Below are 57,087 nucleotides of genomic sequence, written 5' to 3' on the forward strand. Positions count from 1 at the left end.
TCCCCCTTAAAAAAAGAGCTGCAAGTAAGCAGCTCTTTTTTATAACTCATAAATTTCTTTATACTTCGCTTCTAAATAATCTGCTAAGTAATTTGCATTTAATCCTTCGCCTGTCACATCTTCTAAAATTTCAAGTGGCTTTTTCGTTTTACCATATTGGTGAATATTTTCTGTTAACCATTCACGAATTGGCGTTACGTTTCCTTCTTCTAACAATGCATCAAAGTTCGGAATGTCTTTTAACATTCTTTGCTTAAATTGTGCTGCATACATATAACCAAGTGCATAAGATGGGAAGTATCCAAATGAACCACCAGCCCAGTGAACATCTTGTAATACACCTTGTGCATCATTTGCTGGACGAATGCCTAAATATGCTTCCATCTTATCATTCCAAGCAACTGGCAAATCCTTCACTTGTAATGTGCCATCAAATAATTCTTTCTCAAGTTCATAACGAACCATAACGTGAAGCGGATATGTAAGTTCATCTGCTTCTATACGAATGAACGATGGCTTCGATTCGTTAATCGCATCATAAAACTCATCTACTGATATATCATTGAATTGACCATCGCTATACTCTTTTAATAAATCATAATTTTTCTTCCAGAATGATTTATTACGACCGATAAAGTTCTCAAAGAATAACGATTGTGACTCATGAATACCCATAGATGTCCCACTACATAACGGTGTACCTTCAAATTCCTCTGCAATATTTTGTTCATATACAGCATGACCACATTCATGAATTGTTCCAAACACAGCCATACGGAAATCTTTTTCGTCATAGCGTGTCGTAATACGAACATCCCCTCTATTTAATGTAATCTCGAATGGATGTACCGTTTCATCAAGACGACCTGCTTCAAAGTCATAATTTAATTGCTTTAATAGCTCTAATGTAAAGCTTTTTTGTTTTTCTTTTGAAAAATGTTCTGATAAAGCACTTGTCTTTAATCTTTTTTGCGACTCTGATATTTCTTTTACGAGCGGAACGATACGCTCACGAAGTTGGCCAAATACGTGATCTAACACTTCTACCGTAATACCTGGCTCATACATATCTAATAATGTATTATATTTATATGTTTCGTAACCCCAATATGCAATAAATTTCTTTTTAAATTCAACTATTTGTTCTAAATACGGACGGAACATTTCGAAATCAGATTTTTCGCGAGCTTCTTCCCACACACTTTCCGCTTTCGCTTCTAATTTCACATACGCTTCATATTCCGCTTGTGGAATTTTCTTATTTCTATCATATTCTTTACGACACTCTTCAACCATTTTCTTCGTCGTTTCAGAAAGTTTGTCTTCACTTATTAAAGCTTCAAGCTCTGTTAAATAGTTCCCCATCTCATCTGAAGTTGACATAGCAAATACTTCTGATGAAAGCATGCCAATTACTTCTGAACGTTGGTCTACACCTTTTTTAGGCGCACCTGTTCTCAAGTCCCAAAACATTAAGCTTAATGCTTCTCCGTAATTTTGTATCTTCTTCACATATGTTAAAAATTGTTTTTCTACTTCATATGTAGCTACTGTCATCGTATAAAAACCTCCCTTTTCTACCTCAAACTTAATTCGACATGAAAATCTAAATTCCTTTTATAATAGAAAAAAAGCTTGGCAAGCGCCAAGCTTTCTCCTTATAATTCTTTACCTTCTACCGGTAGTACGTTTTTCACCGCTTCTACCACTTTCTCATCTTCTGTATCAGATAAGAAGATTGAAATAGCACCTTTATCGTCACTCGTACGAATTAAACGACCAATGCCTTGACGAAGACGTAAAATCATATATGGTACATCTACATCCCAAAACGGATCATTCACATGTTTACGCTTCGCTTCAAACACCGGATCGTTTGGAGGGAATGGTAATGACCAAATGATAACATGTGATAATGATGAACCAGGAATGTCTAAACCTTCCCATAAATGAACGGCACAAAGTACAGTCTCTTCTTCATTTTGGAAGCGAGAAACGAGCTGACTAATTTCTTGGTCCCCTTCATATAGGAACGGAACTGACATTTGTTCTTTACTTACATATTCTTTAAACGCTGCAAGCTCTTGCGTTGTACGGAATAATACAAGTGTACGTCCATTTGTTTTTTGTATATTTTCAAGTGTATATTGACACTTTCTTTCCCATTCATTTTCTTTCGTATGCGATAGTAAGTTTACTGCCATTTGCTCTTCATAATCAAACGGTGAGGCAACTGAGAATGATAAGTAATCTTTTACCCCTAAGCTATTCGCTGTAAACGCGAATGAATCGTTATTAGATAATGTAGCAGACGAGAAGATATACGGGATTTTCTTCGAGAATACTTTCTCTTGTAACACTTCTTCAACTGCACGTGGCATAATTACTAACGTGAAGGCTCCATCACCTTCTTCACCCCATGTAATTACATTTTTCTCGTGCATGAACAGACGAAGTGAATGTTCTAATACATCTAAATGTTCATCAACGATATTTAAATCATACGTGTTTACTGTATGCATTTCACTTTCAAATACTAATGCATCACCGACTTCACCAATTTTCGCATAAAGTCGTTTTGCTTCAGCTGTTACTTTTTCTGTCACAGTAATTTCTAAACGATCCGAACCGGCAATTTCTTTTTTATTTTCCTGTAACACATCAAAGAATCGCTCTGTTTGCCAAATTGTTTCTTCTACTAAATGTGCAAACTCTTCACGAATATCATTTTGTAATAGTCTCGTTAAAAGCTGTTCCATCATCGTTTGCTTTAAACGGTATGTCAAAGCTTTTTGAGCTGCATATTCTACAAGATGTCCTTCATCGAATACAACGCAACTGCTTTCTGGTAATAATGGAATTTGTCCTTCACGCTTACGAGCATCGTACGTCCAAATATGATCCATATAGAAATCTTGAGAACAAATAATTAAATCTGCTGCTTTACGATAATGTTCACGTGAAAGAGTTTGACCGCAACGGTGACGGGAATCACAAGTGAAGCAATCTTGGAAATAATCCCAATTTACTTTCGACCATTCTTCGTCATTTAATAGTGGAAATTCTTTTCGGTCACCGTAGTGAGTAAAGTTTTGCATCGTACCATGATCGAATACAAACTGCGGTAATTCATAATATACGTCTTCAATTACTTCTGGAGCTCGTCCACTCATAACATCTTCAAGCTTACGTAAACATAAATAATTATCCATTGATTTCGCAAGTCTTACATCTACTGATAAGCCTAACGCTTCAGATAATTTCGCAATGTCTCCTTCTTCTTTCACAAGCTGCTCAATTAACGTTTCATCTGCACAAGCAATAATAGCTGGTTTCCCAGTATAACGCGCATAGCAAATTGCATATAGAAGATATACAATTGTTTTCCCTGTTCCTACACCCGCTTCTGCGAACATTACTTTCTTTTCTTGGAAAGCACGCTCTAATTGAAACGCCATAAAAATTTGTTCATCACGCTCTTCAAAGCCTTTTTCCGGAAGGATGTCGTAAAACACATCTCCAATCCACTCATTCAACTTATCATAAAAATTATCTTGTTTTCCTACTTCAAATGGTAATCTCTTCTCAGTAAACATCCTTAGCCTCCAACCAAAAAGTTTTTCTATAAAAAGATATAGCAACCGCTACTCATTTGTATGCAGTCACTTTCCCCTGTTACAATACATAGAAATACACGAAAAAAAATTTCCCTTTCGAAAAAGGAAAATTTTCTTCTATATTAATGACTTTAAATACCGTTTATCAATCGCTGTTTCATGTGAAAGAGCTGACAAATATTCTTCTTGTGCTTTTTGTATTTCATCTACAATCACACCTTGGCTATCCACTTCTTTTCCGAGCTCATCATACGTACGGTGAATAGCTTTTTGAATCATTGATAATTGGAAACTATCCATATTAGTTCCTCCTTTACGCATTACATAATAGCCAGTATATGCGCGCTGGAGGAGTTTTATACTATGAATTACGCGGTGGACGTTTTCCGAAGTATTGGTAGTAATCTGTACGGATAAATCCGTTAAATAGTTTACGTTTCTTCGATGCATCTTTTCCGTAACACTTCTCAAATGCTTCGTAACTTGTTAATACATACGCTGACCATGTATCTAACGGACGGAATACTTGTCCCATTTCTTTGTACAATTGTTCAACAAGTGCTTTTTCACTTAAACGTTCTCCGTATGGAGGATTCGTTACAACATAGCCATAATCCTCTTTTGTCGTAAAATCTTTTACTTGCATTTGTTTAAATGTAATTAAATCACCTAAACCTACTTCTTCTGCGTTATCTTGAGCAACTCGAATCATTCGATGATCGATATCTGATCCAATAATTTGCAGTCGTTGATCATAATTCGCTAAATCTTCAGCTTCTTGACGAGCTTCACGCCAGTTTTGTTTACCAACCCAGCCCCACTCATCTGATGCGAAGCCACGGTTAAATCCTGGTGCGATATTTTGTCCAATTAATGCTGCTTCAATCGGAATGGTACCTGATCCACAGAAAGGATCCACGAAAGGACGATCTGGCTTCCAGTTTGTTAACTTAATTAAAGACGCAGCTAATGTTTCTTTTAATGGAGCTTCCCCTTGGTCCATACGGTATCCACGTTTATGAAGCCCAACACCACTTGCATCAATTGTTAACGTTGCAATATCCTTTAGCATTGCAATCTCAATGCGGAATAGCGGACCATCTTCTTCAAACCAAGTTGTACGTTTATACGTTGTTTTTAATTTTTCAACGACAGCTTTTTTAACGATACGTTGGCAATCTGAAACACTGAACAACTCAGATTTTAAAGACTTACCAATTACAGGGAATTCCCCATTCTCTGGAATATAATCTCCCCAGTTTAATGCTTTCGTTTTCTCAAACAGCTCATCAAATGTTGTCGCTTTGAATTCGCCAACTTTAATTTTCACACGGTCCGCAGTACGTAACCATAAGTTCGTGCGACAAATCGCCTTTTCATCTGCTTCAAATGTTACTTTGCTGTTTTCTACTTGGCATTCATAACCAAGATCACGAACTTCTCGGGCAACTAACGCTTCAATACCCATTGCCGCTGTTGCGATTAAAGTAACTTTTCCCATTTGCATTCACCTCTTATGTATATTCAAACAATGATTAATAGCGATTTATCCTATTAATCATTACATTTTACAAAGAATTTTCTCATTAACCATTTTAACTCATAAATTATAACTTCATACAAATAAAAAGCCCTCCTCTAACAAAGGAGAGCTGAGTTATTTCATAGTTGGTTCATAACGTTCTGTAAGCCATGTTCTGTTCCTTTGTACTGCAAACGGCCCACGCCTCGTACTCCGGTGGCAATCATCTATCTACAGGTTATACAACCTGTCCTTTCCCATCGTTCATTTCCTTGGAAAAGATTCCCCTACCATTATTTGGGTTTCTCGCTCGTGGGGTTTACCTCGTTCCACTCCTATCATTTCTTCAAGGACTTCGTCACTGTGGCACTTTAAAGGTAGTCAAACCATATCCGAAGACTTAGGTTTTTTCCCTGCCGTTAAACCAGCCTTACAGCCAGAATACCCTAGCTTATGAATTGGCTAGGCACGAACACTACAGCCATCTCAGGCCGTGCGAGCATGGACTTTCCTCTACAACGTTGGCGTTGCAGCGATTACCCAAACGTTATGACATCCATTAGTATAGTGGAAACAAAAAGATTTTGCAATGTTTTTTTCTATGTAAAATGCTTTAACCTTTTTACCACTAGAATTTATTCGTATAACTTACTTCCAAATACAGCTTTTTCTAAATTAGATAGACGTTTTAAAATGTCCGTATTCGTGTTGTTATATACAGGTTGTGCAACTGGTGTTTGTACAACTGGTTGTTGCGGTACTTGTGGTGCTGCTAATTTTTGTTCCTCTAATTCACGCTTTAAACGAGCATTTTGTTGCTTTAATTGCTCAAATTCCTTGTGGAAAGCTTCATAGTCTTTAATGATCATATCAAGAAACTTGTCTACTTCTTCTTGTTGATAACCTCTCATACCTGTTTTAAATTCTTTTTCTAAAATATCTTTCGCCGTTAATTTAATTTTATCCGAAATCATTTTCTTCACCTCAAATTTTTGCCAAAACTTTCATTACCTAAATTTTTTCAGAAACAACGCCTTTTGTCAATCATATATACGAGTACTATATTACATATTACTCAGCATTATTCCACTGTTCCTCTTCTATTATATCTTGTAAATCGGAAAAAAGAATGAAATAACTGTGATAATTTTCTATTTCTCCTTTTTTCTTTGCTGCTTCTACAATATATTTAGGACTCCCTGGTTTCTCTTCATCATATACAGCTAAAAGTGCATCACTTTTTTCAATAAAAAATTGATTTTTTAATTTAAATTGCTCCGGGCTTTCGTACTTCCGTTTCGTAATACTATCAATATGGTCTGCTTGAGAGAGAATAAATTCGTAATATTCACGATTGTCTTCCTTCCAGCTTTCTTCTTGTTCTAAAAACGGAGTAAATACCGCTAATTTTAAATCTGGATATTCTACTTGAATTTCAAAAACAACTTCAGCAGCCCATAATTCTACTCCTAACTGCCCACTTATTATGACCCATTCCAAACCCTCTTCTACAAAAGTAGTTAACTTTCGGTGCAATGCTTTTTTTATACATTCCACCCCTGGATGATCATTTTTAAATATACCAAGTTCAAATGGCTTATATCCCGTTACAGCAATAACTTTCATATCAACACTCCAATTACAAAAAAAGAACTAGCATTTCGCTAGTTCTAACATATCATTTACTTTTTAAATATTCCACCAACGTTTGGTCCAATGTTCGGGCCTACTGGTGATACATTGTTTGGTAAAAATGGTGATACATTCGGTCCTACCGGAGATACATTATTCGGTAAGAATGGTGATACATTTGGTCCTGGACCAAATGGAGATACTTGATGTCCGTGGTGTCCGTGATGTCCGTGACCACACGGTCCACATCCGCCGCCAAATCCTGGATCAACTGGGTCTACAACATTTACATTTGAGTTTGTTTGCGGGAAGAAGTTTTGGTTTTTAATTTGCTGATGATGTACATGTGTTGTATGCGTCGGGAAAATGTGTGGCACCACCGTTGTTGAAAAAGAATGTGTTACGCACTGTTTCGTCGGATGAATGACAGGAGCAGTTGTACAAATAGGTCCTGTAGGCTTATGCCCTCCAAAGCAAGGATGACAATGATGCATAGTTTTTTCTCTCCTCTCTCATAAAAAAAATCTGATTACACTTTACAGTATGAGAAAAGAGGGAAAGCCGTTTGTTATATATACCCATTTATTACAAGGAAATTTGTCTAGTCCTTACTTCATATACAATACTTTTTATAGACAACCCTCCAAAATTACTTACCAAAAAATCCTCCAACTTGCTTTACAATACCTGTTACTTGATTCATTGCATTCATCATTTGTCCAGCAGTATTCATCATTTTATTTACGTCATAGTTACCATCTGAGTTTTTAAATTGGGAAACAAAACTAGAAAACTGACTCGGTTGTTGTTGTTTTTGTTTATTCTGCGTCGGATACGGTTGTTTTGGTGGATAAAACATTGCTTGTTGATTTCCATAAGGGGATGGCGGCATATAATATTGCGAATTCATATAAGGTTGTGGTTGTTGATTCATATAAGGTTGCTGCGGTTGTTGTTGATTCATAAACGACACTTCAAATGGTTGATAATAATTTTGATTTCCATAATAAGGTTCGAAAGGATACATATTATACCGTAAATATGTATCTGCATTATATTGGTACATATTTTGCTGGGGATATGGATTAGCTTGCTGATATGCGTTAGGTTGTTGAAACATGCATTCTCTCCTCCTTCACATAAGTTTCTACATATATAATATGTACCTACAAAATAATATGTGTGACGGAGTACCTGTCTATTTTTGTCGGAAGTTTAAATTTTTAAAAAATTAAAAAAGAAAACCCTTCCATGCTATGATAATGAAGAAGAAGATTCTCATGGGGGAGGAATCAACATGGTATTAGGGGATTTAAAACAAGCGTTTTCTCAAAAAAAGGGGTATTACACAGAGAATGTAAATGAATTGTTAGACTTTGCGAGGCATTGGTATCTCGAAGGAAAAATATGCATTTCAGATTACCGAACATTAATAAAAGAATTAGAAATAAGCGGTGCAACAAAACCGACAACAATGACAGAAGCATAAAAAAAACAAGAGGGTTTCCCCTCTTGTTACTTACATTGCTCAATTATATTTTGCAAAGTATACGAAATAGCTTGATGTGTTTCAAAGAATCGCTTACCCTTACCTTTATTTACAAAACATTGCAGCACATTTGTTTGTAAATTATCGTACACTTGATCAATTTGCTGTACATGTATATACTTCGGTTTTTCTTCCTTAATCCATTTATAAGCTAATTCTTTCCACACTTTTAATTCTTCATCTACCATATCTACAAACGGTTTCATATCCTTATAAAAATCGTATTCAACCATTTCTCTTTTTTTCATATTTGCCTCATTATTATACTGCATAAGTTTTTCCGAAGACTGTATTAACGCTTCATACACCATTTTATTCCCACCTTATTATGCACTCACTACGACGTTTTGAAATGCCTTCACCCAATTCCCTTTTTCTTCGTGATGCACTAATTTATTTTCCATATGCTCAATATGCATTTCTGTTATTTCTATCTTATTACATATTTTTTCGCTCTTATCCTTCAATGCATGATTCATTCTAATCCCTATATTCATTTCCAGCAAATCGAGAGAACTTAACATTTGATCCATTGTTTTCATTACATCTTCCTTCTGAACCATCGCCATATACAAAACGCCTCCTTCTTTGCTTTTCCTTTGTCATGTAATTTCGCCGAATGACTTCTCACTCCTGCCCACATGACAAAACTAGTTGTTATTCGTCAAAGAAATCATTTTGTATGTCATTTATAGAAATGGTAACAATACAAAAAGGAGGTGTATGCAAATGGCAAAGAACAAAAATGAAAAAAAGAAAAAACAAGGCAAACAAAATAAACCCGAAACTGGTAATCCAAAGTTAGATGGTCCAAACTTCCCTGCTACATAAAGTGAAACTTTAATCAGCCCTCACATAAATTCTTTGCTTTCACTGAATTTTGAGTTAGGGTCTTACTGCCCGGCAAATAGCGGGGTAAAGTGAAAATGTAGCACTTTTACAAAAAGTTCATTTCTGAAGTATCCTTAATCTCTTATATTTATTACATTTTGAGATTGAATCTTTACTTGTTGCAGGATTACTTCATATTAAGAAGTCCCGTCTTCACAGATGAAGACGGGACTTCTTTTTTATTATATCATGAACTCATCTATCCTTTTAACAAAACGATTTACGATAGAAGCTGCATAGATTTGCCCCCTCTTTCTTTTATACCATTCCGTTATATCAACTTCTCCCTTATACTCTTTCAGCAAAAACAACTCTTTTATTTCCGTATCTCTACAAAACCAATCTCTCATACTTATTTCCTTATGCGCAACAACAGGATAGACTTCTCTAAGGGCTGGTGTACAAGATTTTCTCGCTTCTCTTACATATTGTTCATAATCTGCTCTTGATCCTGTGTGTATCGTTTGCAATGCGAACCTATGGAATAAACATTTGTAATTCGGATGGAACAATAACGCCGCTAATTTCTTTCCTAGTTCTATACGCTTTTGTAACGTTTCAAATTGATAAACTGAAAAACCATACATATTCCCTTCGACGGTTGGAAAAATAACGGCACTAATATGAAGCATTTCTTGCAATTTAAAAAGCACAGTATGAAATACATGCTTTTTAAAATATGCATTCTCAATAATTGGTTTTTGAATTTTATGTTGTTCATTTATAATAAGCGCTATCATGAGCCTATTTATATCTTTTTTCTCCCAAAAATATAACCATTCTTTCTCCATAAAAATTGATACGTTGAAATATTGTAACAAATAGAATAGCGGTATCTGTCTCCTCTTACTTTCTTCATATAACAATAGCTGAGGAAATGCATCTAAAAAAATAATCCAATTTGCTTCTTCATAAGTTAGAAACAAATGTTTTTTTACTGTTTGAGGTAAAACAGTAGCATAATATCTCCCTTCTAGATCAGTCATGTTCCATCCCGCATTTCTAGAGACCATACTTGCTAAAAAAGCCCATCTAATTTCACCATTTCTTACATAATATTCTTGATAACACTGCGTTCGAGAAATATTGTCCCTATTAGCTGTTTCTATTTCCCTATTAATGTTGTAAACGATTGCTTTTTCTTCTTCTGTACAGACCATATTTTTACGATATTGTTTAATTTTTTCATAATCATTCCATGTAAACATGAACACGTCATCATACCTTTCTTCAAAAAGGTCACATCTTTTTTCATTTTTTTGTTATAATCACCTTTGTAAGTAATTCTTAGCAAGTTGGGAGTGGACACACTATGACCATTCGTTACCCAAATGGAAAACGGTACAATCAAGCTTCACAACCTCATAAAACACCAATTAAAAAACATACTTACAGTAATAGAGGTATGTCCCTTGAAGAGGAATTGAATGAAACGAATGAATATTACTTAACCCATAATATTGCATGCGTACATAAAAAACCGACACCTCTTCAAATTGTAAAAGTAGATTACCCCGCTCGAAGTGCTGCAGTGGTAAAAGAAGCGTATTTTAAACAACCTTCTACAACAGATTACAACGGTGTATATAAAGGGAAATACATCGATTTTGAAGCGAAAGAGACAAAAAATAAAACCAGTTTTCCACTTCAAAACTTCCACCTCCATCAAATTGAACATATGAAGCAAGTAATTGCTCATAATGGAATTGCATTTGTTATTATTAAATTTACACTTTTTGATGAACTTTATTTATTAGATGCAAAACATATTATTGCATTTTGGAATCGTCAAAATACTGGTGGACGAAAATCGATTACGAAAGAAGAAATAGTAGAGCATGGATCTTTATTATCATGCGGTTATCACCCTCGGATTGATTATATCCGTGTACTAGACACGGTTTATTTTTCGTGATAGAGTCATCACTAAGGCTCTTTTTTCGACTTTTGGGGAGAGAATGAAAGGTAGGAGAAAGTATAATGTCAGATAATTATCGTTCTCGTACAGAACGAAATCATGTAAAAAATCAAAAGCAAGAAACAAATACAGAGAAAAAACCAAAGAAAAAAGGCTCCTTTTTTAAAAAATTCCTTATAGGTTGTCTACTTCTTGGTATCGTTGGTCTTGTAGCTGGCGTTTCCGCTTTCTTTGTTATGGTGAAGGACGCTCCAAAATTAGACAAATCAAAACTTGTCAATCCTTTATCAACAAAGTTTCTTGATAAGGACGGGAACTTTTTCTATGAATACGGTGCTGAAAAACGAACCCACGTTACGTATGATCAAATTCCAAAAGTAGTTGAAAATGCATTCCTTGCAACTGAGGACTCACGTTTCTATGATCATAATGGAATTGATTTTAAACGAACTACAAAAGCAGTTATGGAAAATGTCACTGGAGGATTCGGATCTCAAGGTGGTAGTACGATTACGCAACAAGTAGTCAAAAACTATTTTCTAACGATGGACAAAACTGCAAAGAGAAAAGTGCAAGAATGGTACTTATCTTATAAATTAGAGCAACAATACTCTAAACATGAGATTTTAGAAATGTACTTAAATAAGATTAATTTAGGTAACCGTTCATATGGTATTGCGACAGCAGCGCAAAAATATTATGGTAAGGATTTAAAAGACTTGCAATTACATGAAGCTGCTATGCTCGCTGGTTTACCCCAAGGTCCAAACATTTATGATCCAACCAAAAAGGAAAATGTTGAACGAGCAACAAATCGTCGTAATGTTGTATTATCATTAATGAATCGACATGGTTATATAACAAAAGAAGAAATGAATAACGCAGTTAAAATTCCAGTAACTGAGGGTCTTCAACCATCTTCAGAAATAACGGAGATGAAGTATCAAGCATTTTTAGATGCGGTTGTAAAAGAAGTTGAAAAAGAATATCCTGATGTAAATATTGGTTCAGATGGTTTAACGATTCATACAACACTTGATCAAGATGCTCAAGATTATGCTGAAAAAATTATGGATGGTAATCTTATTAAGTATCCGAACGATCAATTCCAAGGTTCATTCGTATTTATGGATACACAATCTGGAGAAGTTCGAGCAATTGGAGCTGGGCGTAAAGAAAGTAAGTCTACTTTCAAAGGTCATAATATGGCCACTGATTTAAAACGCCAAGTCGGTTCAACAATGAAACCAATTTTCGACTACGGACCAGCAATTGAGAATTTACAATGGTCTACATACCATCAATTAAATGACTCAGAGTATACGTATTCCAATGGTAAAAAAATACGAAATGCAACAAATAGTTACAAAGGTGACGTTTCACTACGTGAAGCTTTGAAAAAGTCATTAAACATCCCAGCTTTAAAAACAGCCCAAGCGGTTGGTCTTCCTAAGTCACAAGCGTTCGCTGAAGGTTTAGGTATGACATTTAAAGACGGCAAAACATATGAATCAACAGCAATTGGTAGTAACGATAGTTCTCCATTACAAGTAGCGGGGGCATATGCAGCCTTTGGTAACGATGGGAACTACAATAAACCGCACTTCGTAAAAGAAGTTATCTTCCCAGATGGGAAAAAGAAAAGTTTTAAACCGAAAGAACAACGTGCGATGCAAGACTATACAGCTTACATGGTGACTGACGTTCTTCGTGACGTAGTAAAACCTGGTTCTGGCGGTACTGGTCCAACAGCATACGTTTCAGGTGTTGATGTTGCCGGTAAAACAGGAACACAAAACTTTGATGAAGATGTTATTAAAAAATATGGTATTCCAGCTGATGCAAACAGAGATAGTTGGTTCGCTGGATATTCGCCGCAATATACAATGGCTGTTTGGACAGGTTACGAAAAAAATGGCCCAGAAAACTACATTAGTGATCGTTATACTAGAATTGCGCAACAAATGTTCCAACTAATGATGAGTAAATTCGCTACAGATAAATCACGTTTCGAACGCCCTTCTTCTGTACAAGAATTAAACGGTGAATTGTACGTAAAAGGCGCGAAAAAAGACGCAGTGAAACAAATTAAAGTAGATGCACCTAGTGGTCTTAATGTTACTTTCGATGGTGCTAGCACAGTTACACTAAACTGGTCTGGACCAGCAGCGGCAGTTGATGCGTATGCAGCAAGCTATAAAGCGACTGACGGTTCAAGTGGTAGTTTATCAATAAACGGTACAACAGCTACTCTTGGTGGTATTAAACCAGGCGTTACTTACAGTTTCTCCGTAGTAGCGAAAAAAGGTACTGGAACAAGCCCAGCAGTTGGAGCATCCTTCACTGCGCCTGGCGGAACTCCAGACGCGAAGAAAGCTGAAGAAGAGGCTGCCAAAAAGAAAGCCGAAGAAGATGCTAAGAAAAAAGCTGATGAGGAAGCTCAGAAAAAGGCTAATGAAGATAAATTAAAACAAGAAGATGCTAAGAAAAAAGCTGATGAAGAACAGCGTAAACAACAAGAACAACAGCTGCAAGAACAACAACGTAAACAGCAAGAAGAAGCCCAAAAGAAAGCTGATGAGGAAGCTAGAAAAAAAGCTGAAGAAGAAGCTAAGAAGGCTGAAGAAGAGGCTAAGAGAAAAGCTGAAGAAGAAGCTAGAAAAAAAGCTGAAGAAGAAGCTAAGAAACAACAAGAGCAACAACAAAATACAGGTGAAGATACACCTCACGCAGACGGAAATGTTGTTACAACAGAATCTTAATACAAAAAAGAAGTCCTTTTCTCTTAACGAGAAAAGGACTTCTTTTTTGTTATCATTTTCTTTACATATAACTTTTCTATTTCAATATACAACTGCGCTAACTGAATATAAGAATGATAATTATTTGGTTTCTTTATAATGAACGAATATCGCTCCATAAAATTAACTGGTTGTACTTCTAATCTGCTCGTGTAATCTTCCATTTCATTCAAACTATGAACAGGTTGCTCATTTAGCCAATATACAATTGAAAGCAAATGTGCTGCAAATAGAATCATTGGGCCTTCAGCTTCTTGCTTATTTCTGTTTCGAAATAGTATAGCAATACCTTCATGCTTACTTTTCCATACATTCAATAGTACTGGAATACTATTTTCAATTTCATTCCACGGCTCATATTGTCTTTCCATATCATATATAAAGTAAGTATTTTGTATGATTTCTTCAAAAGGCTGTTCTGTATAATACACAACCGAGTGTATACTTTCTTTAAAAAATGGTAAGCACCGAAATTCTTTCGGTATTTCTATAACTCGCTCCATCCTTTATTTCCCCTTCATTCGCTTCTTTCCTTCACGACATACTTCTAGTAAAGGACACTCTTCACATTGTGGTCGCTGTGCTTTACAGTGATAACGTCCAAAAAAAATCAGACGGTGATGTGTAACGCTCCATTCATCCATCGGAATTTTTTTCATTAATGTCTTTTCTACTTCTAACACCGAATCTTTCCATCGACAAATCGCTAACCGTTTACTCACTCGCTCTACATGCGTATCAACAGCAATTGCCGGAATACCATACGCTACCGAAACAACTACATTTGCTGTTTTTCTCCCTACTCCTGGTAATTTCGTCAGCTCGTCACGGTCTTCTGGAACTTTTCCATTATAATCATCCAACAACATCTGGCACAATTTTTGAATGTTCTTTGCTTTATTTCTATACAATCCAATAGAACGTATATCTTGTTGTAACTCTTCTAAAGAAACACTTAAGTAATCTTCTGGTGTTTTATATTTTTGAAATAAATTTTTCGTCACTTTATTTACAAGTGCATCTGTACATTGTGCAGATAATGCTACCGCGATTACTAGTTCAAACGGATTATCATGTATTAATTCACAATGTGCTTCTGGATACATATTCGCCATCGTGTCTAAACAATAGCGAATTTGCGTTTTATTTAACATATATTTCCTCCTACATTACTGCTCCAACCAATTATAAAAAGGCACTTTCCCAGTAAATTTCGTCTCTTGTTTTGTCGTTTGTTGCGTTCGTTGTTGATTTGCTCTAAATTTTCGTCCTTGGTTTTGAGCTTGATCTACTGTTTTAATACCATTCTTTTTCCACTCAAATAAAATACGGTCGATATATCGGAAATTAAGCTTACCACTCATTACCGCTTCCCTGAGGGCCGCTTGAATTAAATTCGGATGATGTTGATCTTGATCTTCCCACATTCCTAACGTCTCACATTCAAATGGAGAAAGTGGTCTTCCAAATTCTTTTTCAAATACTGTATATAAATTTACTTGCAGTTGTTTTATTTCTTTTTGTTCTTCCTCTATTGATTCATTCATTAAAAAGTGCAATATTTTTTCCCAAAGCGGTTGTAAAGAATAACTTTCACACATCATCGCTTCTGATCTTTGTCCACCTTCTAGTGATAAAAAACCTTTTTGAATCAACGTCTGAATGACTTCCATACATTTCATTTCACTAATTGTCATCCGTTCTGAAATCTCTGACGGAGTCGGAAACGAATTGCCCGATTCTAAAAATGTGTGTACGTGAAGTACAACCATAAATTCCGTTTCATTTAACCCTAATTTTTTATAATGCATCATAAGTAATTTTGGAATTGCAATGCTTCCCTGCTCAAACCACTGTAACATCATTTTCTTTTTCATCACCAAACACCTCGCTCTCTAGTATAACACACCTTTCGCTATTTCTTTTTGCCACAATTCGTCAAAAAAACCTTCCTATTATGTAGGAAGGTTTTTTGTATTGCGTTCATAAAATATTAGGGTTAAGCTTGCACTTTACTTTTCATAAACGTATGAATGCGTTCTAATGCTTTCTCTACTTGTTCAAGAGACGTCGCATATGATAAGCGAACGTTATTCGGAGCACCAAATCCTGTACCTGGTACAAGAGCCACTTTTTCCTCTTCTAATAGAGCTTTTGCCCAATCATCAACGTTTTCGTATCCAGATAAAGCTACAGCTTCTTTTACATTAGGGAATAAGTAAAATGCACCTTGTGGTTTAATACAAGTAAAGCCAGGGATTTGAATTAATTTATCATAAATAATGTTTAATCTCTCTTCAAATGCTTGACGCATTGTTTCTACAGGTTCCTGTGAGCCTGCATATGCCGCAATTGCGCCGTATTGAGCGATTGAAGTAGGGTTTGACGTACTATGACTCGCTAAGTTCGTCATCGCTTTAATAAGCTGCTTATTTCCTGCTGCATATCCAATACGCCATCCTGTCATAGAGTGAGATTTAGATACACCATTAATAATAAGTGTTTGTTCTTTTAATACATTAGAAAGCTGGGCAACCGAAGTATATTCTGCTCCACCATAAATTAACTTTTCATAAATTTCATCTGAAACGATTAAAATATCGTGTTCTAAGCATACTTCTCCAAGCTGTTGTAATTCTTCTTTGCTGTAAATCATTCCTGTTGGATTGCTCGGTGAATTAATAATAACTGCTTTCGTTTTCTCAGTAATTGCCTCACGTAGCTGCTTCGCTGTAATTTTGTATTCATTGTCTTCAAGACCTTCTACATAAACTGGCTTACCACCAGCAAGCTTTACTTGTTCCGGATAACTTACCCAGTAAGGCGTAGGGATGATAACTTCATCTCCTTCATCAAGTAACACTTGGAATAATGTATATAATGCATGCTTTGCACCGTTACATACAATAATTTCAGATGGATCATACGCAATACCTTGATCGCGAGTAAACTTCTTCACAATTTCTTGTTTTAACGCTTGTAATCCACCTGTTGGTGTATACTTCGTATGTCCTTCTAACATCGCTTTATGTGCAGCATTCATAATATGTTCTGGTGTATTAAAGTCAGGTTCTCCTGCCCCTAATCCAATTACATCATGACCTTCAGCTTTTAATGCTTGCGCCTTTGCTGTAATTTCTAAAGTTGCAGATGGTGTTAAAGCAGCTACTCGCTTTGCTAATTTCATTTGTAGTTCCCCCTACATCTATTTTTCAATGCTGTATCGTCGTAAAAACTGACCATCTTTAAATGCAAGATAGTAATAACTATAACGATTTTCATCATCAATATATGTAACTTCCCATAATGGTATATTATTTTCAAAGCCTAATTTTACTTTTAAAATTTCTTTAGGCTTACTTTTGGGCTCTTTACTGTCATCTCCGACTTGTTCAATCGTTCTTTGTAAAGCATCCTTTTCAGAAATACCTTCGCTCTTTTTCCTTACTATAGTTTCCCCTTTTTTCTCAGGCACCCAAACGATAAGTTGTTCTTCTTTTTCATCTGTACCTTGTACGACTGTATATGAAGATTCTCCGTTATAATAATCAACAGATTTTACTTTTGTAAGCTTTGCCTTTTCTTTCGCAATTTCTACAGATTTTGCCTCTTTCGGGATTTTCTTTTCCATTGCTTTATTGTAAACATACGCCCCATATATTCCGCTAGCAACGATTACGATAACGATTGCAAAGATCCACTTTTTCATTGTATCACTACGTTCTGTAAATCGTAAATACAGCTGTTTCTTTATCTTTTTCGTCTAATGCTAATCCGAACATGAGGTCCTGCTCTTTTAACGTACGATTCAAACTATCAACAATTTTATACAAGTCAGACGAATATTTAATACGCGTCGTTGATAGGACTTCGATTTTCTTATCCATGAAAAAACTCCTCCGTTACACAAAAATTTCTAATTATAGAAGAACGCAATGCGGTTACAATAAGAGTACATTCTTTACAACCCCTGCTTCATCACCCATCTATTATAGCAGGACATGTACAGCAAAAAAAGGTTTCAAGTCGAAAACCAATACATTTTGTATACAAGAAGTAAGAAAAATAAAATTCCTCCTACCCACATTTTTTACGCCTGAAGTTTAAACGTACTTCAGGCGTATTTTTTCTTCCAAATTTATCCTAATTTAATGGACAGTAAGACCCCTACCTCAAAATTCAGCGAAAGCAAAGAATTTAGGTGGGGGTCGGGCTGCCCATTAAAATTCGATTGGTGAGGGCTAATAATCAGTGGGGGATGAAGAACCCCCACTGATTAAAGTTTTACTTTATTCAGTTGGCTGTTCTTTTAATTGTTCTAACAATTCTTCTAAAGGGCCTTCATAGAGCGGGACAGTTGGGATTGATTGTAAAAATCGTTTTCCATAGGAAGCGCTCGTCAAACGACGATCTAATACAAATACCGTTCCGGTATCTGTACTTGTTCTAATAAGACGACCGAATCCTTGTTTAAAACGCAGTATTGCTTGCGGAAGTGCTAACTTAGCGAATACGTCCTCCCCTTGATTTTTTAACCACTCTCCTTTCGCTTCCATCATCGGTTGATGAGGAGGGGTAAAGGGCAGCCGAACAATAACAAGACAACTAAGCGCATCTCCAGGTATATCTATCCCTTCCCAAAAACTACTTGTTCCTAATAAAATTGATTTGTCGAACTCTTGAAATTTACGAATAAGACGACTTCGGCTCTTATTATTCACACTTTGCGTTAATAATAAATATCCTTCTAATTCATCATCATTTTTCAAATTCGTATACGCTTCTTTCAACATTTCATATGAAGTGAATAAAACGAGCATTCTACCTTTTGTAGCTTTCGCTATTTTTGCAATATGTGCCGACACAGATTCAATATATTCTTCATTACTTGCTTGCTTAATAAAAGGCACATCCGTTGAAACCATTAATTTCATCTGTTCTTCAAAACGGAATGGTGACGGGACTTGTAATGTATTTGGAGCAAAATCGTATAAACCTAGCTCTTCTTTTATATAGTCAAACGAATCATTTACTGTTAACGTTGCTGATGTGAAAATAACACTTTTTTTCTCTGTTAAAAATTCATCCGCAAATCTTTCACCAATATGAACCGGCTGCCCATATAAAACAGTTGAATGAATCGTTCCCTTCGTTTCCGTCTCCATCCATGTCACATATGAATTTTTTTCTAAAATGAGTGATTGTAAAGATTGTTCCATCTTTCTCAACAACTCAATTAAATGCATAAATTCACCTGTAACAACATGCATCTCCCATTCTAATTTACTTTGCAATATTTCAACTTGCTTCTCAAGTGTAGTCAATAATTTTCTTACATCGTATACAAAACGATTTGTTAACTCAGTAATGCTATCCCATAACTTACCTTTCTCTACTTCCGTGTTATATCGATAAATGAGTGGCATATTACTTATCCCTTGTTCCTGCTTCGTTTGTTTAAATATGAAAGCACGTAACATTTGGAATAACTCATCCGCATCAAATTTCAATTCCTTCAAACTATGACTCACCATACGGAAAGTCGAACGCGAGGCTTGCTCTGATTTTTTCATCATTTTATATACTTTAGAAAGTACATCATCGGTTTCTAGCGTACCAAGACGAGATAAAACTATCTGGAAATACATACAAGAGAACTGTTCACCTAACGTTCTACTCGCCGCTTCCTCAATATGATGAGCCTCATCAAAAATAATATGTTCACATGAAGCAAATAGCGGTTCTTCACTCGAAAAATCTTGAAATAATAACGCATGATTTGTAATAACGATATCTGCAAATAATGCTTTATTCTTTGCTCGTTGATAAAAACAACGGCTATACCAGTTGCTTTGCATCCCGCCCGGACTATGTACATCACTACAAATACGGTTCCAAAGTAACTTTCCGCCCTCAGGAATATTCAATTCATCTCGATCGCCTGTTTCCGTTTGCAATAACCACACTAAAATTTTTGCCTTTGTGAGCGCCATATCATAATTTTTCTCTTCCTCTTGCAAAGCATATTCAAATTTATGTAGACAAAGATAGTGCTTTCTTCCTTTCAAAAGAGCTACTTCAAATGAAAATGGCATTATTTTCTGTAATAATGGAATTTCTTTTTCTAATATTTGTTGTTGCAGTTGTACTGTTTGGGTACTTATGATGACAGGTTCCTCTTTTTTCGTTGCAAAATAAATACTTGGAAGTAAATATGCAAGAGTTTTTCCTGTTCCTGTTCCTGCTTCAATTAATGAAAATCTAGAATCTCTTAGCGCTGTATATATTTCCTTCATCATAATCTGTTGGCTTTCTCTTTTTTCAAACTTTGGCATATTCAATTCAAGTTTCTCAACTGTCTTATGCAAGAAAGCATCAAATTTTAATGAACACGTTTCACTGAGATTTAAAGAATAATTCCGTTTTCGAAGTGCAATATTTCTATACACTTCATAACCCTCAGCCGCTTTTTTACCATGCATCATTTTCTTTAAAATATTTTCAGAAAGTACATCCGCTATATCACTTTGAAAAACATCGCTTAATTCATAGAGCGATTGCAAGGTGACAAGTGGTAACTTTTCAATTTCATTTAAAAATTGTAAAAACAACTCCGCTGTTGCAAGAGCATCACTATCCGCACGATGTGGTTGATCGTGCTCTAGTTCGTGTTGTTTAGCTAAATCACGTAATTTATAACTATCAGCTGTCGGCAAAAGAATTTGTGCCAACTCAACTGTATCAACTTTTGGACAATGTATTTCTGTATATCCAGCCTGCCTTAATTCTTCCGTTAAAAAATTCCAATCAAAGTGAACGTTATGTGCAACAAAAGCTGCACCTTGTAATAGCTCAACAACCATCGGGGCTACATCTTGAAATAACGGGGCTTGCTTAACCATACTCTCATCAATCCCTGTTAACTCTGTAATAAATGGCGGAATCTCTCTCTTCGGATTAATAAAAGATGAAAAAATCTCTAATATCTCTCCATCTTCCACTACAACAGCTGCAATTTGGGTAATTTTATCCTTCCCATCCTTCCAGGAGTTCCCTGTCGTCTCTAAATCCACAACGACATAACGCTTACTCATATATGTAACACCTCAATTTCTTACCTATCAAACACAAAATTATATAATGTTACTATACCACGTTTTATCTCATCTTAATGAAAAGATGCACAAAAAAGCTATCTCCGTAATAGAGATAGCCTGCTTACTTATAATATCGTACCCGCTTTTTCAGCACCTAACATTTCAATAATTTGATTATTATCGTCTAATACTGCAATTTTCGGCTCTTGTTTATGAATATTTTCTTCTGCCACTAGACCGTAGCAAATAATAATAACTTTATCCCCTGGTTGCACAAGCCTTGCAGCTGCACCATTTAAACAAACAACACCGCTACCGCGTTCTCCCTTAATAACATATGTCTCTAAGCGAGCACCATTATTGTTATTTACAATTTGTACTTTTTCATTTTCTACAATATTTACTGCATCCATTAAATCTTCATCAATTGTAATACTACCTACATAATTTAAATTTGCTTCTGTTACTGTTGCGCGATGTAACTTCGCTCTCATCATTGTGCGAAACATAGATGCTCCCCCTTATTTAACCGTTAATGTTATATTGTCAATTAATCGTACATTCTCGAATTTAACTGCAATTGCTAAAATGATTCGTCCTTCAATTTTATCTATTACTTGCAGTGAAGGATAGGCATATAAATCAGCATAATCTACAATGCCTTTCGTATACGTCTCAATATACTCTTTCACAAGAGTTGTAACGATTTCTGCATTACGTTCGCCTGCCTCAATTCTTTCTTTCGCTACACATAGACTGCGGTATAAATGAGGAGCCTCTTCACGCTCTTCTTGTGATAAATACACGTTACGAGAACTTTTCGCTAATCCATCTTCTTCCCTTACAATATCCACTGGTACGATCGTAACCGGAATATTAAAATCAGCGACAAATCCTTCAATGACAGCAACTTGTTGTGCATCTTTCATACCGAAATACGCACGCGTTGGTAATGTAATATTGAATAGTTTCATTAGTACAGTCGCAACACCAGCGAAATGACCAGGTCTTTGTTTGCCGCATAATACATCGGTGCGCTTTACAACTTCTACTGTTGTCGTTTGTTCTGCTGGATACATTTCTTCTACGCTTGGATAAAATAAATAATCTACACCGTTTTCTTTTGCTACATTTTCATCTCTATCAATATCACGAGGGTATCGATCTAAATCTTCATTCGGGCCAAATTGTAGCGGATTGACAAACACGCTTAAAACTACAATTTCATTTTCTTCTCTTGCCTCACGTAATAAAGTCGCATGACCTTCATGTAAATAACCCATCGTTGGAACAAAACCAATACTTTTTCCACTTGCATGCAGTTCTTTTGTAATTTGCTGCATCTCTTGCACTGTAGTTACGATTTTCATTATTGCTTTCCTCCGTATAACGCTAAGCATTCTTCCTCTTTCATTGTGAATGAATGTTTTTCTTCTGGAAATTGCCCTGTCTTTACTTCAGTAACATATTGTAAAATCCCACGTACAATCTCCTCTTGAACAGACGTATATTGCTTCACAAATTTCGGAACACGATTTACGCCGTATGAGATAAGATCATGATAAACAAGTACTTGCCCATCTACTTTTTTCCCTGCTCCAATTCCAATCGTCGGAATTGTTAGTTGCTTCGAAATTAATTCCGCTAATTGCATTGGCACACATTCTAACACAAGCGCTATCGCACCAGCTTCCTCACACCTCTTCGCATCTTCTATTAATTTTTTTGCACTTTCAGCATCTTTTCCTTGTACTTTATACCCACCTAGTACTCCTACAGATTGAGGAGTTAAGCCCAAGTGTGCCACGACAGGAATCCCCGCATTCATCAAGTAATGAATAGTTGATACCACTTCCCCTGCACCTTCTACCTTCAGTGCATGAGCACCACTCTCTTGAACAATGCGGCGTGCATTCACCATCGTATCTTGAGGCGACACATGATACGACATAAATGGCATATCAGTTACAATAAACGTCTCTTTCGCTCCTCGGCGTACAGCTTTCGTATGATGAATCATATCCTCTACTGTTACAGGTACTGTTGAATCGTAGCCGAGCACAACCATCCCAAGGGAATCTCCAACTAGAATCATATCAACTTCAGCTTCTTCTGCTAACTTAGCAGATGGATAATCATACGCCGTTAGCATTGTAATCGGCTCACCTTGCTCTTTCATTTTCAAAAAATCTGTTTTTGTTTTCAAAAACTACTCCTCCTTTATACAGGAGAGAGGAGATGGCCGAAATCATATAAAAAAACCCCTCTGGCCATAAAAGGGCAGAAGGGTTGTGTGTTAGTCGGCATTATTCATCCCTCTGTCCCAGTCCGTTATTGGATCAAGGCAGAATCCAAGTTATTATTTTTTCGTATTGCTTCGAATGATGGTGCAGTTCGCTCTGATACTGCCCATATTCGAACTAATTATAGCAAACTCCAAAAAGGAATTACTACATTTTTTTGAAAAAATAATTTTTATTCTCATTACGATATGTGAAATTTTTTATAAATAACTCAATTATATAAAGATAAGTGACTCGTATAACTCTTAAACTTATGATGCAAGTTAATTGTGGAACATACTTAACAAAAGGAGAATTGCGAATGTCTATGAACAAATGGTTATTTCGATTCACTGGTCTGCTTGTGATGATTGTTGGGATGATAACTTTTAGCTCCTTCCATGCATTTGCCTCAGTTAACGTCGTAACACAACCTATCGATGCAACGAAAGTCATTGAAGTTGAACTGAATGATGATTTCTTTAACCCTAATGTCATCACGATACCGATTGAACAATCCACAACATTTCTTTTGAAAAACAAAGGTAAAAGCGAGCACACCTTTACAGTAAAAAAACTCGGCATTGACGTCGTAGTCGAGTCAGGAAAAGAAAAAAATATTACCGTGAAACCTACAAGTACTGGTACATATGAATTAATATGCCGGTACCATCTTCTTAAAGGAATGGAAGGCAAAGTAATAGTCGAATAAAAAGAAGTTCCAAAAAGGAACTTCTTTTACTTAATTTCGATATCTGCAGAATGAATGTGATGTACTTTCCCTTCATGGTCCTCCAGAAGCAATACACCATCCTCTGTAATTCCTTTTGCTACCCCTGTAATTGTCTCTCTCATCGTTCGAGCGGTAATTTCTTTCCCGATGCTCACAGCGTAACTTTCCCAAAGAATTTTAATGACAGAGAAACCATTTTGTAAATACTCTTCATATAATTTTTCTAGTTGTAAAAAGATTTGTTGCATAAGCTCTGCACGAACAATCGGCCTACCAGATTCAATCGCTAAAGAAGTAGCAATATGCTGAATTTCCTCATCAAAATGTTCTTGCTTTTGATTCGCATTAATACCAATCCCCATAATGACAGCATTAATTTTATCAGGATCCGCCTGCATTTCTGTTAATATACCTACAGCCTTTTTCCCTTGAATCAAAATATCATTTGGCCATTTTATTCCTACGTTTACACCCGTACACTTTTCAATTGCTTGTGCAACGCTAACAGCCGCTAACAAAGTAAGTTGTGGTGCATGATGAACCGGGATTGATGGACGTAAAATAATACTCATCCAAATTCCTGTTCCTTTTGGCGAGTACCATTTCCTGCTTAAACGACCTCTGCCCGATGTTTGTTCTTCTGCCACAACAATCGTTCCTTCTTCTGCACCTTCATAAGCAAGTTTTGCTGCAATATGCTGCGTAGATTCAACAGATTCTTCAAAATATACCGTTCTACCAATATGTTTCGTTTGTAACCCTAACTGAATTTCATTAGCAGTCACTTTGTCTGGCTTACCCGCAATGCGATAACCTAATCGACGCACAGCTTCAAGTTCATATCCCTCATTCCGAAGGTCCTCCATATGTTTCCACACGGCGGTTCTTGAACAACCAAGTTTATCACTAATCGTTTGGCCAGATACAAACTCGCCATCCGCTTCTGAAAAAACTTGTAATAACTGCTTTCTTATAGTAGATTGCATTCTTGCAGCCACTCCCTTATACACTCTTTCTCATTCACTACGTTTCCTTGTACGATTGCTTCCTCAATGTTTTGAATCATTTCAGCAACCCATGGACCTGGCTTTTTATTTGCCCAGTTTAATAAATCATTCCCAGTGACATTCATTTCTTGTCGACTCTTGATTGGCAATGCTTCAAACAACGTTTGCACTCGTTTCACAGATGTATTGTCATAGCTTTCAATCATCGCTTCATATACTCTTTCTGCCATTTCAGCGATATGAATTCCCGTTTTATAAAGAAGGACTGTATCCCAATCCTTCTCCTTTCTCGTACGGATTGTTAATAAAACTGCGACGATATCTTTTATTTTTTTATTCGAAAACTTCCATTGACGTAAAAAGACAGATGGATGTTCTTCCCCGATGCAATATAAGAAAAATGCCCATGCCTCAATGTCTGTTTCAAAAGAATCCCATTTATACTGCGTAGCTTGTAACAATCTCTCTTCTGACATTTGTAAATATGGCAGATGAGAAAAGAGTTTCGTTTCTACTAATTGTTGCAAACCCTTCACGCAGTATGTGCCAGTTAATAGTTTCTCAAACTCCACTGTAATTCGCTCAATTGCTATATGTTCCAGTAAATGTCCATATGTTTCAATTGCTTGTTTCGTTTTCATTTCTAAAGAAAAACCTAACGTACTTACGAATCGAATACCACGCATCATTCGCAAGGCATCTTCTTGAAAACGATCCGCAGCATTTCCAACTGTCACAATTTCTCTCTTTTGAATCGCTTCCTGTCCAGCAAATAAATCAACCATTTCGCCTTCTTCTGTCATGGCAATTGCATTCATTGTGAAATCACGACGTTTTAAATCCTCTTCTAATGAACGAACAAATTGAACACTACTAGGTCTTCGAAAATCTTCATATTCGCTCTCTGTTCGAAACGTGGTTACCTCATAAGGTTCACCATTTTCTACTACAATTACAGTTCCATGCTCAAGACCAACAGGAACATGTCTTGGAAATATAGCCATCACTTCTTCTGGTAAAGCAGATGTCGCAATGTCAATATCTCCAATTGGCCTATCAATAATAAGATCTCGTACGCTTCCGCCGACAAAGTAGGCCTCATGCCCTTGTTGCTTTAAAGTCTCAATAATAGAACTAGCTTTTTTAAATCTTTCCATTTTTGTCATCCCTTAGTACATCATAGTAAATCGTTTCATATTGTGAGACGATTTTTTCAGAGCGGAACTGCTCGTAAACACTTGCTCTTGCTCGCTCTCCCATATTACGGTGAAGTTCTTCATCCTTTAATAACTGAATGGCTTGATTTGCCACTCCCGTCGTATCGCCAACTTCACATAAATATCCTGTTTCACCATGTTGAATGACTTCTGGAATACCTCCAACCCTTGTTCCGATACAAGGTACACCACACGCCATCGCTTCTAATAAAACAAGACCAAAACTCTCTTTCTCTGATAGAAGTAACATTAAATCACTCATCGCAAGTAGCTCCGCAACATTATCTTGCTTCCCTAAGAATAAGACGCGATCTTCAATATGTAGATTTTTCACTAACTGTAGAATCGTGCAAAATTCTGGTCCATCTCCAACAAGAAGCAACTTCGCATCTACTTCTGTAACAATTTTAGCAAATGCCTGAACAACATCTTGCACACGTTTCACTTTACGGAAATTTGAAATATGAATGAGTATCTTTTCATTTTCACTTATACCGTATTCTTTCTTTAATTGAGTCATATCACGCTTGAAATATACACGTTCGTCTATAAAATTATATACCGTTTGAATATCTTTATTTGGTTTTACAAGCTCATGCGTTTCGTTAATTAATGAATGCGAGACAGCCGTCACAACATCGGATTGTTCAATACCAAAACGAATTAAATTATTTAACGAAGGGTCGGAACCTAACACAGTAATATCTGTTCCATGCAAGGTTGTAACAATTTTAATACGCTCTCCAATCATTTGTTTCGCTAAATAAGCACAAATGGCATGTGGTATTGCGTAATGCACATGTAAAATGTCTAGGTTTTCTCTTTGTGCAACCTCTGCCATTTTACTCGCTAATGCTAAATCGTATGGTGGATATTGAAATACAGAGTATTGATTTACCGTCACTTCATGAAAATAAATGTTTGGATACACTTTATTTAACCGGAATGGTAAACCCGATGTAATAAAATGAATTTCATGCCCACGTTCCGCTAATTGCTTTCCTAATTCTGTTCCAACAACTCCAGAACCACCTACAGAAGGATAACATGTAATACCTATTTTTAATTTCATTTACATCCCCCTATTAAATCAGCATGTAATAAAACCGGTTTCTTACTCATAAATCCTTCGGCATATAAGACTCCAACTTCTTTTCCAAACATTTTCTCACGAGCGACTACAGTTTCAACGTAACCTTCTGTTAACGGCGTTTTCACACCATCACTCCCTGTTGAAAACTGACTTTCATACGCTTCTAATGCTTCTACTTTTTGTGATACGTACTCACTTATATCTATACAGAAATTCGGTTTATGAAAACCATTAATCATATAATGATAAAAAGACTCCACACGATGTGGTGGAACCTCTGGCATATATTTACGAATTCCCGCTGAAAAAATAGCTTCTTCCACAAGTTTTGCACAATTTGCATGATCTGGATGACGATCTTCATAATACGGCGCAAAAACTAGTTTTGGTTTATATGTACGAATCACCTTTACAATTTCACGTATATATTCTTCTTTCATATACAAACCACGGTCTGGCATCGCTAAATTTAGTCTCGCTTTTACTCCCATGATACGAGCTGCCGCCTTAGCTTCTTCTTTTCTTAACTCTATCGTTCCATTAGAAGAAAGATCAGCTTCTGTTAAATCACAAATACCTACTTCATAACCTTGCTTCGTATATTTAGCAATGGTACCAGCCATGCCGATTTCAACATCATCGGCATGAGCACCAAACGCTAATATATGTAATCCACTCATAATTGTTCCCCTCATTTTCTAAACTTGCGGTAATCTAAATCTCCTCGCTCTAATGCGTGCATTAACATTTCAGCACTTGCCATATTCGTTGCAAGTGGAATCGCATATACATCACATAAACGAAGTAATGCATTTACATCTGGTTCATGCGGCTGTGCAGTTAGTGGGTCTCGGAAAAAAATCACCATATCCATATCGTTTTTGGCAATCATGGCACCAATTTCTTGATCTCCACCAAGAGGACCCGATTGATATCTTGTTACAACTAAACCAGTTGCCTCCATAATACGAAGTCCTGTCGTTCCTGTTGCAAATAATTCATGTTGCTCAAAAATTGGTTTATATGCGTATGCAAACGAAACCATGTCATTTTTCTTTTTGTCATGTGCGATTAAGGCAATTTTCATCCGTTGTCTCCCCTTTAGTCGATAATGTTTTCTAAACCGTACACAAGATGATCTAGATTCATTACTGTCTCAATTGATAGTTTTACACCCGACATAAATGATGCACGATTGAATGAATCATGGCGAACCGTTAACATTTGTCCATCTCCACCAAACATTACTTCTTGGTGTGCGATAAGTCCTGGTAAACGTACACTATGAATGTGAATGCCGTCTACATTTGCACCACGAGCACCTTCTAGTTGTTCTACTTCATTCGGGTGACCTTGCTGTTTTGATTCACGATTTTGACGAATTAATTCTACTGTTTTTACCGCTGTACCAGATGGTGCATCTAACTTTTGATCATGATGCAATTCAATTACTTCAACATCTTGGAAATACTTCGCTGCCATTTGTGAGAATTTCATCATTAGAACTGCACCAATCGCAAAGTTTGGAGCGATAATTGTTCCTACTGCTTTTTCTTTCGCATTCTCTGTTAATTGTTTTAGTTCTTCTTCTGTAAATCCAGTTGTACCAATAACAGAACGAAGTCCACGCTCAACTGCTAGCGTAACGTGTTGTTTCCCAACTTCTGGCGTTGTTAAATCTAACAACACATCAGCTTCTACTTCTTCTAAACAAGTATGTAAATCTGCGTAAACAGGTGCATTTAGCGCTGGCATGCCTGGTAAATCAGAAATTTTCTCTCCGCCATGCTTATAATCTACTGCTGCTACTAAATTAAAATGTTGCGTTCTTTCCATAAGAAGGACTGCTTCATGCCCCATACGTCCTCTTGGTCCAGCGATAATTACTTTAATTTCTTTCATTATTCTTTCTCTCCCTCATCAATACGTGTCCAGCGATCTTTATCGCGAGTATTAAATTTATTCATTACAATGTTATGTGCTGTTTCTAAATCAATATTTAAACTATTTGCCATACAAATCATAACAAATAATACATCTCCAAGCTCTTCTTCAATACTACGTTCTGTTTCAGTTGTTTTCTTCGGTTTCTCACCATAATAATGATTAACCTCTCTTGCAAGCTCCCCCATTTCTTCTGTTAAACGAGCCATCATTGCAAGTGGGCTGAAATAACCTTCTTTAAACTGACCAATATATGCATCTACTTCTTTCTGCATATCCTTCATCGTTTTTGCTTCCATACAATTCACCTCTAATCCTTCCTCTTTCATGTTAGCCAATTCATCGCGATTTGACAAATATTATTCCCCGCCAAACACCTATTTGCTACCCTTTTTTGGATAGACTATAATTAAGTGAAACTTTCTTTTATCTTTTTTGCAAAAGATCAGCCCACACCAATCGGGTTCTTGCAGCTGGTTTGCCCTGCTTCAGAGCTTTATCCCCTACCAGCCCTTGGAATGGGGTAAAGTGGAACTTCTTGTGCGATTTTTGCAAAAGCTTAGCCCAAACCCATCATTTTTATAGCCTTCACTATTTTCACTAACAACTAGAAATTACTTGTCATTATGTTTTACCGTTTCAGCGGAGCAATACCATTTACATAATTAGGAGGATTTCTATATGAAATCAAATTTGAAGATTCGAAATATCATTTTCATTTTAATCGGTTCCGCTATTTTTTCTTTCGGTATTGTGAATATCAATATTGAAAATCACCTTGCAGAAGGTGGATTTACCGGTATTACACTATTATTGTATTTTCTCTTTAAGTTTGATCCTTCTTATTCAAACTTAATTTTAAATATCCCTATATTTTTTATTGGGTGGAAGTTACTTGGAAGAACAACATTTATCTATACACTAGTTGGCACATTCAGCGTATCTTTATTTTTATGGATTTTTCAACGTTACGACGTTCTTAACTTACATTTAAACTTACAAAATGATATGACACTCGCGGCTTTATTCGCCGGGGCATTTATCGGTATCGGTCTTGGCATCATATTTAAATATGGCGGGACTACTGGCGGTGTAGATATTATCGCAAGACTCGCTCATAAATATGTTGGCTGGAGTATGGGGAAAACGATGTTTATGTTTGATGCTATCGTCATTATCGTCTCTATTCTTACCTATTTATCATACCGCGAAGGCATGTATACGTTAGTTGCTGTTTTTATCGGGGCGAAAGTCATTGATTTTATGCAAGAAGGAGCCTATGCAGCGAAAGGAGCAACGATTATCTCAGATAAAAACGATGAAATTGCTGCCAAAATTTTATCTGACATGGAACGCGGAGCAACCTTTTTAAAAGCTGTTGGATCATATACAAAAGTGGAACGGAACGTATTGTATTGCGTTGTTGCTAAAAATGAAATCGTGAAATTAAAAAATATTATTACTTCTGTAGATCCTCATGCCTTTGTTGCTGTAAGTGACGTACATGATGTAGTTGGTGAAGGTTTTACATTAGATGAAAATAAAAATCCGTTACATACATAAACCGAACTAGAAAAGCTCTTTCGCTTTTCTAGTTTTTTATTACATATTTTTTAAGTTCCTTTAAATCCTCATAAATAAGCTCCAATAAACTCCGATTATAAAAAATGGAAGCCGGATGAAAGGTCGGGAAAATATGATATTCTTTCTCTGACCATGTAAACGCTACACTTTGCATATCCTTTAATTTTTGAATGGGCTGTTTTAATAATTGTCCATGTACATCTGTGATTTTTTTATTTTTTCCTGTTAAACGTTGAAGACCGATATTTCCAAGCGTGACGATAAGCTTCGGGTTTATTTTCTCTAATTCATAATCTAACAAAGGGGCATGGGCGAGTATTTCTCCTTGATTCGGTGTTCTATTATACTTTTTCTGTATGATTTCACCATTTCGTTCTTTTTTCTCTCGCCACTTATACGGTCTGCTTCGTACAGCGCTTGTAATATATACTTCTTCCCTTGTAACATCAATCCGCTCTAAAAAACCCATTAATTGTTTTCCCGCTCTCCCGCTAAACGGAATTCCATTATGAATTTCTGTTTCACCAGGTGCTTCTCCTAGCAACATAAATTTTGGATTTTCAGGACCTTGTCCACTTAAAAAGCCTTCTAGCTCATAAGGAGCACTACGTTCTTTCACTTGTTTTACTAAATGACTTGGATATTTCATTTCCCCACCGCCTTTCCGCATTACTTCTATTATTTCTATTTGCAATACATTATATAATTCAATCCAAAATACAAAAAAAGACTATCAAATGATAGTCTTTAGTCATCGCTACGCTGCATACCAGTATACATTAATACGAGACGTAATAATTCAAATACCGCTACAGCTGCAGCTGCTACATATGTTAATGCTGCCGCATTTAATACTTTACGAGCTTGCCCATATTCATCTGTTGATACGATACCTAACGCTTCAATTTGTTGCATTGCACGCTTTGATGCATCAAACTCGACTGGTAATGTAACGAGTTGGAACACAACACCTGCTGCCATTAAAATAATTCCTAATAACAATAGTTTTGACATTGTCGCAAATATACCAATCATAATAAATACCCATGATATATTCGATCCAAAATTTGCCACAGGAACTAACGAATGACGAATACGCATAAAGTTATAATCTTGTGCATCTTGAATTGCGTGTCCTACTTCGTGTGCTGCAACTGCTGTACCAGCAACTGAATGACCGTAATAGTTATCTGTTGATAATCGAACTGTTTTGGCAGTTGGATCATAATGGTCTGATAAATGACCTGGTGTTTCTTCTACAGCTACGTTGTATAATCCATTTTCATCTAAAATTTTTCGAGCCACTTCCGCTCCTGTCATACCTGATGTTGAATAAACTTGTGAATACTTGCTATAGGCACTACGTACTTTTGACTGTGCATATAACGGTATGATCATTATGATCGCGAAGTAAATTAAATAAAACATCATGAACCTCCATTGAAGTTTTAATTATAGTACTTCTCATTCTATTTTCTTCTGCCATCATTGTCAATGAATAAACCTTACAATCCATATCTTTATTTATTTGCATTATCTATTCTTAGAGTGCACATTACTTTTTCTTTTTTCTCTCTCTCCTTTATACTTTCTCCATCCAACATAAGTTAATGTGAAGAGAATTAGACCTCCAGTAATTGTCATAAACCAAATGAGAGAGGGTGCAATTTCATCTTTTTTTACTGTGTGAAATATTTTTTGTAAATCACCTTTAATGATTCCTACTTGCATTTGTCCGCCTTTCGTATTTAGCATAACGTTACGAAATTCATCCAAATAAGATAAATGGGCATTTACACGCTGCACTTCGTTTTCTGGCAAGGCGATCATTAAGCTTGGATAAATAATATTAAATTCATGTAAAAATGTGTTTAATGTTTGTTGAAACTGTCCCGTATCTTCTTTTTTCATCGCTTTTTCCATTTGAGAAAAGGCACCCATTACTTTTTCTTCTCTTTCCATCCAAAGTGGTTGATACTTCGATACTTGTGCATCAACAGCGAGCTGCAAGGCTAACACATTATCAATTTTAACTTGTTTACTTAAAGCTTCTTCCGCCAGAGATTGTTTCGCCCTGTCGTAAGCTAACGAAATAACTCTAACTTGATCTGGTGTTACCTCTTGCTTCTTTTCATTCCCCTTTATGACAAACTGCTCCGAGAAATGTTGTAATACTTGTACTGCTTTTTCATCTTCATTACGCTTCACTAATTGTAATGAGTCATCTAACAACCCTGTTAGTTCACTCCACTCTTCAGCATATATACGTAACGGAAACATTATAATTAGAAATGCTATCAATCCAATTAATGTTCTCTTCATCACGGTCCCCCCTATAACTACTAGTACAAAATATGTGAATTGGGACAAGAATAGAACAGAACTGGACCGAAAAATATATTATCGTTTTACAAACAAAAAAATTCTCTTTAAACAGAGAATTTTTCCTTTGACACCCTTTTCTTTTTTACGAAATATCTATACAAGCTATAAGAAATTATACTACCTAATAAAATAAATAATAAAATAGCACACGCAGCATGCATAAAGAATTCTTCTGGTAACATTAATATAATCGGATCCGTTTCAATATCGAACATCCAATAATCATTACTAAATAAAAGCTTATGAAATAATACAAAACTCTTTTCAAAATTAATAGCGATCGGTAACATAAGCGCTATCGGAAAGATAATTGTTAAAATTGATCCGTGTAGTAAAAACTTTTCATTTTTCTTTTTTAATAAATACATGCCACCTACTATTGCAATCATAATTGTCGCATACATTACATATTGAATTTTCACTAAAATATTTTTAACATCTACAAAATGAATACGGCCATTTGTAGACATATCTAATGTAGGCAACTGTAATGCTCCGTCATAAAACGGAGATAAATATGTGATAAGCACATCATAATTTCTTTTAATATCAGCCTTCGTCATATCCGCTAAGTCTGGAATGTTTAAAAAATCAATTTCAAAATAATATAGCCATTTTCCGTATACAACCACCGTTGTTGCGAGTGCAAATATAGAAAATGCTATGCTATATGAAACAACTATCGTAATCAATCGATCCAATATTTTTGTACCACTCTTATTCTTCTTCATTGTCTCCCCCTAAATGTTCATAAAGAAAACTGTTTTCGGTTCTCACGTAAGCAATAATAATATGTAACACATAATGTGGCGATGCTTAGCCAAAACGTAAAATAACCAATTTCTCCTACAAACAAATGCATAATTCCATATCTCGGCATTTGCCAAAACAAATAATCAATTGCATCATTATGTAATGTCCATATAGCCGCTACCGCAAAATGCCATTTTTTTATGCGGTAAAACGGTGCATATAACACTGCTTGTACTGCCATCGCAAAATGCGATAGCATTAACATATACCCGATAAGACCAATAGGACCTTTTACATAAATCATAACCCCATTTACAACAACAGCCCATATACCATATTTTATTAAAGTAACAATGGCTAGCGCCTCTATGAATCCCCAATTCCTCTTTATTAAAAAAGCAATTATAACAAAGACAAAAAAGAGACTCGCCATCGGGCTATCGGGTACAAACGGCCAAAATATAGGTGAAGTTTCTTTTAATTGATTTCCATACCATATAAATCCGTATATCGTACCTAATATGTTAACAACTAATAAAAATAATAAGACAGAGCGTTGTCTTAACATTGCATACAAGTAAACCAAGCTGTATGTCCAACACCTTTCAAACAAAGTCATTCTTTTCTCAAACTCTACTCTATTATATAGTAAACTTTCTTTCATCAAAATAAAAAGCTGACTACAATTTTTTTGTAGTCAGCTTTTTATTATTTTTTATTATACTTTGCAACGAATTCCGAAAGTTTCTTCAGTTCCTCATCTGTACCTTTAAATACCCCTTTAGGCATGGAACCTTTTCCGTCTTTCGCAATTTTAGCAATTTCTTCTGGCTTTAAAGTTAAGTTTTGCAGTGCTGGTGCTGCTGCCCCGCCTTGTAAATTGTCACCATGACATGTTAAACAAGTATTTTTTTGCATTAATTTATAGCCATCATCATTTTTATCAACTGGTGCTGTTTTTACAATTGCTCCTTGTTTTTTTGCAGCTTCCCAGTCGTGGTGTGCTACAGATTCCCAAGTTAAAAAGATAATCGATGCAATTGCTAAAAGCATAAATCCAGTTGCTACAGGACGCTTCAATGGGCGTCTTTCTGGGCCTCGATCAAGAAATGGAGCTAACAGTAATGCGCCAAACGCAATCCCTGGCATGATAAACGCCCCAATTACAGTAAATGAGCCAGAAGCATAAGAATACTTTAATAACTGATACAAGAATAAGAAATACCAATCTGGAAGTGGTATATATCCGGCATCTGTTGGATCTGCCATTCTCTCAAGCGGCGACGGATGCGCCACTGTTAAACATAAATAACCGATTAAAAAAACTGCACCAACCATCCATTCTTTTAACAAGAAGTTCGGCCAAAATGCTTCTGTTTTCCCTGGGTATTCAGAATAGTCTTTTGGAATATTTGGTTTCCGAGCTACCGGTACCCGAGAATCTCCTACAAACTTCATCCCTTTGCCGCGATGCATAATCTCCCTCCTTTAGTTCTTTCCCCTTTAATTTAGCAATCTCTTATAGCGGACCGGAAATACCTTGTTTGCGAATCATGATGAAGTGGAAGGCCATTAAACCTAGAAGTGCTGCTGGTAAGAAGAAGACGTGAATAGCAAAGAAGCGAGTTAATGTTTGAGCGCCAACAATTTCGGAATGACCAGCGAGTAATGTTTTAATATAAGGACCAATAAGCGGCGTTTGCTCGGCAATTTGAATCCCTACTTTCGTAGCAAATAACGCTTTCATATCCCACGGTAATAAATATCCGGTAAAACCAAGACCTAACATAACAAAGAAAATAAGAACCCCAACAATCCAGTTTAGCTCACGAGGCTTTTTATATGCACCCTGGAAGAAAACTCTAAGTGTATGTAAAAACATCATTACAATTACGAGACTAGCACCCCAGTGGTGCATACCACGAACGATTTGTCCGTACGCAACTTCATTTTGTAAATAATAAACCGATTCCCAAGCATTTTTAATATCAGGCACATAATACATCGTTAAAAACATTCCAGATAAAATTTGAATTACAGTAACGAAAAAGGTAAGTCCACCAAAGCAGTAGACGAATGCAGAAAAGTGATGCGCCGGGTTAACATGCTCAGGTACTTCATGATCGGCGATATCACGCCATATTGGTGTAATATCTAACCTTTCATCTACCCAATCATAAATTTTATTTAACATCTACTTTGCACCCCCTTTTGGCTTCGCTTTTCCTAGATACAGTGTTCCATCTTTCACTTTAGATTCGTAAATATCAAGCGGAGCAAGGGGCGGCGTGCCTTTAACGTTCATCCCGTCTTTTGTGTAACGGCCCCCATGACATGGACAAAAGAATTGATTTGGATGTGCTTTGTCCGAATTCCAGTTAACTGTACACCCTAAATGTTTACATACTGGAGAGAACGCAACAATGTCTCCGCTTTCATCTTTATGAACCCAAGCTGATTTTGGCTCTTCTGACTTGTACCAACCATCAACCTGCTTTACCTTAAAGTCGAAACGTTTCGGCTCTGTTGTAATGTCTTTTACTTGTGCAACAGCAACCATATCCGTTCCCGCTTCTTTTCTTAACACCGGATCAAGCGCAAATCGCGTCATCGGCATTAAAATACCCGCTGCCATAAAGCCTCCTACCCCTGTAAGGGTGTAATTTAAAAACTGTCTTCTTGACACACGATGTTCTTTCTCGCTCACGAAAATTTCCCCCCTCTATCAGAAATTGTCCCCTCGTGATAAATTATATAAAAAATAAAAACTAGGACACTATCATGATATAATACGCTCATGCACAGGTCAATATCATACTACTCATAATAATAAGAACTTTCTGTTTATTATTACTTTCCCCATTTTTCTTCTAACATCACCATTATATTTTTTATATGTGCATGAATAACTTCTCTTTTCGCTTGATCACTAAATTGTTCTAACGCTAATGAAGGAAACCAAAATAAATCTCCCTGTAATTCTTGCATATCTTCTTTCCATGAAAAATCACTTGTAACATAAGCAATATGCTTAAAACCTTGCTCTTGTAAATGTTTTGTCCATTCTTGTAAACGACCTTTTTCGTTTTTTTGACTTTCTACTAAATACGTAAATGCAGGTAGTAAAAGCACTCTTCCTTTATATTCTCTTTCCAGCTCCATACTTAACAATTCGATAAATTCGCCTTGTTCTACTACCGTTTTCATTTCTTTTGCTGCTGAAATTGATAAAAGTGGTATAACACCTGTATCTACATACTCTCTTGCTTGCTCAAACTGTTCTACATCTTTTACAATCCATTTCAAATTACTTCCCTCCTTCCCTCTTAAATGACAGAACTTTCACTTTATATATATTAAACCATACTAAAAGAGGTAAAAAAAGAAAAACTACCTATATTAAGGTAGTTTTTCTTAAAAAGTCTGAAATTTGTAAAATTTTATGAATCCAAATGAATTCTACAACATCTTTAACTCCGCTGTTAACTTATGAAACGCTTCCTTATCTTGCTTATCTAGCGCTTCATCAATTTGTTTCAAAAGGCGTTCTCTTCTAAAAGAAAATACACTTTCTTCTAAAAATCTTTCTGCAAGTAAACGATCTTTTTCATTTACTTCAATATGCTTTGGTAAATACGGGTTTTCTTCTAATACAGCTACATAATTGGCATTTTGAAACGATGATTTAAAATTGAGTTGAATATAAATATCCTCATCTCGATTTAAACGAATATCATGGAACGATTTTTCAGCATCTGTTGTCATAACATTTTGTTTAAAAAAGTGAAACGGTGTATCTTTTACACAATTCGCGGACATCACTAAGCCACGCGGACAATATTTTGCATGCTCTACGAAGTGGACTTTATGCATCAATTGGTCGTGACTCATTAAATAATTCAAAATCCATACACATTCACGCTGTTTCAGTTGGTAATTATTCAAAAACCATTTCACAAAATCCTTCTTCTCGTTTACAGAAACAGGGGTATTCATAGCAATTAAGTCCCTCCTCTGTCTTTCTCTTTTCTTTTTAGATTCAAGAAGCGGCATTCAGTTTCCTTCCAACTTATGAAAAATCCTCTAAATTATATAACAATTCTTCAATATGAATTTGTGTCGGGTCTAGTTGTATTAACTGAGTAAATACTTCTTTCGCCTCTTTTCGCATACCTTCTTCCAATAAGAAATAACCGTACTCTTCCAAGAAGTCTGGATGATTCTTAAAAGAAGTATATGCACTTTCATAGTGTTTTAATGCATCCGAATACATTTCTAATTGTTTTTTTGCAAACGCAAGATCCCAAAGTAGTTGTGTATCTGGTTCTCCGCTATCAATTGCACGCTCGACAACAGAAATTAGCTCTTCATACTTTTCTTGTTCCTTTAAGATATACGCATATTTTAATGTTGCACCTAAATGTCCTGGATCTAACTCAAGCGCTTTTTGAAGTACTTCCTCTGCTTCAGCTATTTTTCCTAATTTCGCCGCTATGTTCGCTAATTCTACATAAAATGGTACAGAAAGCTCATCTACTTTTATTCCTTCATGAAGTGTTTCATAACTTTCTTGAAGCATTCCTTCTTTTTCATAGCTTTTCGCTAAATACATGTAAAGTGATGCATACTCAGGATCTAATTCTTTTAGCTCTTGCCAAGCACCAATTGCTCGTTGATATTCTTCACCTTGATATAACGTGAAGGCATATCCAAATAATGAATGAATATCTTTTTGTTCCTCTAAACCTGCTTCGTAATAAGAAATTGCTTCTTCCCAATTTCCAATCGCACTTAATGTTTCTCCGAGGCGAAGTGCAATGACAACACCACCCATTACTTTATGTTCCGCTAATAGCGACTCATAATAAGTGATTGCCTTTTGTTCTTCCCCTTTACTGCTATATAACTCTGCTAATCCAAACGTAATAACTGGTTCGTCAGGCATGATTTCTTTCGCCTTTAATAGTTTTTGTTCTGCTACATCATCGAAACCTTGCATTTGGAATAAATCCGCAACAAGTAATAACGATTGAACATATAAATCATCATTTTCCGGAATATCATGAAGCACTTCAATCGCTTCATCTTCTTTATCTAGATCAATATATAATTCTGCTAAAAATACAGTGAATTCACTTTCTTCCGGATACAATAAACGTAAATCTTCTGTAATAGCTAACGCTTCATCCGTAAATCCAAGTGTATGATAATAGCGAGCGATATCATACTTCTCTTCATCATTCGCAATTTTTAATTGTTCTTTTAATAATTGTAATCCTTTTTCCGCTTCACCATTTTCAATATATGAAACAGCTTGTTCAAACTTTTGCATAAACGTCTCCTTTAATTATAAAGAATATTCTTTTCTGTTCATTTCACCCGCTATTTGCAGGCAGCCCGATTGGTGCGGGCTAATAATCAATGAGGGATGAATATCCCCCACTGATTAAAGTTTCACTTTATCATAAGCAACTAGGTGTAACAACGCAACCTTTAGAAGGGGCATACTTCTTCTTGTACTTTCACTCATAACGATTCGAATATGACACCGATACCGCATTACTACTTTCTATTGTACCGTTTTCTTTCATTACCGTGCAAATAACTTTCCTTATTAATTATTGGCCCGCACCAACTCTTTACAGTTCTTCTTTATTTAAATAAAAAAGACTCCTATATTAGGAGCCTTTACAAACTCTTAAGAGTATGTTTCTTCTTTCTTTACTTGCTCGTTTACAATCTCTTTCAATAGTTCTATAATTTCATCATTTTCTTCTTTCAAACCGACAGTAATACGAATACCATCCTGTATACCAAATGCAGCACCAGAACGAACAATATAACCTTTCTTCATTAATCGTTCGAAAGCCTCATTACCAGGAATACCAAGTTTTAAGAAAATGAAATTTGTTTGAGATGGATAATAGAATACGTTATATTCCTTACAAAACGCATAATATTGATTTAATCCTTCTTCATTCTTTTTCACACATTCTTGTAAAAACGCTTGATCTTCTAATGCAGCAAGTGCTACAGATTGCGCTACGGTCGATGTATTAAATGGTAATCTTGCTACTTCTAACTGCCCAATTAACTTCTCATTACCAACCGCATATCCAATACGGAAAGCAGCTAAACCATATGCTTTTGAAAACGTGCGTAAAACCATAAGGTTTTCATACTTTTCAAGAAGTGGTAATGTTTGCGGATAGTCTTCTGCTCCCGCATATTCATAGTATGCTTCGTCCATAATAACGAGCGCTGACTTAGGAACTGATTCTAAAAATGAAAGTAAGTTTTGTTTCTCTACATATGTACCTGTTGGATTATTCGGGTTACAAATCCATACAATCTTCGTTTTATCATCTACTTGCTGTAACATCGCATCTAAATCGTGAATACCATCTTTCAGTAGTACTTCACGAACTTCTGCCCCTTCAATAACAGCATGGTGATGGTATTGCGAGAATGTTGGATTCGCCATTACAACATTTGTTCCTTCGTGTAGTAATGCACGGCTAATCATTTGAATGACTTCATCTAAGCCACTACCAAATAACAGTTGTTCAGCCTTAACACCTAACTGCTCTGCTACTTTTGTTCGAAGTTCAAAAGCATACCCATCTGGATAAAGAGCGTATTGACTCGCTAAAGAAGTTAATGCTTCTGTTACACGTGCTGAGCAACCGAATGGATTTTCGTTCGATGCTAATTTCACGATTTTTGATAACCCATATTCCCTTTTTACTTCTTCAATATTTTTTCCAGGTACATATGCTCTCAAAGTTAACAATTGCTCTTTCACTCTCATTTTTCTTCCCCCAGTCATTTTATTCAATTCGATTACGAGACAGTTGCAATCCCTCACTGTAATCGTTTATCTTAACCGCCACTATTACGAGAATACCTCTAACACTTCTTAAGCCATATCCTTTTGAAATGCCTCTAACGCAATATGAACAGTCTCATCTGGAATAGATACGACATTCACTACCCCATATTCCTGCATTAATACCATACGAATTGCTCCAGCATTCGCTTTCTTATCTTGTTTCATCAATTGAACGAGACGCTCTACATTCAAATTACTTGGCATTTTTGGATAGCCGTACTTTAAGAACCACTGCTTCATCTCTTCATATGAAAGATCAACATTGTACACTTGCTCACTTAAAAACAAAGCAAATAACATTCCAACAGCTACCCCGTCACCGTGAGTAATGTTTCCATATCCTAGTTCTTTCTCAAGAGCATGGCCTAACGTATGTCCAAAGTTCAAATGAGCACGTACACCTTTTTCTGTTTCATCTTGCGATACAATGTTTGCCTTTACAGGAATCGCCTTCGTTAATATATGAATTAATTTCTCATCACGAAGATCTGATAATGTTTGCACTTCTTCTTTCAGCCAATGATACAGATTTACATCACCAATTAGTGCATGTTTTATCACTTCTGCATAACCTGAACGCCACTCTTTTTCGGGAAGAGACTGTAAAAATGGCGTATGATATACAACTGCTTCTGGTTGATGGAATGCCCCTATCATATTTTTACCTAACGGGTGATTAATCGCTACTTTCCCACCTACTGCGCTATCGTGAGCTAATAAAGTCGTTGGAACTTGAACGAAGCGAATTCCACGCATAAACGACGCAGCAACAAAACCAGCTAAATCTCCAATCATCCCACCTCCAAGTGCGATAATTAAAGAATTTCTATCTAATTTATTTTCAAGAGCTGATGTATGAGCCGCATAGAAATTTTCAAAGGACTTCTCTTTTTCACCACTTGGTACAACGAACGAAATTACATTTTGCTCTATTTGCAACGCATCTATAACTGTCTGTAAGTGTAAAGACGCAACAGCTTCATCTGAAATGATCATAATATTTGATACAGATGGCTGCATGTTTTGAACGATTGTTGTCAAATGTGACAACGATTCTTTTCCTACATGTACATCATATTCTTTTGATTTCGTTTGAATATGTATGTTTTCCATTAAAATCCCCTCGCATATTCATTATGTTTCTCAATATTTTCACGAATAAGGTCGATACGATCTAATCCGAATTGTTCTATTAAAGCTGTCGCTAATTCCCAAGCTACAACCGCTTCTGCAACGACACTAGCCGCTGGAACAGCACAACTATCCGAACGTTCAATACTCGCTGTAAAAGGCTCTTTCGTATCAATATCGACACTTTGAAGAGGTTTATATAGTGTAGGTATCGGTTTCATCACACCGCGCACAACAATTGGCATTCCAGTCGTCATTCCGCCTTCTAAACCACCTGCGTTATTTGTTCTTCGTGTATATCCATGCTCTTCATTCCAAAGAATCTCATCATGAACTTCGCTACCTGGTCTATGTGCTGCCTCAAATCCAATTCCAACCTCGACACCTTTAAAAGCATTAATGCTCATAATTGCAGCCGCTAATTTTGCATCTAGTTTTCGATCATAATGTACATAGCTACCGACCCCAATTGGCATTCCTTCCACAATTACTTCAACGATGCCACCGATGGAATCACCATTTGATTTCGCATCATCAATTGCTTTTATCATTTGATTACCAGCTTCTTCATCTAAACAACGTACAGGTGATGCTTCTGTAATGCTTTTTAATTCTTCAATTGAACGATACGTAGTCTCCTTAGCCTCAACGCCGCCAATTTCAATTACATGGCCCGCTACTGTAATACCAAGTTCCGCTAACACTTTTTTAGCAACCGCACCAGCAGCAACACGTACTGTCGTTTCGCGAGCTGAAGAACGTTCCAGTACATTTCTCATATCTCTATGACCATATTTAATCGCACCATTTAAATCAGCATGTCCAGGTCTTGGTTTTGTTACTTTCCTTTTCATTTCTTTTTCTTCTTGTTCCGTTAATGGCTCTGCACCCATAATTTTTGTCCAATGTGCAAAATCACGGTTTTCAACAACAAGTGCAATTGGAGAACCTAATGTCTCTCCATGTCTAACACCACTTACAATTTGCACTTGATCTGTTTCGATTTGCATGCGTCTACCACGCCCATATCCCTTTTGCCTTCTAGCTAACTCTTCATTTATATCAGCCGCAACTATTGGTAGACCTGCTGGTACACCTTCTATAATCGTTGTAAGTTGTGGACCATGAGATTCACCAGCTGTAATATATCGCATACGTTATTCCTCTTTTCGTATATGTATTTATCTCGCTATATTAAGCAATAAAATTATCCTTCATTACTCTAAAAATATAAAAAAATTATATACTACATCAGCCATTCGCTTATTCCCCGATAGGCCGTTTACTTTACATATCAATATATCATAACAGCCTAAACTTCGTAACTAATTACAATAAAAAAAGTGCAAGAAGAATACCCCTATTCTCCTTGCACTTTCTACTATTATCACAGTTATTAAAGCGTTTACAAATTATTTCAAAATAATTAGTAAATCCATTCATTCATTAATTTTGAGTAGTCAACTAATTCTTCTTCTTTAAAGAAAATAGCAATCTCGCGCTCTGCACTTTCTAACGAATCAGAACCATGGATAATGTTTTTCGCAACAGTTACACCGAAATCTCCACGAATTGTTCCAGGAGCTGCTTCATGTGGTCTTGTTTTACCCATCATGTTACGAGCTGTATCTACTACACCTTCACCTTGCCATACCATTGCGAATACAGGGCCAGATGTAATAAAGTCTACTAATTCACCAAAGAAAGGTTTCTCTGTGTGCTCAGCATAGTGTTGTCCAGCAATTTCCGGAGTGACTTGCATTAATTTTGCACCAACTAATTGAAAGCCCTTCTTCTCAAAACGAGCTACAATTTCCCCAATGAAGGCACGTTGTACACCGTCTGGTTTAACCATTAGAAATGTTTTTTCCATAAAAAATCTCTCCACTTCTGAATTATGTATGTAATTGTATATCCCCACACACATATTAACACCCTTATCACAATTGTGCAATAGTTTTGAAATAGAGAGATTATTTTATTTTTTAGAAAAAACACTAAAATTTTCGTTTTCCAATATACTTTGCTACATTTTGTAATGCATACTTCGCTTGTCCACGCGGGAGTGGTTTTATAATTTCTAATGCTTTATGTAAATAACGTTCACTAAACGCAAATGCTTTATCAATAGCAGCACTATTCTTCACAGCCTCAATAATTTCTTTCATTTCATCCGCTGTTGTATTTTCATGTACAGATTTGATTTTCTTACAAAGAACTGGATCTTCCATCGCATATAGGGCAGGAAGCGTAATATTCCCTTGTAGTAAATCTCCGCCAGCAGGCTTTCCAAGTTTCTCTTCTGTAGAAACGAAATCTAAAATATCATCAATTATTTGATACGACATTCCTACAAAATACCCATACCAAAACAGACGATTTACCGTATCACGATTAGCGCCAGTAGCAATTGCTCCTAATTGGCAACTCGCAGCAATTAATAATGCTGTTTTTCGCTTTATTCTCCTTAAATACGTTCTTAAATTTTGATCATAGTTATACTTATCTTTAATTTGTTCAATTTCACCTTTACACACTTCTAAAATGGTATGCGATAGCGCCTGATGCGCCTCAGGAATTTCGATATTTGTAATACATTCAAGAGACTTAGCGAATAGATAGTCCCCTGTATACATTGCAATGCGATCTCCCCATTTCGCATTCACAGTTGCACTACCACGTCGTAAAAACGCAGCATCAATAACATCATCGTGAACAAGAGAAGCCATATGAATAAGTTCTAACGCAACAGCTACATGCTTAATTGCATCTAACTTATAATCTCCAAATTTCCCCGCAAGCAACACAAATACAGGACGAATTCGCTTCCCACCAGCTTCAATAAGTTGTAATGCCGCCTCTTCTACTAATGGCTGTTCAGAAGCAACTGTCTTTTTTAATTCTTTTTCTATCACATTAATATCCGATCGTAAAAAAGAGTACATAAGTTGTAACTTCATATTGTTCACCTTAACCTAAAACTTCTTTTTTCTTTTTCTATTTTGATTCTGGTTTCATACCTAAGTGCATCGCTGCTACCCCAAAAGTAAACGGCTTCACTTGTACACGTTCAAGTCCAGCTTTTTCGAACATATTAGCCAATTCTTTCATACCAGGGAATGTACTAGCGGATTCTTGTAACCATGAATATTCTTTATAACTTTTCGCAAATAACTTTCCAAATAAAGGCATGATATATTTAAAGTATAAAACATACCCTTGTCGAAAACCAATCATTGTTGGCTGAGATGTTTCTAAACAAATTACTTTTCCACCTGGTTTTACTACACGCGTCATTTCTTTTAATACGTGCATATAATCCGGTACGTTACGTAAACCAAATCCAATCGTTACATAATCAAATGTGTTATCTTCAAATGGAAGTTCCATCGCATTCCCGTGTAGAAGTTCAACTTGTTTTAATTGTAACGCCTCTACCTTTTGCTTACCGACAGATAACATATTTTCACTGAAATCTAAACCAACAACCTTGCCCTGTTCACCTACCGCTCCAGCTAGTGCAATTGTCCAGTCCGCTGTCCCGCAGCATACATCAAGTGCTTTACTACCTGGTTTTACATCCATAATGCGCATCGTCTCTTTACGCCACGCTTTATGTCTTTGAAAACTAATTACAGAATTCATTACATCGTATTTATCAGAGATTTTCTCAAATACATCATGTACTCTTTCTTCTTTTGATTGTTGCATGCTCGTACCTTCTTCCAATGTAAAATTGCTTATGTCTTCGATTTATCTCTTAACACAGAGTTTATTTCGCTTATATCTGTGTGATTTTCTAAAAATTGATTTTCTTTCTTTCTAAGTTCCACCATCCATCCATTCATAACTGTTTCTGCATCCGCTTTATCGTTCAAAATCTCTTGAATAGCTTGAAAAACAGGTGAATGTTGTTTATCAGCGTATCGTTCACATTCTTTTTGAAGACGGTTTTCCCCTAGTACATACGTTATAAACGGCTTCCAATGTGATAAATGAAAATGATCACATGTTTTTTGTAAGAGTGCAGACTCAATCGTTACTACACTTTCCATTATGTCATCAATCGTTTTATGCGCTTTTTGATATAACATTATTTTGTGTTCATTAATTTCTTTAATTCCTTCAGCAAGCGCACGAATTAAAACAACATCACGATTCATAGACAATAAGTAATAATATAACCCGCTATAGTAATCACCAGCAAGCACTGTTAACTGACGACATTTATGCGATTCATTTGCTTCTTCCCCTGCCTTATTTGATACTCTTTCATGAGTATCAAGCGCAATTTGAACAAGCATAATCGTTACTACATAATGCTCAATTTGTTCTATATGTAATTTTGCACTTTTTAAAGCACCATATAACAATGCTATTTTCTCTTCATCAATATATGGTTCTTCAATATAGTTTATAAAATAAGGATGGCGTAATTTCTCCATCAATTTCTCTCTTATACCCGCATACCCTCCGTAGATGTCACACACAAAAATCACCCTTGTTTTCTAATTCATAAAACTTATTATAACACATTCATTCTATTTTCTATAACCAAAACTTGGCTACTCTTTCCAAACTTCCACCGAATGAAATAACATCTTCCATTCTTGTAAGTAGTCTTTCCATTCTCACTCTTCCTTCCTAAAACTATATCATTTATTTACAAAAAAAAAAAAAGAAAAGCAGTTTCCCACTTTTCTTTACTTCGTTTTAATAAAAGATAAAATTTCACTACGTGCCGCAGCATCATTTTCTAGCACACCACGTACTGCTGTTGTTACTGTTTTCGCGCCTGGTTTTTTCACGCCACGCATCGTCATGCACATATGTTCCGCTTCTACTACTACCATTACACCATGCGGCTCTAGTACTTCCATAATAGAGTTCGCTACTGTTGATGTAATACGTTCTTGTAGTTGTGGACGACGTGCAATTGTATCTACAGTGCGAGCTAATTTACTTAACCCTGTCACTTTTCCGCCTTGCGGAATATATGCAACGTGAGCAACTCCATAGAATGGAACTAAATGATGCTCACACATCGAATAAAACGGTATATCTTTTACTAATACAAGCTCCTCGTGATCTTCTCCGAACACTTTATGTAAATGTTCTTTCGGATCTTCATGCATACCTGAGAACACTTCTGCGTACATTTTTGCAACACGCTTTGGTGTATCAAGTACTCCCTCACGATTTGGGTCATCTCCGATTGCCTCTAAAATAAGGCGTACTGCATGCTCAATTTGTTCTAAATTAACTTTTGCCATCCGCTAGCCCTCCCGAAAACCTAAAAGTGATACGAACACATTCTAGCATATTTATGTTTTTAAAAGCAAAAAGAAGAGTTTCCAAAAAGGAAACTCTTCTTCCCTGTTAATATGTAAGGATTATTTAACCGCATCTTTTAACGCTTTACCAGGTTTGAATGCAGGTACTTTACTTGCAGCGATTTCAATCTCCTCACCTGTTTGTGGGTTACGACCTTTACGAGCCGCACGCTCACGAACTTCGAAGTTACCGAATCCGATCAGTTGTACTTTATCACCTTGTTTTAAAGCTTCTAAGATAGAATCAAAAACAGCGTCTACTGCTTTTGTTGCGTCCTTTTTAGAAAGGGAACTTGCTTCTGCAACAGCATTGATTAAATCTGTCTTGTTCATGCCATTCACCTCCTCCCAAAGATAAGACTGTATAATGATCATAAAATGAGTCTTACTTTCATTTGTAGGCAATTTTTGCAAATTCTATACTACAAAGATGTAGATAAATCATTATCAACGCCTATATTATACGATTCTCCTTTATAATTCAATATTTTTAAGTAAATTGTTACTCTTAAAATGTGAAAATCTGATGAAACTTGACAATTTACAACAATATATTAGATAATGACTGTTTATTTTTCTATTTTATATGCAAAAATCAAAAAAATCCCTCTACGATGAGAGGGATTTTTTTCTTATAATATAATCGCAATTAATCCGCCAGATCCTTCATTAATAATTCTTTCTAGCGTTTCTTTTAATTTATATCTCGCATTTTCTGGCATTAAAGATAGTTTCGCTTGAATACCTTCTCGAACAATAGAGCTTAGCGAACGTCCAAATATGTCAGAATTCCAAATTGATAATGGATCATCTTCAAAATCCTGCATTAAATAACGAACCAATTCTTCACTTTGCTTTTCAGTACCAATGATTGGTTCAAATGTAGACTCCACATCTACTTTAATCATATGAATAGATGGAGCTACAGCTTTTAATTTCACACCAAACCTTGAACCGTGTCGGATAATTTCTGGCTCATCTAAGCTCATATCAGCTAACGCAGGCGCCGCTACACCATATCCTGTTTGCTTTACCATACGCAGGGCATCCGCCACTTGATCGTATTCTATTTTCGCATGAGATAAATCGAGCATAAGCTTCAATAAATGATCTTTCCCTCGAATTTCTACCCCTACTACTTCTTTTAAAATTTGATCATATAATTCATCTGGTGCATATAAATCAATTTCTGCTACGCCTTGCCCCATGTCAATGCCAGCTAGGCTTGCTCGATCAATAAATTCATACTGACTAAACTGCCACACGACACGGTCCACATCACGAAGACGTTTTATATCCTTAACAGTCTCTTGAACAGCTTCTTGATAACTTTGGCGTAACCAATGCCCTTCATTTAACACCATTACCCAGCTCGGAAGGTTCACATTCACTTCTAATACCGGGAACTCGAATAACGCTTCTCGAAGCACATTGTACACATCTGTTTCTCTTAAACTTTCAACACTCATCGCAATGACTGGAATATCATATTCTTCAGATAAACTTTGACGCAATTGCTCTGTATCTGGATGATACGGCTGTACAGTGTTGATGATCATAATGAAAGGTTTTCCGACTTCTTTTAACTCATTTACGACACGTTCTTCTGCCTCTATATAATCTCTTCTTGGAATTTCACCAATCGTTCCATCTGTTGTAATTACAACACCAATTGTTGAATGCTCTTGAATTACTTTACGTGTTCCAATTTCTGCAGCTTCATGGAATGGAATAGGCTCTTCATACCAAGGAGTATTAATCATGCGCGGACCATTCTCATCTTCATAGCCTTTTGCTCCTGGAACTGTATATCCAACGCAATCTACTAATCGAATATTCACTTCAAGACCTTCATCTACTTCAATAGAAACCGCTTGGTTTGGAACAAACTTCGGTTCCGTCGTCATAATTGTACGGCCAGCAGCACTTTGAGGCAGTTCATCCTGCGCCCTTTGACGGTCCGATTCATTCTCAATATTAGGAATAACTACAAGTTCCATAAATTTTTTAATGAATGTTGATTTCCCTGTTCGAACAGCTCCTACAACTCCAAAATAAATATCACCGCCTGTGCGTTCCGCAATATCTTTAAAAATATCTACCTTTTCCAAGTGATTCCCTCCCTCAATATTTTTGGGAATAATTCCACGTTTATAGTCAACTAATACCTTCTCTAACGTTGCCTATAATATCTGATATAATATAATGGTATTCTAGAAGTTCGGACAATATATCATATAATTTTGTCCAATTTCATATGACTATTAAAAAAATACCTTTTGTTTGCATCGCAAGTTGTGTAACATAAAAAACCTTTCTTCTAGAACTTATTCACTAAAAGAAAGGTTCATGACTTATGATTTTAAAAAAATTGGTTCTCCATCCTTTACCGTATACGGCAAAGAATACGCAGGTACAAATGGTGAATCTTTCGAAAGGATATTTCGTATATCTTCTCCCTCCTTAAATTTCCCTTCATTCTTTTTCAACGCTTCATATAAGTCGATTCTATAATCAACAAAAAGTTCTCCTTTTTCATTGATTACAAACGGAAGTCCTTTACCAGAATACGGACTTGTTACTTGCGGTACATCTTTATATCCTAGTTTTTTGAAATCTAATTCATACACACCATCTGAAATTACCTTTTTAAAAGGTGGATATTGATGTTCATCTCGATACATCCGAAGCTTTAAAGATAATTCCTGAATTTGTTCAGCCATCCTAACATCAATTAACTTTACTGTCGGGTTTGTTTCAACGTCTATTAACACGTATTGATATACTCCTCCGCTTTCATACGCGTTCCCTGGCGCTTCTTGTATGTAACGCGGAGAAATTTTTTGAAAATCGATTGGATACTTTTGATAAATAGGCGTATTCATATCCCGCGTCTTAATTGGCAATATCCCACTATTTTGCTCCTTAAATGTCGCAACAGCTTTTTGAACGACCTGTAGCTGATCTTCATAAGGAACAGCATTTTGTTTCATATTTTCTTTCGGATATAAACATCCTGTTAAAAGGCTCATACAACAAAATATTAAAATAATATGGACTTTTTTCACTAGCAATCACCTTTTCATACTAATATAACTTGCTCCGTATGTAGAATTTTCGAGACCATCCCATTTACTGCTGTACAGGTCCACTAAATACAACAAGAAAAATAACAATTCCTGACACAACCATAAGGGTGTAGGCTACCAAAGCTGTAATCCCTTTCAAAATTTTATTCTTTATTTTATATCTGCTTAGCAAAATAAAACTTACTGCAAAAAACATAAATCCAATTGCCCCTAACGCAAACCACATTTTTATAAGCCCTTCCGACATATACACACCCCTTTTTATTAATCTATTTTTATACTATTTTAACAAATTAAAATCTTTAAACAAATACAAAAAGAACATTTTACTACAAATTGCGAATATGTAACTGTAATCAATACGTTTTTCCGTACTTTCCACTCTCCATAAACATAAAAACCGAAGCGAGTGTATCCTCTCGCTTCGGTTGACCAAATATGCCCAAAACAGCTCTATTCCCATACTTTCATGGCTATCATATGCAATCTACAAACTCTTTGTTTCTCATATTTTATTTTTTAAACATTTTGCTTAACGAGCCAAAATCTGCTGGCATATTATTGTTAATAATCGCTTTTACAATTTGATCCTCTTGTTCTTTCGGCACTTCACGTCCTGCCATAAGAGCCACTTGATGAATCAATTGGCGAAGCACAGTTTCATCACGTAAATTCGCATTTTGTACAGATGATGCTAATTTAAAAATATCTTCTTTATTCACTTTCGCTTCTTTTTCAATGTTATTAAAAATGTTATTATCCATTCTTTTCACCCTCTCCTCAAGTTACTCTTCATCCTATGCAAAAATAAAAAAATGGTGAAAAGACCCAAAAAAATAAAAAGCGACAGAAGTACAATTGTACTTCTGTCGCTTTTCTTTAAAGTAAGTCAGGTATAGCTTCTACTTCGTGTTTTCGAACACGTCCCATTAATGAGCCTACTGCATCTTTTACATTATTCCCATTAAATAGCACGTCATATAAAGCAGCTGTAATCGGCATTTCCACTTCCATTTTCTCTGCCAATTCATGAGCAGCTTTCGTTGTTCTTACACCTTCCACAACCATACCCATGCTTTCTAACACTTCTTCTAAAGAGTGCCCTTTTCCGAGTAAATTACCCGCGCGCCAATTTCGGCTATGAACACTTGTACAAGTTACAATTAAGTCTCCCATACCAGTTAGACCAGCAAACGTTAACGGATTTCCACCCATTTTTCTTCCTAAACGAGCAATCTCTGTTAAACCACGTGTCATTAGTGCCGCTTTCGCATTATCACCTAATCCAAGACCATCAGTTATCCCAGCAGCTAACGCGATAATATTTTTTAACGCACCACCAAGTTCAACTCCAACGATATCTGGATTTGTGTATACACGGAAGTAACTATTCATAAACAAATCTTGTACTTCCTCAGCCGCCTCCATACGCTTTGCTGCAGACGTAACAGTTGTTGCTTGACGTAAACCAACTTCTTCAGCATGACTCGGTCCAGACAATACAACAACATCTTTTATTAAGTCCTCTGGAATTTCTTCCTCAATCACTTCCGAAATACGTTTTGACGTACCAGGTTCTATCCCTTTACTTGCATGAATCCAAGTAGTCGGACCCATTACATATTTCTTCATATCTTGCAATACTTCTCTGTACGCTTTCGTTGGTACTACAAGAAGTACTACATTTACATCTACTAATGCTTCTTCTAAAGAAGAGTAGGCTACGATTGTGCTTGGCAATGTAATTCCTGGAAGGTATCGACTATTCTCATGTTTTGTATTAATTTCATCCATAAGTTCAGAACGATTTCCCCAAATACGTACATCATGCCCATTGTCAGCTAATACCATCGCTAACGCTGTTCCCCAGCTACCTGCTCCAACTACTGTGATTTTTGTCATAAAATCACATCCTCTCCATTAGTCTCTTGCTCTAGCGATAATGTGAATCGGCGTTCCTACAAAGCCAAATGATTCACGTAAACGATTCTTTAAGAAGCGCTCATATGAGAAGTGCAATAATTCTGGATCGTTTACAAACACAACAAATGTTGGTGGTTTTACCGCAACTTGTGTTGCATAGAAAATCTTCAGACGACTACCGTTATGTGTTGGCGTTGGGTTCATCGCTACCGCATCCATAATTACATCATTTAATACATTCGTTTGAATACGGATACTATGGCTCTCATTTACCTCATCGATAACCGGAATTAACGTTTGTGTACGTTTTCTCGTTTTCGCAGATAAGAATACAATCGGTGCGTACTCCAAAAATTGGAAGTGAGCACGGATGTTTTCTTCAAATGCTTTCATTGTTTTCTCATCTTTTTTCACTGCGTCCCATTTGTTTACAACGATAACAACAGCTCGCCCTGAATCATGAGCATATCCAGCGATTTTTTTATCTTGTTCAATAATTCCTTCTTCACCGTCTAAAACGACTAAAACAACGTCAGAACGTTCAATCGCTCTTAGTGCACGAAGTACACTATACTTTTCTGTACTTTCATACACTTTCCCTTTTTTACGCATACCAGCTGTATCGATAATTACATAATCTTTACCGTCTTTACTATATGGCGTATCGACAGCATCACGAGTTGTTCCTGCTACATTACTAACGATTACACGTTCTTGACCAAGAAGAGCATTTACAAGTGATGATTTCCCTACGTTTGGACGTCCAATTAAAGAGAAGCGAATTGTATCTTCATCATATCCGTCTTCTTCAATCTTCGGAAAATGCTGTGCAGCTTCGTCTAATAAATCACCTAATCCTAATCCGTGTGTACCTGAAATTGGGAATGGCTCGCCAAATCCTAATGCATAAAAGTCATAAATATCACTGCGCATTTCAGGATTGTCCACTTTATTTACCGCAAGTACAATTGGTTTTTTAGAACGATATAAAATTTTTGCAACTTCTTCATCCGCTGCTGTTACACCGTCACGACCATTTGTCATAAAAATGATAACATCTGCTTCATCAATCGCTACTTCAGCTTGTTGACGAATTTGTGTCAAAAACGGCTCGTCTCCAATATCAATTCCACCTGTATCAATAATGTTAAATTCATGATTTAACCATTCTCCAGCGCTATAAATACGGTCGCGCGTTACACCTGGAATATCTTCTACGATTGAAACTCTCTCTCCAACAATTCTATTGAAAATAGTAGATTTCCCTACGTTCGGGCGGCCTACTATTGCTATTACTGGTTTCGGCATATACTTTCATCCTTTCAACTTGCTTCTGTTTATTATGTAAAAAACCCTTCTTTGTGCAAGAAGGGATTTGCATTCCAGAATATTTCTCAACGTATCAAAACACCTCACATTATAACACACGTTGCTAATGTTTCACAATAATATATACATTCTCTTGTAAGCGATGCGCAATACCATCTAAAATTGCCTCTAAATTATTTGCAACAAATTCTAATTCCTCTGTCGATTCACAAGTAAATAAAGGGGCACCACCAGCAAATTTCTCCGGCGTTGTTGTAATAACTGCGAGAATTACACTTTCTAACATCATCCCTTATCTCCCCTTCCTTTCGGGGCTTCCGATGACATATGAACAGCACTTTCTAACGTCGGCACATTCCCTATGACACCTATCGCTTTCTCTGCATCTTGATCTTGCGGCAAGACAAAGATTCCAACCCTACCATCTTCTAAATCACGCTTTGCTAACGGCACAAGCGCTGGCGTACCAGAATCTCTATAAATCCCCAAAGCAACAGAAACATCATGCAAAATAGCCTGCCGTTGTCCTAAGTTGGAGATTGTCACCATTGCATCAATTGATTTCGGCTTTAAAATAAAACCCATTCCATATTTCATAATTTCTTCTTGTCTTGCTGGCAATCCAATATTCATAATGTAAATATTATCAATATACAGGCCTGCTCCTTCAAAACGAAGTGGAACATGCTCGATATCAACAAGATCATGTAACCTTCTACCAGACATTAATTTTTTCGCGATAAAAAATGCGACGATAGCCATAATTACTCCAGCAATCCATGAACGGAACCCTATATACGCAAACGTCGTCGCAAACGACGTTAACATCGCCAAATAGTTGCGACTTTCAAAAACTAATGCAATTCCTTCAATGTATGTATTTCCACGCGGTACGAGCTCATAACCATCTAATTGTTGCAATGTATTTCTTTCCATATTACGCACATCACGAAACTGTGTTGCTGCTAACGTAAGAAACGTAATGGCAGAAAAATCTTTTTTCAAAATGGACGGAATCGCAATCGCTCCTAAAGCAGCTGCAATTAACCCCATCGCAATGTGAATAATTTTTCCGTGAAGCCTCGTCGGATATTGCCGCGTATCCGTCCGGAGCATTAGCACTCTCGTTACTGTCCCCGCTATTACGCCGCATAAAATGGCTGGTGTATATTCAGTCATGTATTACCCTCGCCTTTCTTTTACGTGTTTTTCTCTTGAACTGTTCCATATATATTGATGCTTTTGCAATCCAAAATAAAATTGCCATGAACAATGTAGAAACGGCGACGATATCAAAAAACGCTAAACTTCCGTAATCATAAGGGAAATGTAGCTTTCGAAAAATAAGTGTCACTAACAACTCACCCTGTAACATTCCTATATAAAGAGAACATAATCGTAGTATGCGATTATCATGTAATAAAACCGATGCATACACAAGAGCGCTGCTTAACAAAAACAACCTGTCCACCACAATCCAAATTGGATCATATACTTCTAACAAATGAAAACTTGTATATAACATTGCAATAATAAGTGCCGAAAGTAAGCTATATATTTTTTTCCAAATGGAATAGAGCGTGATTCCTATAAAAGCTACAATACAAAGCAAAAATGCATTTACTGATACCGTGAATGAAGCAATCGTTATATGTAACGGAGAGCAAATAATTAAAATCAATATACAAGCGCTTATCTTCCACCGAATAGAGTCCTTTTTCATAAAAAAAGTTACAACAATCCACCCTATCCAAGCTACAAAATAAAAAGTACTCCCTTCCATCATTTCACCTCCTATGTTTTCCATTATGGGAACTTTTTATGAAAGTTAATCCACTTTCTTCGCGCATAGTTTTTTCATATAACAGCAACACTTTTAATAAGGAGGTGCTATTCATTATGGGTAAAGATCGTCAAGAACGAAAACTAAGAGAATCACGCCGCGTTGAATCTGACCGTGACCAATCACTACAATATCCGGGTGCTACTGGACTGGATACACCAGAGCAAGCTCGCAAACAGAATCAGCACTAACGAATACAAAAAGACGGTTTCGATATTGTACGAAACCGTCTTTTACATTTTTGTTTATATTGAAATAATATTTTATATAAGAATCTTTCTATACTTTATTTTTATCCCTCCCTATTTCCTTTGGCAAAATCAAAACTTATTCAACAATTTAGTAGCACAATATCTACATTTTTCAGTCGCAACTTTTACAATATAACTTATATACATAAGAGAAATTTCATTTTTATAGAATATTAATTCCATCCCTCACTTTATATTACTAAAACGAATAAAATACAAAAAAATCAACCAAACGGTTGATTTTTTATCTTCTACTATAATGTGTCGTATCAATACCACGTTGCGTTAACCAATGATATGTTTCGCCCTTTACAACAAGAGGTACAGATTGCAATTCTTCTATCGTCTTCGCACCGAGAGCTGTCATAATAAATTTCAAATCTGTATGTAAAAGGTCAATTTCATCCACTAACTTCTCGATACCATCTTGCATTAAAATGCGTAAAAAGTATCCAGCAAACGCAGTTGTATTCGCCCCTAATGCGATTGCTTTCGCTACGTCAAGCGCTGTTTGTATACCCCCAGATGCAATATAAGAGAGGTTATTATTTGTAGAGGTTGCTTCAATAATCGAGGTAGCTGTTTGTATGCCCCAGTTATTAAAATAAGAAAGCATTCGCTGTCTTCTTTCATTTTCAACAGCAGCAAAATTCGTACCACCTTGTCCGCCAATATCAATTGCCGTTACACCCACGCTCGCTAACTGTTGCATTGTTTCCTTACTCATCCCAAATCCAACTTCTTTTACAATGACAGGAACTTTACTATTTAAAACAATTTTCTCAATGCGCTGAAGTACACCAGTAAAGTCACGGTCTCCTTCTGGCATCGTTAACTCTTGTATGACATTTAAATGAATTTGCAATGCATTTGCTTCAATCATATCAACGGCACGCTCTGCCTGTTCGATAGTTGCCTCACTACCTAAATTAGCAAAGAAAATACCATTCGGGTTTACCTTTCTGATAATCTTATAAGAAGCAGCCTCACTTTCATCTTTTAACGCCGCCATTTGCGAACCTACAGCCATAGCAAGATTATGATGTTTTGCTACATATGCTAATTGCTCATTAATATGTAACGTTTTCTCTCCTCCACCACCAGTCATCGCATTGATAAAAATCGGCGAACTTAGTGAAAGTTCGCCGATTTTTGTTTCACATGTTATTGTGTCATAACTTGAATTTGGCAAACCTTGATGCACAAAATCAATATCATGAAAGCCATGCGTACGAGACTGACCAGTAGAAAGAGCGTATTCAATATGATCT

Annotated in this window: 65 protein-coding genes and 1 other RNA gene (1 of these 66 running past the window's edge); 7 read left to right on the forward strand and 59 right to left on the reverse strand. The window is 36.2% G+C overall.

Annotated features, from left to right (window positions below):
• Nucleotides 1-39: 39 nt before the first annotated feature.
• From ypwA to AC3WTI_RS10200, 9 genes are all read right to left on the reverse strand, one after another.
• Nucleotides 40-1,557 carry a carboxypeptidase gene (gene ypwA / locus AC3WTI_RS10160; RefSeq protein ID WP_097840399.1) on the reverse strand — a complete coding sequence of 506 codons (1,518 nt, stop codon included), beginning with the start codon at nt 1,555-1,557 and terminating at the stop codon, nt 40-42.
• 101 nt (nt 1,558-1,658) lie between these two features.
• On the reverse strand, nt 1,659-3,596 hold the full coding sequence (locus AC3WTI_RS10165) for an ATP-dependent DNA helicase (RefSeq protein ID WP_000493699.1): 1,938 nt from the start codon (nt 3,594-3,596) through the stop codon (nt 1,659-1,661).
• Nucleotides 3,597-3,734: 138 nt separating this feature from the next.
• Nucleotides 3,735-3,917 (reverse strand): DUF3921 domain-containing protein, encoded by a 183-nt coding sequence (locus AC3WTI_RS10170; RefSeq protein ID WP_000376898.1) that lies wholly within the window; start codon nt 3,915-3,917, stop codon nt 3,735-3,737.
• 61 nt (nt 3,918-3,978) lie between these two features.
• Nucleotides 3,979-5,118 (reverse strand): THUMP domain-containing class I SAM-dependent RNA methyltransferase, encoded by a 1,140-nt coding sequence (locus tag AC3WTI_RS10175; protein WP_000521224.1) that lies wholly within the window; start codon nt 5,116-5,118, stop codon nt 3,979-3,981.
• Nucleotides 5,119-5,298: 180 nt separating this feature from the next.
• Nucleotides 5,299-5,687: RNase P RNA component class B (rnpB, locus tag AC3WTI_RS10180), an RNA gene on the reverse strand.
• Nucleotides 5,688-5,774: 87 nt separating this feature from the next.
• Complete coding sequence (gpsB, locus tag AC3WTI_RS10185) at nt 5,775-6,113, reverse strand: cell division regulator GpsB (RefSeq protein ID WP_087958153.1); 339 nt, start codon at nt 6,111-6,113, stop codon at nt 5,775-5,777.
• Nucleotides 6,114-6,210: 97 nt separating this feature from the next.
• On the reverse strand, nt 6,211-6,765 hold the full coding sequence (locus tag AC3WTI_RS10190) for an SLOG family protein (RefSeq protein ID WP_048527093.1): 555 nt from the start codon (nt 6,763-6,765) through the stop codon (nt 6,211-6,213).
• Nucleotides 6,766-6,821: 56 nt separating this feature from the next.
• Entirely contained in the window at nt 6,822-7,265 is a 444-nt protein-coding gene (locus AC3WTI_RS10195; protein WP_048527092.1) for a CotD family spore coat protein, read from the reverse strand.
• Between the two features lie 155 nt (nt 7,266-7,420).
• Nucleotides 7,421-7,891 carry a YppG family protein gene (locus tag AC3WTI_RS10200; RefSeq protein ID WP_087958151.1) on the reverse strand — a complete coding sequence of 157 codons (471 nt, stop codon included), beginning with the start codon at nt 7,889-7,891 and terminating at the stop codon, nt 7,421-7,423.
• A 177-nt stretch (nt 7,892-8,068) separates the two neighbouring features.
• Here AC3WTI_RS10200 and AC3WTI_RS10205 point away from each other — a divergent pair, with 177 nt between their 5' ends.
• Entirely contained in the window at nt 8,069-8,260 is a 192-nt protein-coding gene (locus AC3WTI_RS10205; RefSeq protein ID WP_048527089.1) for a YppF family protein, read from the forward strand.
• A 26-nt stretch (nt 8,261-8,286) separates the two neighbouring features.
• Here AC3WTI_RS10205 and AC3WTI_RS10210 read toward each other — a convergent pair whose 3' ends face one another.
• Complete coding sequence (locus AC3WTI_RS10210; protein ID WP_097840398.1) at nt 8,287-8,631, reverse strand: YppE family protein; 345 nt, start codon at nt 8,629-8,631, stop codon at nt 8,287-8,289.
• 15 nt (nt 8,632-8,646) lie between these two features.
• Nucleotides 8,647-8,889, reverse strand: a complete 243-nt coding sequence (locus AC3WTI_RS10215; protein ID WP_001252039.1) for a hypothetical protein — start codon at nt 8,887-8,889, stop codon at nt 8,647-8,649.
• Between the two features lie 85 nt (nt 8,890-8,974).
• Between AC3WTI_RS10215 and AC3WTI_RS10220 the strand changes: the two genes are divergently transcribed.
• Nucleotides 8,975-9,151, forward strand: coding sequence for a phage portal protein (locus AC3WTI_RS10220; RefSeq protein WP_087958150.1), 177 nt, complete (start codon nt 8,975-8,977; stop codon nt 9,149-9,151).
• Nucleotides 9,152-9,393: 242 nt separating this feature from the next.
• On the opposite strand, the gene AC3WTI_RS10225 is transcribed toward AC3WTI_RS10220, so the two are convergent.
• On the reverse strand, nt 9,394-10,419 hold the full coding sequence (locus tag AC3WTI_RS10225) for a DUF2515 domain-containing protein (protein ID WP_097840397.1): 1,026 nt from the start codon (nt 10,417-10,419) through the stop codon (nt 9,394-9,396).
• 104 nt (nt 10,420-10,523) lie between these two features.
• On the opposite strand from AC3WTI_RS10225, the gene recU reads away from it, so the two are divergent.
• Both recU and AC3WTI_RS10235 read left to right on the forward strand, forming a co-directional pair.
• Nucleotides 10,524-11,126, forward strand: a complete 603-nt coding sequence (gene recU, locus AC3WTI_RS10230; RefSeq protein WP_000155593.1) for a Holliday junction resolvase RecU — start codon at nt 10,524-10,526, stop codon at nt 11,124-11,126.
• 65 nt (nt 11,127-11,191) lie between these two features.
• Nucleotides 11,192-13,891 carry a PBP1A family penicillin-binding protein gene (locus AC3WTI_RS10235; RefSeq protein ID WP_087958148.1) on the forward strand — a complete coding sequence of 900 codons (2,700 nt, stop codon included), beginning with the start codon at nt 11,192-11,194 and terminating at the stop codon, nt 13,889-13,891.
• Between the two features lie 23 nt (nt 13,892-13,914).
• Here AC3WTI_RS10235 and AC3WTI_RS10240 read toward each other — a convergent pair whose 3' ends face one another.
• The 10 genes from AC3WTI_RS10240 to panB all read right to left on the reverse strand — a co-directional run bounded on the left by AC3WTI_RS10240 (nt 13,915) and on the right by panB (nt 23,233).
• Nucleotides 13,915-14,433, reverse strand: coding sequence for a YpoC family protein (locus AC3WTI_RS10240; RefSeq protein WP_097840396.1), 519 nt, complete (start codon nt 14,431-14,433; stop codon nt 13,915-13,917).
• A gap of 3 nt (nt 14,434-14,436) precedes the next feature.
• On the reverse strand, nt 14,437-15,084 hold the full coding sequence (gene nth / locus AC3WTI_RS10245; RefSeq protein ID WP_087958146.1) for an endonuclease III: 648 nt from the start codon (nt 15,082-15,084) through the stop codon (nt 14,437-14,439).
• A 15-nt stretch (nt 15,085-15,099) separates the two neighbouring features.
• Nucleotides 15,100-15,807: a DNA replication protein DnaD gene (dnaD, locus tag AC3WTI_RS10250; protein WP_071757493.1), complete on the reverse strand. Its 708-nt coding sequence runs from the start codon at nt 15,805-15,807 to the stop codon at nt 15,100-15,102.
• A 122-nt stretch (nt 15,808-15,929) separates the two neighbouring features.
• Nucleotides 15,930-17,117, reverse strand: a complete 1,188-nt coding sequence (gene aspB / locus AC3WTI_RS10255; protein ID WP_087958145.1) for an aspartate transaminase AspB — start codon at nt 17,115-17,117, stop codon at nt 15,930-15,932.
• Nucleotides 17,118-17,135: 18 nt separating this feature from the next.
• Nucleotides 17,136-17,639, reverse strand: a complete 504-nt coding sequence (locus tag AC3WTI_RS10260; protein ID WP_087958144.1) for a cell wall elongation regulator TseB-like domain-containing protein — start codon at nt 17,637-17,639, stop codon at nt 17,136-17,138.
• A 7-nt stretch (nt 17,640-17,646) separates the two neighbouring features.
• The gene (locus tag AC3WTI_RS10265) at nt 17,647-17,817 is read right to left on the reverse strand and encodes a YpmA family protein (protein ID WP_000358352.1); all 171 of its coding nucleotides are present in this window, start codon (nt 17,815-17,817) and stop codon (nt 17,647-17,649) included.
• A gap of 402 nt (nt 17,818-18,219) precedes the next feature.
• Nucleotides 18,220-21,024, reverse strand: coding sequence for an ATP-dependent DNA helicase DinG (gene dinG, locus AC3WTI_RS10270; RefSeq protein ID WP_087958143.1), 2,805 nt, complete (start codon nt 21,022-21,024; stop codon nt 18,220-18,222).
• 128 nt (nt 21,025-21,152) lie between these two features.
• Nucleotides 21,153-21,536, reverse strand: a complete 384-nt coding sequence (gene panD, locus AC3WTI_RS10275; RefSeq protein ID WP_000490177.1) for an aspartate 1-decarboxylase — start codon at nt 21,534-21,536, stop codon at nt 21,153-21,155.
• Nucleotides 21,537-21,548: 12 nt separating this feature from the next.
• A complete protein-coding gene (gene panC, locus AC3WTI_RS10280; RefSeq protein ID WP_097840395.1) occupies nt 21,549-22,397 on the reverse strand; it encodes a pantoate--beta-alanine ligase in 849 nt (282 codons plus the stop codon).
• Nucleotides 22,397-23,233 carry a 3-methyl-2-oxobutanoate hydroxymethyltransferase gene (gene panB, locus AC3WTI_RS10285; RefSeq protein ID WP_097840394.1) on the reverse strand — a complete coding sequence of 279 codons (837 nt, stop codon included), beginning with the start codon at nt 23,231-23,233 and terminating at the stop codon, nt 22,397-22,399. Before panB ends, panC begins: the two co-directional genes overlap by 1 nt.
• A gap of 398 nt (nt 23,234-23,631) precedes the next feature.
• Here panB and AC3WTI_RS10290 point away from each other — a divergent pair, with 398 nt between their 5' ends.
• Entirely contained in the window at nt 23,632-24,021 is a 390-nt protein-coding gene (locus AC3WTI_RS10290) for a cupredoxin domain-containing protein (protein ID WP_087958140.1), read from the forward strand.
• 26 nt (nt 24,022-24,047) lie between these two features.
• On the opposite strand, the gene AC3WTI_RS10295 is transcribed toward AC3WTI_RS10290, so the two are convergent.
• The 7 genes from AC3WTI_RS10295 to AC3WTI_RS10325 are packed head-to-tail and all read right to left on the reverse strand — an operon-like array spanning nt 24,048 to nt 29,602.
• On the reverse strand, nt 24,048-25,028 hold the full coding sequence (locus AC3WTI_RS10295; RefSeq protein ID WP_097840393.1) for a biotin--[acetyl-CoA-carboxylase] ligase: 981 nt from the start codon (nt 25,026-25,028) through the stop codon (nt 24,048-24,050).
• Nucleotides 25,013-26,206 (reverse strand): CCA tRNA nucleotidyltransferase, encoded by a 1,194-nt coding sequence (locus AC3WTI_RS10300; RefSeq protein WP_087958138.1) that lies wholly within the window; start codon nt 26,204-26,206, stop codon nt 25,013-25,015. Before AC3WTI_RS10300 ends, AC3WTI_RS10295 begins: the two co-directional genes overlap by 16 nt.
• Nucleotides 26,193-27,338, reverse strand: coding sequence for an N-acetyl-alpha-D-glucosaminyl L-malate synthase BshA (bshA, locus tag AC3WTI_RS10305; RefSeq protein ID WP_087958137.1), 1,146 nt, complete (start codon nt 27,336-27,338; stop codon nt 26,193-26,195). The genes AC3WTI_RS10300 and bshA overlap by 14 nt, the downstream gene beginning before the upstream one ends.
• Nucleotides 27,335-28,039, reverse strand: coding sequence for a bacillithiol biosynthesis deacetylase BshB1 (gene bshB1 / locus AC3WTI_RS10310; protein ID WP_087958136.1), 705 nt, complete (start codon nt 28,037-28,039; stop codon nt 27,335-27,337). The genes bshA and bshB1 overlap by 4 nt, the downstream gene beginning before the upstream one ends.
• Before the next feature lie 11 nt (nt 28,040-28,050).
• A complete protein-coding gene (gene mgsA, locus AC3WTI_RS10315; protein ID WP_000684766.1) occupies nt 28,051-28,446 on the reverse strand; it encodes a methylglyoxal synthase in 396 nt (131 codons plus the stop codon).
• Between the two features lie 14 nt (nt 28,447-28,460).
• The gene (gene dapB / locus AC3WTI_RS10320) at nt 28,461-29,261 is read right to left on the reverse strand and encodes a dihydrodipicolinate reductase (RefSeq protein ID WP_097840392.1); all 801 of its coding nucleotides are present in this window, start codon (nt 29,259-29,261) and stop codon (nt 28,461-28,463) included.
• Nucleotides 29,261-29,602, reverse strand: a complete 342-nt coding sequence (locus AC3WTI_RS10325) for a nucleotide pyrophosphohydrolase (protein ID WP_001992677.1) — start codon at nt 29,600-29,602, stop codon at nt 29,261-29,263. The genes dapB and AC3WTI_RS10325 overlap by 1 nt, the downstream gene beginning before the upstream one ends.
• Nucleotides 29,603-29,984: 382 nt before the next feature.
• Between AC3WTI_RS10325 and AC3WTI_RS10330 the strand changes: the two genes are divergently transcribed.
• A complete protein-coding gene (locus AC3WTI_RS10330; protein WP_097840391.1) occupies nt 29,985-30,866 on the forward strand; it encodes a YitT family protein in 882 nt (293 codons plus the stop codon).
• Between the two features lie 28 nt (nt 30,867-30,894).
• Here AC3WTI_RS10330 and AC3WTI_RS10335 read toward each other — a convergent pair whose 3' ends face one another.
• From AC3WTI_RS10335 to AC3WTI_RS10475, 29 genes are all read right to left on the reverse strand, one after another.
• Nucleotides 30,895-31,536 carry a uracil-DNA glycosylase gene (locus tag AC3WTI_RS10335; protein WP_253621527.1) on the reverse strand — a complete coding sequence of 214 codons (642 nt, stop codon included), beginning with the start codon at nt 31,534-31,536 and terminating at the stop codon, nt 30,895-30,897.
• 98 nt (nt 31,537-31,634) lie between these two features.
• Nucleotides 31,635-32,318, reverse strand: a complete 684-nt coding sequence (locus AC3WTI_RS10340; RefSeq protein WP_087958132.1) for a zinc metallopeptidase — start codon at nt 32,316-32,318, stop codon at nt 31,635-31,637.
• A 102-nt stretch (nt 32,319-32,420) separates the two neighbouring features.
• Nucleotides 32,421-33,209, reverse strand: coding sequence for a sporulation protein YpjB (gene ypjB / locus AC3WTI_RS10345; protein WP_097840389.1), 789 nt, complete (start codon nt 33,207-33,209; stop codon nt 32,421-32,423).
• Nucleotides 33,210-33,316: 107 nt separating this feature from the next.
• The gene (lit, locus tag AC3WTI_RS10350; RefSeq protein ID WP_087958130.1) at nt 33,317-34,003 is read right to left on the reverse strand and encodes a lipoprotein intramolecular transacylase Lit; all 687 of its coding nucleotides are present in this window, start codon (nt 34,001-34,003) and stop codon (nt 33,317-33,319) included.
• Nucleotides 34,004-34,020: 17 nt separating this feature from the next.
• Nucleotides 34,021-34,611 (reverse strand): lipoprotein heptaprenylglyceryl N-acetyltransferase LhaT, encoded by a 591-nt coding sequence (gene lhaT / locus AC3WTI_RS10355; RefSeq protein WP_142286636.1) that lies wholly within the window; start codon nt 34,609-34,611, stop codon nt 34,021-34,023.
• Between the two features lie 122 nt (nt 34,612-34,733).
• A complete protein-coding gene (qcrC, locus tag AC3WTI_RS10360) occupies nt 34,734-35,501 on the reverse strand; it encodes a menaquinol-cytochrome c reductase cytochrome b/c subunit (protein ID WP_000554601.1) in 768 nt (255 codons plus the stop codon).
• A 43-nt stretch (nt 35,502-35,544) separates the two neighbouring features.
• Complete coding sequence (gene qcrB / locus AC3WTI_RS10365) at nt 35,545-36,219, reverse strand: menaquinol-cytochrome c reductase cytochrome b subunit (RefSeq protein ID WP_000932700.1); 675 nt, start codon at nt 36,217-36,219, stop codon at nt 35,545-35,547.
• Nucleotides 36,220-36,732: a menaquinol-cytochrome c reductase iron-sulfur subunit gene (gene qcrA / locus AC3WTI_RS10370; protein ID WP_048527045.1), complete on the reverse strand. Its 513-nt coding sequence runs from the start codon at nt 36,730-36,732 to the stop codon at nt 36,220-36,222.
• Nucleotides 36,733-36,875: 143 nt separating this feature from the next.
• On the reverse strand, nt 36,876-37,331 hold the full coding sequence (locus AC3WTI_RS10375) for a YpiF family protein (RefSeq protein WP_087958128.1): 456 nt from the start codon (nt 37,329-37,331) through the stop codon (nt 36,876-36,878).
• 153 nt (nt 37,332-37,484) lie between these two features.
• Nucleotides 37,485-38,021 carry a ReoY family proteolytic degradation factor gene (locus AC3WTI_RS10380; protein ID WP_001095922.1) on the reverse strand — a complete coding sequence of 179 codons (537 nt, stop codon included), beginning with the start codon at nt 38,019-38,021 and terminating at the stop codon, nt 37,485-37,487.
• 73 nt (nt 38,022-38,094) lie between these two features.
• Entirely contained in the window at nt 38,095-39,357 is a 1,263-nt protein-coding gene (locus AC3WTI_RS10385) for a tetratricopeptide repeat protein (RefSeq protein WP_087958127.1), read from the reverse strand.
• A gap of 366 nt (nt 39,358-39,723) precedes the next feature.
• Entirely contained in the window at nt 39,724-40,836 is a 1,113-nt protein-coding gene (gene hisC, locus AC3WTI_RS10390; protein WP_087958126.1) for a histidinol-phosphate transaminase, read from the reverse strand.
• 108 nt (nt 40,837-40,944) lie between these two features.
• Complete coding sequence (gene aroB, locus AC3WTI_RS10395; protein ID WP_087958125.1) at nt 40,945-42,030, reverse strand: 3-dehydroquinate synthase; 1,086 nt, start codon at nt 42,028-42,030, stop codon at nt 40,945-40,947.
• Nucleotides 42,030-43,202 (reverse strand): chorismate synthase, encoded by a 1,173-nt coding sequence (aroC, locus tag AC3WTI_RS10400; RefSeq protein WP_087958124.1) that lies wholly within the window; start codon nt 43,200-43,202, stop codon nt 42,030-42,032. Before aroC ends, aroB begins: the two co-directional genes overlap by 1 nt.
• 272 nt (nt 43,203-43,474) lie before the next feature.
• Nucleotides 43,475-43,921, reverse strand: coding sequence for a nucleoside-diphosphate kinase (gene ndk, locus AC3WTI_RS10405; RefSeq protein ID WP_000415885.1), 447 nt, complete (start codon nt 43,919-43,921; stop codon nt 43,475-43,477).
• Nucleotides 43,922-44,045: 124 nt separating this feature from the next.
• Nucleotides 44,046-45,008, reverse strand: a complete 963-nt coding sequence (gene hepT, locus AC3WTI_RS10410) for a heptaprenyl diphosphate synthase component II (protein ID WP_087958123.1) — start codon at nt 45,006-45,008, stop codon at nt 44,046-44,048.
• Between the two features lie 37 nt (nt 45,009-45,045).
• Complete coding sequence (menG, locus tag AC3WTI_RS10415) at nt 45,046-45,759, reverse strand: 2-heptaprenyl-1,4-naphthoquinone methyltransferase (RefSeq protein ID WP_048527034.1); 714 nt, start codon at nt 45,757-45,759, stop codon at nt 45,046-45,048.
• 29 nt (nt 45,760-45,788) lie between these two features.
• Nucleotides 45,789-46,538, reverse strand: a complete 750-nt coding sequence (locus AC3WTI_RS10420) for a heptaprenyl diphosphate synthase component 1 (RefSeq protein WP_142286635.1) — start codon at nt 46,536-46,538, stop codon at nt 45,789-45,791.
• Between the two features lie 213 nt (nt 46,539-46,751).
• Entirely contained in the window at nt 46,752-47,321 is a 570-nt protein-coding gene (gene folE / locus AC3WTI_RS10425; RefSeq protein WP_001151482.1) for a GTP cyclohydrolase I FolE, read from the reverse strand.
• A 120-nt stretch (nt 47,322-47,441) separates the two neighbouring features.
• Nucleotides 47,442-47,714 carry an HU family DNA-binding protein gene (locus AC3WTI_RS10430; RefSeq protein ID WP_001043860.1) on the reverse strand — a complete coding sequence of 91 codons (273 nt, stop codon included), beginning with the start codon at nt 47,712-47,714 and terminating at the stop codon, nt 47,442-47,444.
• Nucleotides 47,715-48,013: 299 nt separating this feature from the next.
• Nucleotides 48,014-49,492, reverse strand: coding sequence for a stage IV sporulation protein A (spoIVA, locus tag AC3WTI_RS10435; RefSeq protein ID WP_000416519.1), 1,479 nt, complete (start codon nt 49,490-49,492; stop codon nt 48,014-48,016).
• 243 nt (nt 49,493-49,735) lie between these two features.
• Nucleotides 49,736-50,449, reverse strand: coding sequence for a YphF family lipoprotein (locus AC3WTI_RS10440; RefSeq protein WP_142286634.1), 714 nt, complete (start codon nt 50,447-50,449; stop codon nt 49,736-49,738).
• Between the two features lie 64 nt (nt 50,450-50,513).
• On the reverse strand, nt 50,514-50,717 hold the full coding sequence (locus AC3WTI_RS10445; protein ID WP_001288997.1) for a DUF2768 domain-containing protein: 204 nt from the start codon (nt 50,715-50,717) through the stop codon (nt 50,514-50,516).
• A 265-nt stretch (nt 50,718-50,982) separates the two neighbouring features.
• Entirely contained in the window at nt 50,983-51,234 is a 252-nt protein-coding gene (locus AC3WTI_RS10450) for a stage VI sporulation protein F (protein WP_000369753.1), read from the reverse strand.
• 115 nt (nt 51,235-51,349) lie between these two features.
• A complete protein-coding gene (locus AC3WTI_RS10455; RefSeq protein ID WP_087958121.1) occupies nt 51,350-52,372 on the reverse strand; it encodes an NAD(P)H-dependent glycerol-3-phosphate dehydrogenase in 1,023 nt (340 codons plus the stop codon).
• 18 nt (nt 52,373-52,390) lie between these two features.
• Nucleotides 52,391-53,701 carry a ribosome biogenesis GTPase Der gene (der, locus tag AC3WTI_RS10460; RefSeq protein WP_048527026.1) on the reverse strand — a complete coding sequence of 437 codons (1,311 nt, stop codon included), beginning with the start codon at nt 53,699-53,701 and terminating at the stop codon, nt 52,391-52,393.
• A gap of 124 nt (nt 53,702-53,825) precedes the next feature.
• The gene (locus AC3WTI_RS10465; RefSeq protein WP_000979054.1) at nt 53,826-54,011 is read right to left on the reverse strand and encodes a capping complex subunit for YIEGIA; all 186 of its coding nucleotides are present in this window, start codon (nt 54,009-54,011) and stop codon (nt 53,826-53,828) included.
• Nucleotides 54,008-54,901: a YIEGIA family protein gene (locus AC3WTI_RS10470; RefSeq protein WP_071757506.1), complete on the reverse strand. Its 894-nt coding sequence runs from the start codon at nt 54,899-54,901 to the stop codon at nt 54,008-54,010. The genes AC3WTI_RS10465 and AC3WTI_RS10470 overlap by 4 nt, the downstream gene beginning before the upstream one ends.
• Nucleotides 54,894-55,505 carry a YphA family membrane protein gene (locus AC3WTI_RS10475; RefSeq protein ID WP_087958120.1) on the reverse strand — a complete coding sequence of 204 codons (612 nt, stop codon included), beginning with the start codon at nt 55,503-55,505 and terminating at the stop codon, nt 54,894-54,896. The genes AC3WTI_RS10470 and AC3WTI_RS10475 overlap by 8 nt, the downstream gene beginning before the upstream one ends.
• Before the next feature lie 116 nt (nt 55,506-55,621).
• Between AC3WTI_RS10475 and AC3WTI_RS10480 the strand changes: the two genes are divergently transcribed.
• Nucleotides 55,622-55,756, forward strand: a complete 135-nt coding sequence (locus AC3WTI_RS10480; protein WP_000513900.1) for a YpzI family protein — start codon at nt 55,622-55,624, stop codon at nt 55,754-55,756.
• Nucleotides 55,757-56,060: 304 nt separating this feature from the next.
• On the opposite strand, the gene AC3WTI_RS10485 is transcribed toward AC3WTI_RS10480, so the two are convergent.
• On the reverse strand, nt 56,061-57,087 hold the 3' portion of the coding sequence (locus AC3WTI_RS10485; RefSeq protein ID WP_087958119.1) for a type 2 isopentenyl-diphosphate Delta-isomerase. Its footprint extends 23 nt past the window's final position; the window shows 1,027 of its 1,050 coding nt (coding positions 24-1,050); its start codon lies off the right edge, out of view; it ends in the stop codon at nt 56,061-56,063.

This window comes from Bacillus sp. EB106-02-03-XG38 (genome assembly GCF_058792175.1).

Excerpts from the sequence above, each read along its gene's own strand:
- ypwA (WP_097840399.1), bottom strand. The coding sequence starts at position 1,557 with ATGACAGTAGCTACATATGAAGTAGAAAAACAATTTTTAACATATGTG.
- AC3WTI_RS10165 (WP_000493699.1), bottom strand. The coding sequence starts at position 3,596 with ATGTTTACTGAGAAGAGATTACCATTTGAAGTAGGAAAACAAGATAAT.
- AC3WTI_RS10170 (WP_000376898.1), bottom strand. The coding sequence starts at position 3,917 with ATGGATAGTTTCCAATTATCAATGATTCAAAAAGCTATTCACCGTACG.
- AC3WTI_RS10175 (WP_000521224.1), bottom strand. The coding sequence starts at position 5,118 with ATGGGAAAAGTTACTTTAATCGCAACAGCGGCAATGGGTATTGAAGCG.
- gpsB (WP_087958153.1), bottom strand. The coding sequence starts at position 6,113 with ATGATTTCGGATAAAATTAAATTAACGGCGAAAGATATTTTAGAAAAA.
- AC3WTI_RS10190 (WP_048527093.1), bottom strand. The coding sequence starts at position 6,765 with ATGAAAGTTATTGCTGTAACGGGATATAAGCCATTTGAACTTGGTATA.
- AC3WTI_RS10195 (WP_048527092.1), bottom strand. The coding sequence starts at position 7,265 with ATGCATCATTGTCATCCTTGCTTTGGAGGGCATAAGCCTACAGGACCT.
- AC3WTI_RS10200 (WP_087958151.1), bottom strand. The coding sequence starts at position 7,891 with ATGTTTCAACAACCTAACGCATATCAGCAAGCTAATCCATATCCCCAG.
- AC3WTI_RS10205 (WP_048527089.1), top strand. The coding sequence starts at position 8,069 with ATGGTATTAGGGGATTTAAAACAAGCGTTTTCTCAAAAAAAGGGGTAT.
- AC3WTI_RS10210 (WP_097840398.1), bottom strand. The coding sequence starts at position 8,631 with ATGGTGTATGAAGCGTTAATACAGTCTTCGGAAAAACTTATGCAGTAT.
- AC3WTI_RS10215 (WP_001252039.1), bottom strand. The coding sequence starts at position 8,889 with ATGGCGATGGTTCAGAAGGAAGATGTAATGAAAACAATGGATCAAATG.
- AC3WTI_RS10225 (WP_097840397.1), bottom strand. The coding sequence starts at position 10,419 with ATGTTTACATGGAATGATTATGAAAAAATTAAACAATATCGTAAAAAT.
- recU (WP_000155593.1), top strand. The coding sequence starts at position 10,524 with ATGACCATTCGTTACCCAAATGGAAAACGGTACAATCAAGCTTCACAA.
- AC3WTI_RS10235 (WP_087958148.1), top strand. The coding sequence starts at position 11,192 with ATGTCAGATAATTATCGTTCTCGTACAGAACGAAATCATGTAAAAAAT.
- AC3WTI_RS10240 (WP_097840396.1), bottom strand. The coding sequence starts at position 14,433 with ATGGAGCGAGTTATAGAAATACCGAAAGAATTTCGGTGCTTACCATTT.
- nth (WP_087958146.1), bottom strand. The coding sequence starts at position 15,084 with ATGTTAAATAAAACGCAAATTCGCTATTGTTTAGACACGATGGCGAAT.
- dnaD (WP_071757493.1), bottom strand. The coding sequence starts at position 15,807 with ATGAAAAAGAAAATGATGTTACAGTGGTTTGAGCAGGGAAGCATTGCA.
- aspB (WP_087958145.1), bottom strand. The coding sequence starts at position 17,117 with ATGAAATTAGCAAAGCGAGTAGCTGCTTTAACACCATCTGCAACTTTA.
- AC3WTI_RS10260 (WP_087958144.1), bottom strand. The coding sequence starts at position 17,639 with ATGAAAAAGTGGATCTTTGCAATCGTTATCGTAATCGTTGCTAGCGGA.
- AC3WTI_RS10265 (WP_000358352.1), bottom strand. The coding sequence starts at position 17,817 with ATGGATAAGAAAATCGAAGTCCTATCAACGACGCGTATTAAATATTCG.
- dinG (WP_087958143.1), bottom strand. The coding sequence starts at position 21,024 with ATGAGTAAGCGTTATGTCGTTGTGGATTTAGAGACGACAGGGAACTCC.
- panD (WP_000490177.1), bottom strand. The coding sequence starts at position 21,536 with ATGTTTCGCACAATGATGAGAGCGAAGTTACATCGCGCAACAGTAACA.
- panC (WP_097840395.1), bottom strand. The coding sequence starts at position 22,397 with ATGAAAATCGTAACTACAGTGCAAGAGATGCAGCAAATTACAAAAGAA.
- AC3WTI_RS10290 (WP_087958140.1), top strand. The coding sequence starts at position 23,632 with ATGTCTATGAACAAATGGTTATTTCGATTCACTGGTCTGCTTGTGATG.
- AC3WTI_RS10295 (WP_097840393.1), bottom strand. The coding sequence starts at position 25,028 with ATGCAATCTACTATAAGAAAGCAGTTATTACAAGTTTTTTCAGAAGCG.
- AC3WTI_RS10300 (WP_087958138.1), bottom strand. The coding sequence starts at position 26,206 with ATGGAAAGATTTAAAAAAGCTAGTTCTATTATTGAGACTTTAAAGCAA.
- bshA (WP_087958137.1), bottom strand. The coding sequence starts at position 27,338 with ATGAAATTAAAAATAGGTATTACATGTTATCCTTCTGTAGGTGGTTCT.
- bshB1 (WP_087958136.1), bottom strand. The coding sequence starts at position 28,039 with ATGAGTGGATTACATATATTAGCGTTTGGTGCTCATGCCGATGATGTT.
- mgsA (WP_000684766.1), bottom strand. The coding sequence starts at position 28,446 with ATGAAAATTGCCTTAATCGCACATGACAAAAAGAAAAATGACATGGTT.
- dapB (WP_097840392.1), bottom strand. The coding sequence starts at position 29,261 with ATGAAAGAAATTAAAGTAATTATCGCTGGACCAAGAGGACGTATGGGG.
- AC3WTI_RS10325 (WP_001992677.1), bottom strand. The coding sequence starts at position 29,602 with ATGGAAGCAAAAACGATGAAGGATATGCAGAAAGAAGTAGATGCATAT.
- AC3WTI_RS10330 (WP_097840391.1), top strand. The coding sequence starts at position 29,985 with ATGAAATCAAATTTGAAGATTCGAAATATCATTTTCATTTTAATCGGT.
- AC3WTI_RS10335 (WP_253621527.1), bottom strand. The coding sequence starts at position 31,536 with ATGAAATATCCAAGTCATTTAGTAAAACAAGTGAAAGAACGTAGTGCT.
- AC3WTI_RS10340 (WP_087958132.1), bottom strand. The coding sequence starts at position 32,318 with ATGATGTTTTATTTAATTTACTTCGCGATCATAATGATCATACCGTTA.
- ypjB (WP_097840389.1), bottom strand. The coding sequence starts at position 33,209 with ATGAAGAGAACATTAATTGGATTGATAGCATTTCTAATTATAATGTTT.
- lit (WP_087958130.1), bottom strand. The coding sequence starts at position 34,003 with ATGAAGAAGAATAAGAGTGGTACAAAAATATTGGATCGATTGATTACG.
- qcrC (WP_000554601.1), bottom strand. The coding sequence starts at position 35,501 with ATGCATCGCGGCAAAGGGATGAAGTTTGTAGGAGATTCTCGGGTACCG.
- qcrB (WP_000932700.1), bottom strand. The coding sequence starts at position 36,219 with ATGTTAAATAAAATTTATGATTGGGTAGATGAAAGGTTAGATATTACA.
- AC3WTI_RS10380 (WP_001095922.1), bottom strand. The coding sequence starts at position 38,021 with ATGAATACCCCTGTTTCTGTAAACGAGAAGAAGGATTTTGTGAAATGG.
- AC3WTI_RS10385 (WP_087958127.1), bottom strand. The coding sequence starts at position 39,357 with ATGCAAAAGTTTGAACAAGCTGTTTCATATATTGAAAATGGTGAAGCG.
- hisC (WP_087958126.1), bottom strand. The coding sequence starts at position 40,836 with ATGAGAGTGAAAGAGCAATTGTTAACTTTGAGAGCATATGTACCTGGA.
- aroB (WP_087958125.1), bottom strand. The coding sequence starts at position 42,030 with ATGGAAAACATACATATTCAAACGAAATCAAAAGAATATGATGTACAT.
- aroC (WP_087958124.1), bottom strand. The coding sequence starts at position 43,202 with ATGCGATATATTACAGCTGGTGAATCTCATGGTCCACAACTTACAACG.
- ndk (WP_000415885.1), bottom strand. The coding sequence starts at position 43,921 with ATGGAAAAAACATTTCTAATGGTTAAACCAGACGGTGTACAACGTGCC.
- hepT (WP_087958123.1), bottom strand. The coding sequence starts at position 45,008 with ATGAAGTTACAACTTATGTACTCTTTTTTACGATCGGATATTAATGTG.
- menG (WP_048527034.1), bottom strand. The coding sequence starts at position 45,759 with ATGCAACAATCAAAAGAAGAAAGAGTACATGATGTATTTGAGAAAATC.
- folE (WP_001151482.1), bottom strand. The coding sequence starts at position 47,321 with ATGGCAAAAGTTAATTTAGAACAAATTGAGCATGCAGTACGCCTTATT.
- AC3WTI_RS10430 (WP_001043860.1), bottom strand. The coding sequence starts at position 47,714 with ATGAACAAGACAGATTTAATCAATGCTGTTGCAGAAGCAAGTTCCCTT.
- AC3WTI_RS10445 (WP_001288997.1), bottom strand. The coding sequence starts at position 50,717 with ATGTCGGAAGGGCTTATAAAAATGTGGTTTGCGTTAGGGGCAATTGGA.
- AC3WTI_RS10450 (WP_000369753.1), bottom strand. The coding sequence starts at position 51,234 with ATGGATAATAACATTTTTAATAACATTGAAAAAGAAGCGAAAGTGAAT.
- AC3WTI_RS10455 (WP_087958121.1), bottom strand. The coding sequence starts at position 52,372 with ATGACAAAAATCACAGTAGTTGGAGCAGGTAGCTGGGGAACAGCGTTA.
- der (WP_048527026.1), bottom strand. The coding sequence starts at position 53,701 with ATGCCGAAACCAGTAATAGCAATAGTAGGCCGCCCGAACGTAGGGAAA.
- AC3WTI_RS10465 (WP_000979054.1), bottom strand. The coding sequence starts at position 54,011 with ATGATGTTAGAAAGTGTAATTCTCGCAGTTATTACAACAACGCCGGAG.
- AC3WTI_RS10470 (WP_071757506.1), bottom strand. The coding sequence starts at position 54,901 with ATGACTGAATATACACCAGCCATTTTATGCGGCGTAATAGCGGGGACA.
- AC3WTI_RS10475 (WP_087958120.1), bottom strand. The coding sequence starts at position 55,505 with ATGGAAGGGAGTACTTTTTATTTTGTAGCTTGGATAGGGTGGATTGTT.
- AC3WTI_RS10480 (WP_000513900.1), top strand. The coding sequence starts at position 55,622 with ATGGGTAAAGATCGTCAAGAACGAAAACTAAGAGAATCACGCCGCGTT.